Genomic DNA, 55,684 nt, shown 5'->3' with positions numbered 1-55,684 from the left:
CGTGCGGGTTTCTTCGTACTGAGCGAACAAGTAACCGTCTTCGCGGTAAGCATCCAGGAGAGCCTTGCGAGAGGCTTCGTACTTATATTGGTCAAAGACTTCGCCACTATCCAAGCGGTAAGCATAAGCAAGCATCTTGTCGTTCAGGACTTCATTGCCCGAGAAGTGCAGCGAGCCCATATAGTACCTGCGGCCTTCGTTCATGTGAATATGAATCAAGATGGCGCTGGAGGTCTTGATATTGTCGTACTTGTTGAGGGCCGGGAACATGTCTTCGATCATGTAGCGGACCATGAGCTTTTCTTCGTAGGTAGAGCGTTTCTTAATTTTGCGAAGTTCGTTGATTTTCGGGTTATTCCACTTGCGACCGTCGACGATTTCCAGGAATTCCTTACGGGACGACTCGTAACGGATAATGTCGTTCAACATCTTCCAGGCATCTTCTTCGGTTTTGACCAAGACCTTAGGTCTAGTCACCCAAGGCATTTCACCCACTTCGCGGTGCTTACGGAAGAAGTGCGTCACCTGCATCGTGGGCTTACCCGCCATCTTGTAAAGCGGCGTTGCGGAATCCCCCAAAGCGAGGTTCATTTGCTTGTACAGGACTTCCAGGTTTTCACCCATCGGCACCATGCGCCCCATATAGAACAGGCAGGTGGAGTCCGGCAGGTATTCGGCGCTGTATTCCGTCAATTCGGCATCCAGGTAGCCAAAATGGCGAATAGCATTCAACACCGTGTCACGGTCGGCTTCAAAGATGTTTTCCTTGAATTCACCGCCACCCCACCATTGGTCCAGTTTCGTGACCATATGCTCCATGATGTCTTCGGCAGGCACATGGTCGTTTCCTTGAATATCAAACTGACGTACTTTGACCTTTTCACCTTCGCGGACAATGAAGGTCACCAAATTCTTGTTTTCGTCCACCGGAGTTTCGCGGTAACCCACTTCGGCAAGCAGGTAACCTTCGGCGTGATAATAATCCAAAATAGCCTGACGGTCGCGTTCCAGTTGGCTCTTGCTGTAAACCTGGCCAGGAATCAAGCGTACCTTCAACTTCAAATCTTCTTCGGGTTCTTCGTCGCAACCTTCGAACACGGCAGTATCCAAAGCCGGAAGTTCCTTAATCTTGAAAATGAGGTCGACATCGGTGCCATCGTCCACGTAGTCAATCCAGGCGGTCACATCGTCAAAGAGACCCGACTTGTAAAGGGACGTCACCGAGGACTGCACCTTTTCAGTCAGGGCTGTCGGAGAATAGCTTTGACCATCGCGAATACCGATACGGCTAAGGACAGCGCGGTCGTCCATGTGGACGGTTCCTTCGACCTTGACCTTATGGATCTTATTTTCGACCATATAGCTTTCGGACATTTCGGACATGTCCAAAAGCTGGGCCTGAGCAAGCCCTACAAACACAGAAAATAGAAACAGCCAGCGAAAGCGCAGAATAAACCTACCTATAAACAAAATTCGGGACAAAAATACAAAAGTTACACGCGCTAGACCTGCGCAAAACTTGTCAAAAAGTAAAAAAAACGGCTTTTTTAGTGTTCACACCCCACACTTTTTATATACATTCAGGGTATGACACAACAAGCACTGAGATTATCCGAGATTACTATTTCGAATCTGCGTTCTATTCAGAGGCAGACGTTTCCGCTCAGTAGCTTTACCGCGCTTATCGGCTACAATAATGCCGGCAAAACGAACATTTTAATGGGCATTCGCTGGCTTTTGTCCAAATTTTCGTTGGACATCTCGTACTTCGATGACCCCAACCGCCCCGTAGAAGTCATCGGCGTTTTCGACGGCATTACAGAGCAAGTGCTCAACCGCCTTGGCGAAGAATATGCCGCCGAAGTGCGACCTTTTTTACAAAATACGCCGCAAGGCCCCGGCCGCCTGCGCGTCAAAAAAGTGCAGCGCATCCCTAACGAAAATCCGGAAAGCCTCGAACTTTTCGTATTCGTGCCAAGTAATCACCGCAAGGGAGACAAGCGCGAATGGATTCGTCCCAATGAAGCGTTCAAGTTTGCCTATCACCGTATGTTCCCCGAATCGATCGCCATTTGGGATTTCGAAGGAAACCAAGCATTCACCAAGCTTCTGCACGAAATTTTCAAGCCGCTCGAACGCCGTTTCGGCAACGAAATCAATACGCTTTTGAACAAATTCAGCGACCTGCTTTCGCCCGAAAGCGAAAACCGCGCCGCAGAAATCAAGATCTTTGACCGGGAAGTCAACGAAAAGCTTTCGCCGCTGTTTCCAAGCGTCAAAGTGGAATTCGACATTCCCATGCCGACCCTCGAAACGTTCCTCAAGAGTGCAAGCCTCAAGGTCATCGACGAAGACGACGGCTTTGAACGCGACATCAGCCGCATGGGCGAAGGCAGCAAGCGAGCCATCCAGATGGCTCTGGTGCGTTACCTGGCCGATGTAAAAAAGCACCATCACAACCATTACCTTAGCCGCACGCTGCTGCTTATCGATTCGCCGGAACTTTACCTGCACCCGCAGGCCGTAGAACTCGTGCGCGTGGCCCTCAAGAACCTTTCGAACGAAGGCTACCAGGTGGTATTCGCCACCCACAGCGCTCAAATGGTCACCAGCGAAGATGTCAGCACCTCGCTACTCATCCGCAAGAACAAGGAGCGCGGCACCTACATGCGCAAGCGAATGGAAGACGCCGTACACCAGGTGGTGCAAGACGCCCCCAGCCAGCTGCAAATGCTGTTCAGCCTCAGTAACAGCAACGAGCTCCTGTTTGCCGACTATGTACTTTTGACCGAAGGCAAAACCGAATGGCGCGTACTCCCCGCACTTTTCGAGCGCATTACCGGGCAGTCGTTCGCCCTCATTAAGTGCGCGCTGGTTCGCCAGGGCGGCGTGAGCAACACCCGCAAGAGCATGCAAGTGCTCGACGCCATGGACATGCCCGTGCGCGCAATCGTAGATTTGGACTATGCATTCACCACCGCAACCCGCGACGGATTCCTGGAGCCAAACGATCCCGACATCAAGTATTGCCGCGACCTGTTCCGCGAACTCGCCTTCCACAATCATTTACGTCTGGTAAACGGGCTCCCCGTGAACAAGCACAGCAACATCAGCGCCTCTACCGCCTACGCCATGATGGCCGAAATGGAAGAAGCGCAGCAACCCATCCGCAGCATTCACGCCAAGCTCCGCAACCAAGGCATTTGGGTGTGGACGCGCGGCGCCATCGAAGAACACTTGGGTCTCGAAGCCAAGAACGAACAGACCTGGAGCAAGTTCATCGAGCGCAGCAAATCGCCGAACTTTATAAAAACACTCCCCGACTACGCAAGTATCGAGGAGCTGTGTAATTGGATTATTGAAGGCAGCCACGGGAATTAATTAGACAAAAGACCCTCGGACAACCGAGGGTCTTCTCATATACAATTCACATTTTATAATTCGTTTAGAAGCGAGCAAGACCAGGAACAAGAACCGAAGCTGTATAAATAATACTGCGAGAGTTCTTGTGACGCCGTATTGCGAAGCTTATAGACGAATTAGTACGTGCCTAACAAGGCACGGACTTTCTCCATCATCGCCTTAGATTTAACGCGGGCCTTCTCCTTACCGTAGGCGAGAATCTTGTCGATTTCTTCGGTATGGGAGAGCAAGTAGAAGTACTTTTCGCGGGCAGCACCCAAGTGTTCTTCGAGCACATTCTGGAGTTCCTGCTTGGCATGTCCCCAGCCCATGCCACCGGCACGGTAGCGGGCAGCGAGCGCCTCGGTCTGTTCCGGTGTTGCAAAGAGCTTGTACAGTTTGAACACGTTGCAAGTGTCCGGATCCTTGGGTTCTTCGATCCCCTGGGAGTTCGTCACGATCTTGCCGATTTTCTTTTTGAGAGCCTTGCTTTCAAGGAAGATGTCGATCACGTTGTCGTAGGACTTGCTCATCTTGCGGCCATCGAGGCCCGGGATGATACCCGTGGTTTCCTGGAACACGGGTTCCGGAATGGTGAATACGTCTTCGCCAAAATGCTTGTTGAACTTAATGGCGATATCGCGAGCGAATTCCACGTGCTGCTTCTGGTCCTTGCCCACGGGCACGATGTCTGCGCTGAACATCAAAATGTCAGCATCCATGAGGCACGGGTAGCAATAAAGACCCATGTTCACGTTGGCATCCGGATCTTCACCAGCGGCGTTGTTCGCCTCAACCTTCGCCTTGTAGGCGTGGGCACGGTTCATGAAGCCCTTCGGCGTAAAGCAGCTCAAAGCCCAGCTGAGTTCGAAAATTTCAGGAATGTCGCTCTGCTTGTAGAACAGGCCCTCTTCGGGGTTCAAGCCGAGTGCAAGCCAGGTTGCCGCAATCTTGTAGATGTTGGCACGCATTTCGGCGCCGTTCTGCACGGTCGTCAAAGCATGATAGTCGGCAATGAAGTAAACCGTATCGTAGGTCTTCGAAAGTTCAAGTGCCGGGCGAATAGCACCCAAGTAGTTACCCAAGTGAGGAGTACCGGTGGGCTTAATACCCGTGAGAGAAATTTTTTTTGTGGCCATAGATTTGAAGGGTTAAGGATTAGAATCTTTTAACAGTTTGTCGAAATACACAATCGTCTTTTCAAGGCCTTGGCGCAAGGGGATCGTCGGTTCCCAGCCGAGGGCGGACTTTGCAAGGTCGATGTTCGGGCGGCGCATTTTCGGGTCGTCACCGGGCAGCGGCTTATACACAATTTTACTCTTGGAACCCGTAAGATCAAGCACTTCCTTCGCGAGTTCAAGCATCGTGAATTCGCCGGGGTTTCCGATGTTGACCGGTCCAATAATCTTGTCCTGGTTCATCATGCGGATAAAGCCTTCGATCAAGTCGTCTACATAGCAGAAGCTACGGGTCTGGCTACCGTCACCGTAAATGGTGATGTCTTCGCCCTTGAGCGCCTGCACAATAAAGTTACTGACGACGCGACCATCGTTCATGAGCATGCGCGGACCGTAGGTGTTAAAAATTCGCACGATGCGGATGTCCACATTGTTCTGGCGGTGGTAATCCATGAACAAGGTCTCGGCGACTCGCTTGCCTTCATCATAGCAGCTGCGAATGCCGATTGGATTCACGTTTCCCCAATAGTCTTCGGTCTGCGGGTGAACAGCGGGATCGCCGTAAACTTCGCTGGTACTTGCCTGCAAGATGCGTGCTTTTACGCGCTTTGCCATACCGAGCATGTTGATGGCACCCATCACGCTAGTCTTGATGGTCTTTACCGGATTGAACTGGTAATGGATGGGGCTTGCGGGGCATGCCAAGTTAAATATGCGGTCCACTTCCAACAGAATCGGTTCTGTCACGTCGTGGCGGATCAGTTCGAAGCGATGATTGTCGCGCAGGTGGTCTACATTCACCAAGCGACCTGTAAAGTAGTTGTCAAGGCAAATGACTTCGTGACCGTCATTCAAGAGACGTTCGCACAAGTGACTTCCTAAAAACCCTGCTCCGCCAGTAACTAGACAACGCATATTAAGCTCCAATTATATGAGCATAATATAGCTATTTCACAACTTGATTCTTGCCGTGTTTCTTTCCCCAATAGAGTTTTTCATCGGCTTGACGGATATATTCCTCGTAGTCTGCGATATTTTCGCCAGTGCTAAGGCCAATCGTCGCTGTAATAGAAACTTTAGAATTCTTGTAATAAATCACCTGTTCCGCAAGTTTGGCGCGGAAATCATTCAAAAGTTCCAGAGCGCAAGCATTATCCATCTGAGGCAGGTACAGCACAAATTCTTCACCACCCCAACGAACTGCCACGCCATTCTGGGGAAGGCAACTTTCAATACACTTGCTCACCGCAGCCAAAACCTTATCACCCGTTTCATGGCCATAGGTGTCGTTAATTTTCTTGAAGTCATCCACATCCAACATGGCCACGGAGTAAGAGGTTTCCTTTTCCTCTTTGCTGCGCTTCATGATGCTTTCAAAGAATCGACGATTATAGAGGCCGGTCAACACGTCATGATTGATGTTGTAGTCCAACTTTTCGCGAGTGGTTTTCAACTCCACCAGATAAAGGTTGGTTAAATAGAACAGCGTGAACAACGTAATGATCAAGTTCATGACTTTCACAAAAGAGCTGTGAAGCAGTACCAAATCCATCAGTTCTGGATAAAGGGAATAATTAAAAACGGAAATCAAGCTAATCGCAACCGCAAGCATAGCTCCAATAAGCTGATATATGTGTTTTTTCCTGTTGGAATAAGGCAGCATAAAGAAAATTACCGCCACCATGCCAATGACAAAAGTCAAGGTACCAAAATAGCCGCCAGAAATCAATTCCGTCATAGCGGAGAAAAAAATGATTTCGAAGTAGGCGAAGGAAATTCTGAGATTTTCATCCTTAAAAATTGTCAAGAAAATAACATACAGCGCAGAGCTGACGGCATTCAAAACGACCAACGGATACAGTCCAAATTCCCAGAACAGGAATACGTTAAAAACGTGGACACACAGACACATAATCAAAAAGATTAAGGTCCGATTCTCCGAAAGATTTTCGAGAATCTTTTTTGGCATATGTCTTTCCCCTTCTTACTTGAGAAAAATTATTCTTCCTCGGCGTCCCGCGATTCGTCGCTGTAAGCAGAAGTTGCCGTTCCGTTCAACGCTACCAGACGAATCCCTCGCAGCGTCAAAAACGGATCGTATTTATCAATCAAGGATGTTCTACGAGCGATGGTTTTCCCCCAACCACCGGTTGCATAGACGGGCATGTCATCGCAGCCCATTTCCTTCTTGATTTTGCCAATCAGAAATTCCAACTGAGCAAGGAATCCATACAGAAGACCAGCGCGGATTGCATCGTCCGTATTGTCGGCCACTACAGCATCCGGCCATTCAATGGTCACAGGCAAAAGGCGCGCGGCCTTTTCCGTCAAGGCATCCAGGCTTGCGTTGATGCCGGGAATAATCACGCCACCCGCAAAGGCGCCATCCTTCATGACGTCGAAAGTGGTAGCGGTCCCCATATCCACGACAATCGCATTCTTGAAACCAGCCTCACGCATGGCAATCACATTGCACAAACGGTCGGCACCGGCCATAGACGGGTTCTGGTAATTAATCTGCAAACCCATGCAGTTCTTGGAATTCACCACCTGCACACGTTTTTTAAGCAAGGAATCCAAGGCCTTAATCCACGGGCGTTCCAGGGCGGGCACCACGGTAGAAAGTCCCACATGGGTAATCTCTTCGGACTTGATCTTGGAGAATCTCAAGAGACCGCCCACCTTGTTCATCACTTCGTCAGAGGTGGTTTCCTTGCGGGTGGTCAGGCGCCAATAATCAACAACCTTGGAATCCTTAAAAATGCCTATCACCGTGTGGGAGTTGCCCACATCAACCACAAAGGAAATCAAATCCGTCTTTTTCAAGTTCTTTTTCACGTTAAAAAAGATAGAAAAAAGTCCATGGTTTTGAAAAACCATGGACTTTCGTGGAGCCTCCGGGACTTGAACCCGGAACCCGCGGGTTATGAGTCCGCTGCTCTGCCCTGTCCCGCGTAGATACTGGGTTTTCGATTAACGTCTCACAAAAAGCTCACAATTTAAAACCCTGTTTTTGCCTTAAAAAGCCCACTTTTTGTGACCTGGTTTTGAGCTTTTTGCTCATCCCCAGACGTCAAAAATTTACAAAAAATTAACAGGTTGAACCAGGGGGTAAAGACCGTCAAAAATTTTTTTTACGGCCATTGACAAACCTAACTAAATTAGGTATATTAAGTAGTGAACAAAAGAGCACTAAAACTGTTTAAAAATGACCATAATGTTGACTAGAAATTTGATGATTCCAGACGGGAAAAAACGACTTTCGATTCAATCCATCGAGGCTCGCCAAACGGCGAGCCTCTCTTTTTTTGAGAGGTAAAACCATGAGCTACGACTACCATGAAAACATCAAGGACGACTGCGTGACGGCCATCAAGGAATACCTTGGGTATCACGACGTGAAGGGAATGTCCAAGGAAACGCTGAAAGAAAAATTCCGCGATGCGTTTTGGGTTGACGATTCTGTTACTGGCAACGCTTCGGGTTCCTATACGTTCTCCAGCTATGACGCTGAACAAAACATCGCGGGAAACTGGGACTTGCTTGGCGAGGCCATGACCGAGTTCTGCTGCGAGTGCAACGCCATCGAGAAAGGCGCTGAATGGGCGGACGTGACGATTCGCTGCTACCTGCTTGACGAGGGCATTGAAAAGGCGATGGAGGAACTGGAAGAAGAAATCGAAAAAGCGATTGAAGAAGAACCCGAAGATGAAAGCGCGGAGGCATAGCGATGGAAAGGGCGAATGTGAAAGAACAGCTTGAACGGATGATGAACGAGTTCAATCAGAAATCCGACGAACTTCAAAAGATGGCTGAGAAAAGCGTCAACGGAACCATGGAAAGGTACACGCTGGCGCAGGCCGACACCGCAGCTGCGAAGCTGCTCGCGCTCAAGGAAGTCGCCTTGAGGCTTGGCTTCGCTGTTGTTTACGATGCAATTCAAAACAAGTGGACTCTAACCTAAAGGAAAAAAACAATGAAGATAAAAGCATACCTCATCGACGTTATCAACGAGACCCATAAGGCGGTCGAAATTGAAAACAAGCTCGCGGACTATTACCGCGAATTGCAGTGTACCGTGATTGACATTCAGGAACGGAAAATCGGCAAGAAGGTCTTCGACATTATCTGCGACGATGAAGGTCTTTTCAAGGAGCCTGCGAAAATCAGTGCCATCGACAATCTCGGTTCGCCTATGTTTGTCGGCAATCTCCTGGTCGTAAAAAATAAGGACGGAGAGACTACCACATTGAGCGACGAAGATGTATATTACGTTTCCGAACATGTGGAAAACCTTTGTACCAAGCTGTTTCCGAAAGGCTACCCGATGCTGACGCAGGTCGAATATTGCTAGGAGGGCTGAACATGAATTTGAAAATCGGAGACAAGATTGAAATTCTCGAAATGGTAGGCGAACCCCAGTACACGGGAAAGGTCGGAGTCGTTGATTTTATTGACGACGCTGGTCAAGTGCATGGAAGCTGGGGAGGCTTGGCCGTCCAACCTGAACGCGACAAAGTTCGGCTGCTGGAGGGGTGACGATGGCGGAAGGACAGCTGGATTTCTTTTCCATCCTGGATTCCGCAAGCGAAGCGAACAACGCAAGGCCATGGTGTAAATCATGGCTTTGCGCCCGTAAGAACGATTGCGGAGTCTATGTGGAGAATGTGCAGACATTCAGGCAGGGAGAGGGCTACAGGCGCTATGTGGAGCTGAAATGCGCCCTCGACTATCCGAAAGTCTATTACGCTTGCAGCATCCAGGACAGAATTTCCGGGCGCGGCTCGCCGCTAGATGCCGATGGAGATTACTGCTTCGACGTGTTCGACGGAATCGCGGACGTGGAGAAGAAGGTACGCGGCTATCTGACGCGCTGTGCGTCGGGCTACGAGGTGAACCGTTCCTGGATAGATGGCGTGGTGAACATGCTCAAGAACAGCTTGCAGCAATAGTGCAAAAGCTATTTTTAAAGCGAGGCAAACAATGAATTACAGAACTCTGTGCAGCTTTTACAAGGGCGAGAAGGAATGTCCCTTTGAAGCTGGGAATGGAAACGCTGGGAAATTTTGGATGGCGGAACGGTTCGTCTGTGAGGAATACGCGCAGACCGTCGAGAAGCAGGTCAAGACGGATTTCTTCCGCATGGTTGCAGCCTACATTTCCAAATGGGCGCCCTACGATTATCCCGACCTGATACGCGACTACCTGTCGAAGTCCGATGCCGATGAAAAAATCAAGGCTCAAGTGAAAGCGATGTATCTCTAGTCTTAGGCGGCAGTAGGAGCCGCCTTCGGTCTCTTTTTTGCACAAAATATGATTTGTTCACTTGAAAAAATCCGATTTTTACTATCTTTGCGCTCGGAGCCTTAGCTCAATCGGTTAGAGCGTCGGACTCATAAAAATTGTGGCACCAGCTTGAAAGAGTTGGATGCGAATGGGAAGAAATCGGTGAAACCTAACCAGCGGCAACGCTGCACGGCAACGCCGAGCCGAGCCAGGGGTACACTCCTGGAAGGTGTAGAGACTAGCGGAGCAGTAGAGCCTGCTTAATGACCGCACAAGCCTCCCACGTCTAAACCCGCAAGGGCATGGCGAAGACATAGTCCACGGAGGTGCGAAAGCATCACAAACGTAAACCCGTTGGTTCCCGGTTCAAGTCCGGGAGGCTCCACGAAAGAGGATGAGTTGGAAAACTCACCCTCTTTTTGTTTATCTTTAGGGTTGACCGAATCGGTTATTGGTGTTATATTATAAATAACCGATTCGGTTATTTCGTTGAAAGGCAGGGATCAAAGTGGAAAAATTTTTGGCGCTGACGGAAGAAAAGAAAATGACGATCCTGAACGCAGCACTTCAGTGCTTCGGAAAATTTGGTTATGAAAAAGCATCCGTCAATGATATTGCAGTGGCTGCTCATATCTCCAAGGCATCCATGTTTCAGTATTTCGGAAGCAAAAAACAGCTCTATATTTATCTGCTGGAATACTGTAAAAAGGTCATTGAAGAAATATTTGAAAAAGCACATCTGGATTCCAAAACGGATTTGTTCGACAGGATCCTGGCATCCAGCCGCATGGAAATGGAGAGCTTCCAAAATCAGCCCTTCACCCTGCAGTTTATTACCAGCGTCTGGGAAGAAACTTCTCCCGAAGTAGCCGATGCGCTGGTGATTCTGACAGAGGAAGCCTGCAGCTTCAGAAACGATATGGTTCTTCGGGAGGAGGACGCTTTGAAATTCAAAAACCCGGAGGATGCCCGGCCGGTATTTCAGATGCTGCTTCTGATGGGCGAGGGATATGCGGCCCGGTACCGTGGGGCAAATGCTTTTGACTTTGAGACCGTCATGGATGATTTTGAGAAGAACATCGCAATTCTGCGGAAAAATTTTTATAAGGAGGAATATCTGAAATGAGCGAGCCAATCATTGTTTTGGAAAAGCTGACCAAGCACTATGGGAAACATCGGGGAATTGACGGACTTAGCTTCTCTGTTGACCAGGGCGAGTTTTTCGGCTTCATTGGCCCAAACGGTGCGGGAAAATCCACCACCATCCGCACCCTGATGGGCCTGATCCATCCCAGCGGCGGCAGCGCATCTATTTTCGGCCTGGACTGCCAGACCAAGGCCAGTGTCATTGCCAGAGATGTGGGCTATCTTCCCAGCGAAAACAGCTATTATGAAAACATGAAGGTGCGGGAACTGCTGCAATACAGCGCAGACCTGTACGGCATGAATTGCGAAACGAAAATGTATGAGCTCTCCGAGCGCCTCAATCTGGATCTGACCCGGAAAATCGCAGACCTGTCTCTGGGCAACAAGAAGAAGGTGGGGATCGTGTCTGCCGTCATGACCTCGCCCAAGCTGCTGATCATGGACGAACCCACCAGCGGCTTAGACCCGTTGATCCAGCAGGCTTTCTACGATATTCTGAAGGAGGAGAACAGCCGGGGAACCACCATTTTCTTCTCCTCCCATGTCCTCAGTGAGGTGCAGAAGCTGTGTGACCGGGTGGCGATCTTAAAAGAGGGCAAGCTCGTGGGCATTCAGTCCATCCGAGAGCTGCGGGAAAGCGGCTATAAAAAGGTCAGCCTTACCGCTGAAACGGCCATCCCCCGTGAGTTCTGGGGCCTGCCCGGCATTGCCAACTACACCGAGAGTCCTGACAAGACCTCTGTTTCCTTTGTGTATAACGGCAATATCACGGCGATCATTGACAAGCTTCACCTGCTGCATTTGGACGATGTGCTTTTGGAAGAACCCTCTTTGGAGGAGATCTTCCTGCACTACTATGCGTAAGGAGGTGTCAGGCATGGTCATTTTGAAATATGAACTGAGAAGGCATCGAACCTATATCCTGGGCTGGGCCATCGCCTTGGCTGCGTGCATCTTTTTCATGACACCGACTTATTACAGCTTTCTGGATGCGGCCTCCGTGGAACTCTTTGAAACCATGGGCACCACGGACTTTTACAGGAGCGTCGGCGTATCGATGGAATACCTGACCTCTCCGCTGGGTATTTACGGGTTCCTGACCAGCTTTTTCATGATTGCCTCCGGCGTTTTCGGGATGCACTTCGGCATTTCCATTCACACCAGAGAATGTACGGAAGGAACCTCGGAATACCTGTTTACAAAGCCCTTTCCCCGGAAAGCAATTTATTGGGCAAAGGCATGGACGGTGTTTGTCGGCGTGGCGATCGTGGGTGCGGCGTATCTGCTGGCTTCCCTTTTCGCCATGGCAACATTCCGTTCCGGAACTCCTTGGGGAGAGTTTTTCCTGATTGCCCTGTCCCTGACCCTTGTGACGCTGTTCTTCGCTGCAATGGGGCTGATGGTGGGAGTTTTGTTTTCCCGCAACCGCAGTCCGCTGCTGACTGCCGGTTTGGTTGTGTTCGTTGAGTATTGCATTACCAGCTTCTCCAACATCGTCAGTAACCGGGCTATCAGTTTTCTGTCTCCCTACTCGTTCTTCGGAGCCGCCGAGATCTCCAAAGCCGGCTTCTATGACCTCCGGTATCTTGGGTGGTGCGTGCTGCTGTTTGCCTTGTTTTTGGTGCTTTCTTACGGTGTCTTTCTGAAAAAAGACATTCAGTTCCGCAGCTAAGGAGGTGTGAACATGAAAACATTGATTAAAAATGAATTCCGCCAAACCAGAAGACTTTTGCTGATCTGGCTGGGAATCATGCTGCTTCTGTGCGGTTTCTGCTATTTTGAGCTTCTGTCCCTACGGGACAGTCTGGATGAAATGGCAGCGATGGTCAGCCAATTTCCGAGACTGATCATGATCATGTTCGGAGTCAAAGGCGACTTGACGACATCCACCGGCTGGTATGTGTGCATCTATTTCTGGGAGGGACTGCTGGCGTTTCCTTATGCCATGTCTTTGGGACTGTCCTGTGTGGCAAGGGAAAAGAAATTCGGAACATCGGAATACCTGTTCACAAAGCCTGTGAAGCGGAAAACCATTGTTCTGGCGAAGGTGATCGTTTCGGCAGTGAACCTGCTGGTGTTCGCCCTGTTCAGCGGCGTGTGTAATTATTTCACGATCGTTCTTCCTTTGGGCGGTCTGGATCAGCCGGGAGCGGTGCTTTCCACAACGATGGGAATGTTCTTTACCCAGACTCTCTTTTTTGCCCTGGGTCTGCTGTTTTCCAGTGTGCTTCGATCCTATAAGGCTGCGGTGCGGACAGGAACAATTTCCATGCTGGCTGCCTATGGGTTGGCCTTTACTGCCGAGTACACAGGAAATCATTTCCTGGACTACCTGACCCCATTGCGTTATTTTGATGTGTACGAGGTAGCACTGCACGGTTTCCACCTTCCCTATCTCGTCTTAACGATCGTTGTGGCAGGTATTTGTGTCGCAGCTGCCCTGGATCAGTGGAAACGGCGGGAATTGTGATGTTACATGAATCGTGTATCTTGAAAACAGCAGCTAACGATATATGGAGGAAATATTTATGTTACGGCCAAAAGAAATAGTATGTAAATGGGTAGATGCCTTTAACAACCATGATGTAGAGGCAATTATGAGCTTGTACCATGATAACGCAACCAATCATCAGGTGACCAATGATCCCGTGATTGGGATAGATGCAATCCGTGAAATGTTTACAGCAGAATTTGCCACTGCCGATATGACTGCCATTGTAGAGAATATCTTTGAAGATGGACAGTGGGCGATTTTAGAATGGAAGGACCCTCTGGGACTGCGGGGATGCGGCTTCTTCCATGTTGTGAATGGTAAAATTCTGTTTCAGAGAGGATATTGGGATAAGCTGTCTTTTCTGAAGCAGCATAATTTGCCTATTGAATCGTTGTGAAAAGGTGAACAGAGCACGAAGTTGAAGGAAGGGCGAAAATGGAGCGAGGAAGAATTATTGTAATTACAGGCCCTCCGGGAACTGGAAAATCGACAGTATGGATGCCATGGAAGGAATATTCTTCTTCGTCGATGCGGGCGGCTTCCTGAAGCCAAACATACAGGTCGTTGCTCTCTGGGTTACAAGGAAGCTCTGAACCACGCCTCTGACGATACAATGCGTACAAGAGAAAAGAGGGAAAGACCGCTGACAGCATTAAAAAAGATGCAATTTTTTCACAGCATACTTTCCGAACCATGTGTGGTGTATGGCACCGCATTTCTCAGCAACACAATATACCAAGTTCGAGGCGGAGAGTCTATTGAAATAAAAAAATCCGAGGAAGAGAATATCTCTCTGCCTCGGATTTTTCGTTTCATCCCTCAATCGGCTGGTGTAGTACCTTCAATTTCAAGATGTCCCTGTGCGGACACGCCCTTCGGTTGTCGCTTTTGATTACAGCAAAAAAATGATAGAATTGGCTAAAAGACGGCAATCACAATATGCAAAACAAATTGAATTTTGTGTGGCGGATGCGACCGATAGAAAAAGTATATTAGAATTAAAAAGAAATCGAGCCTTTACGAAAGCAGTTTCTAATATGGCAATTATGGATATTACGGATATTGAACCACTTCTTATGGCTGTTTATGAACTGTTGCAGGAAAGCGGAATTTTTGTCTTTGCAACGCAACACCCTTGTTTTGTCACGTTGACTGAAAAATATATGACACCGCACAGTTACTATGATATAGCGATTGAAGGGCAACCGAAAGAGCAGATTTATTATCATCGTTCCATACAAGGTATATATGGATAAAGACTTGGAAAAGCTCATGGAAAAATATAACGTTCCATGCAAAGTCAAGAAAGTCAAAAAGCAAACTTTAGACTTGAATCCTCAAGATAAAGTCATTGACTGCGATTATGTTGACCCGGCTGGTTTTCCCCATTGGGACAAAGATTAAATCTTGAATGTCATAAAGGCCCTTTATGCTAAAGAAATTTCTTTCAGTGTATCTCCTTTTATCTGCTTGTCTTTATGCAACGGATTATGAGTGCATAGAGCTTTATGGAGATTATAGAGTTGTAATTGAAGGGACTAAAAATACAGCGAATCAAGTCAGTACAAAACGTTATTCAAGCTATAAATCCTGCAATCGTGATTTGGAAAATTACCTAAATGGTAAAAAGACTCCTATCGCATACGAGTGCATAGAACTTTATGGGGATTACAGAGTCGTGCTCGAAGGAACTAAAAATCCAGCAAATCAAGTTAGCTCAAAACGCTACTCAAGCTATAAATCCTGCAATCGCGATTTGGATAATTACCTAAATGGTAAAAAGACTCCCGTTGAATATGAGTGCATAGAACTTTACGGGGATTTTAGAGTTGTGCTTGCGGGAACTAAAAATCCGGCAAATCAAGTTAGTTCAAAACGTTATTCAAACTATAAATCCTGCAATCGCGATTTGGATAATTACTTAAATGGCAAAAAGACTCCCGTTGAATACGAGTGCATAGAACTTTATGGAGATTTTAGAGTCGTGCTTGCGGGAACTAAAAATCCGGCAAATCAAGTTAGCTCGAAACGCTACTCAAACTATAAATCCTGCAATCGCGATTTGGATAATTACTTAAATGGCAAAAAGACTCCTGTTGCATACGAGTGCATAGAACTTTATGGGGATTACAGAGTCGTGCTCGAAGGAACTAAAAATCCAGCAAATCAAGTTAGCTCATTGCGTTATACCAGCTATGGGTCTTGCAATAAAGCCTTGAATGAATACTTGTCTAAGCAAAGACAATAATCTGCAACTAGAGCTTCTCCAGCTTGCCGTTTTTTATGTAAAAAACCTCTGTTCCGATGGATTTCCACTTTTGGGCGAAGCCTAGATACTTGGACTTCGCCTTTTCTGTTAGGTCGTAAGGGAACGTCAGCGACTCCACGCAATCGACCGTCACATCGCCGTGAAATTGCAGTTCAAGATAGCTGCTGATGTTGTCGCTGCGGAATTTCGTCATGTCGTTCGTCTGCGTTCCCTTCACTGGCAGCTTGCTTTCATACATGTCGTCGTAGGAAACCGCTTTCGGGTCGGTGACGAGACTGAGCTGGTATCTTTCGCTTAGGCTGTCGCCAGCCGTCCATGTGCAGGTCACTTTGTCCTTCTTGAAACGTACCGCGACATTTCCGTATTGGGTGGCGCGGTTGTGCGTCGTCGCCTCACGTAGCTTGTCATGGTCGAGAAGGTTGCCGTACTTTTCGTACTGCGAGATATTGAGCTGGTTCGCCTTTTCCGTTGAACCCAGGTCAAAGAGCTTGTGTGCTGCGGATAGTCTCAAATGGCTCTGCTTGATTGAACCGTCCGCGTTTAGCGACGGGCCGCTATACCCGCCGGAGCTTCCTGTCTCGAAGGTGTTTTTGAAATGGCTGTTGAAAACCTTTTCAAGCAGGTCGTCTTCTATGTGCATCCCCAAGTCGTGCTTCTGGAACAGCTCGCGCATCGTCGCCTCGATTTCTGCGGCGTGTTTCTTTGTCGCCGAGCCGTAGTAATGTCCCTTCTTATATTTCTCGATGGCTGTATCAAGGTGTCCGAGCGTGGGAGGCAACTTGTCGCCCTTGAGGGCGCGAAGGTCGTCGATGCTGATGTTTGTCGAGAACGGGACGCTTGAGCCGGACTTGATGCCAGCCTTGATTTTCTTGAGGCGTTCGAGTCCTTCCTTGTATTCGATTTCCTTTCTTCTCGTTTCCGCTTTCTTGAGCAGTTCCTTGATTTCCGTTTTCGCGGCGTTGTCGCCCTTGGCGATAAGCGCGTCCATGTCGCTGGTGAGTTTTTTCAGAACTGCGGACTTGGGGTGATTCTTGAGGAATATCTTGATGGAGTCCACGCGGCCAAGTTCCGTTTCCCAGTCGATGAGCCGTTCCACTTCGGCGAGGGCTTTCTTGTAGGCGTCCTGTGCCACCTTCCAGCTCGCGTACTTCTTGTGCTTTTCAACCCAGTCGATTTCAAATTCCAGGTCGTGCTTTTTGCCTGCGAGCGAGCTGCCCATGCCTTCGAGCTTCTTTCTTACGGATTCGTTGACGGTGATGGCGGTTGAATAGTCGAAGTCCCTTGCCGCCTGGATGGGGTCTGCAAGATACGTGCAGCCCTTCAATGTACCCAGACTTGTTTCGAGCTTTCGGGAGAGCTTCTTCATGTCGCTGTACGCCTGTTTGCCGCCCTTCTGCAAGGCTTTTTCCAGTTCGTCCATTTCGGGTAGGCCCTTGATGCCGTTCGCGTCCTGCAAAAGCCTGTGCGCTGTCTGTCGCGTATCAAGCCTTTCCTGCAATTCCTTGCGAATTGCTGCGGCTTCCTGCGAAGTTCTGCGGGAATGTCGCTGTTCGGCGGCTTCCTTGAGCCTGCGCCTTGACTTGCGTTCGTCCCAGCGCTTCTGAATGTCCGCGATTTCCTCGGCGCTTCGGGCATGGCGCTTTTCCGCCGCCTGTTCCAGCCTTTGACGGCTCAAAAGCTGCATTTGCTCGTTTTTGAGCTGTTGCAGCTGTTTTTCCTGTTCGGCGATAGATTGTTCCACCTTGTGAAGGTTTTCGCCCGTAGAAGCCTCTGTATGCTGTTCTGCGCCCTTTTCCTGTTCGGGACGTTCCTTGACCTCGTATTTTCCGTCGATTTCGGGGTCCCAGGCGACCATGGAGCAGCGACACTGAAAATCCTCGCCCGGATTTCCGTGAAACATCGAGGCTGTTCTTTCCTTTTCGACCAGGCCGTCGGGCGTTTCCTCGTAATAGACGTTCGGGTTGTCCAGGCTACAGATTAGGCCGTTCAGGTGCGTGTGCGTTTCCCTGTCGCGACCATCCAAGGTCGTGAGCCATACATAGTAGCGGATGCCCAGCTGCTTGTACGTCGAAATGCTCGCGGCGGAATTGAGCTTGGCGGTCTCTGTTCTCGCGATGAGTTCTGCGCGGTGTTTTGTTTCGGCGGGGAGCTTGGCTCGGATGGCCGCTTCCAGTTCCCTCTTGTTCCAGCCCTTCATCTTCGCCTCGGTGGCGATGCGGGAAATGTCCGCCTTGGCGTCGCTCTCCGCGCTGATGCAGAGTTGCTGGAAGTTCTTCTTCCAAACCTCGAAAATTTCGTCTTTCGCTGGTGGCGGGAAATATGGCTGTCCGACGGTCATTTTGGCGTACTCGCTGAAATTCCAGCCGTTCTTGACGCCGACTGCATCGGCAAGCGTGGAAACCTTCTTGACAAATTCGGGGGGCAGCTCCGCAGTGGCTTTCGTCAGGTCGTCAATGTCGTCCGTGAAGCCCCGGAGCGCAAGCTGGATGTTTTCTTCCAGGGCGCGAAGAAATTCTTCCCGCGTTGTGCGTTCAAGGTCCGCCTCGATGGCGCTGGGATAGAACTGGTGAGCGTTGAACACGGGCCTGCGTCCGCGTTTCTTCTGTCCGAGTCGTTCCACGTTCTTGACGAAATTTACGAAGCTGCCAGCCATGTTCTAGTCCTTTACGGAAATGTCCCAGGAATGTCCGTTCTTGAAGATTCCTTCTCGGATGCTCTGCTCGTCAATCGCTCCCATCTGATAGTAGATGTTGAGCATTTCCGCCTGCATCTTCATCGCTTCGAGCTTTTCCTTTACGGACATTGTGGTGACGGCGCCCCATTCAAATTCCGAACAGACGATGCCGCAGTTCCTTTCCGAAAGGTCGGCAATGAGCGAACAGGCGGGACGGTAGATGTAGCGGGAACGCCAGCTTTCCACAAGCTCCGCGTATGCCTTGGAGTCGCCCTCATTCGTCTGGGCGAGTCCAGTCGCGCTTTGGCCGAAAAGGATGCTCACGGGGATTCTCGAATCCGCACAGACGAGGTTCATCGCCTTTTGGAGAACTTCGGGCAGTCCCGCGAAATTGTGGCTTAGGATTTGGAACTTGTCGTTCGCGCCGGAGAATACGCCTCGGAACGAACTCATGGAAACCTTTACGAGGCTTATGAGCTGCTGTGCGTCCTGTATTCCGCAGTCGGGCTTGGAGAGCATTTCGTTGAAGCCCTCCAGCGAGAAAAGCATCACGCCCGTTTCCGTCGCCATGTTGACGATGGACGCGACGACATTCGCGAGGTTCTTCAAGCTCTGTTCGCACGCCTTGAGTGCAGGCATACCGAAGAACCTTTCCCTTATGGGTATTCCCTGGAGAATGTCGGGGACGATTTTTCCGTGAATGACGGTGCAGCGCGACGGGTGTATCTCGATGCGCTTGTTATCAAGAAGGACGACGCGGTAAACCTTGGGCGTGTCGCCCTGGAAATCTGTCGGCTGGAACTCCACCTTGCCAGCGCTGTAAACACGGTATTGCGAAATCTTGCGATTTTCCGGTGCTGGACGTTTGAGCTGTTCAATGTCGTACTCGTTTTCGTATTCCGAGACAATCAAGGCGCCGCCCGTGAGACGCTGGTATTCGCCAGCGAGCTGTAGAGCCTCGAAAAGCCCGACGGCGGAAGCCTCCTTGAAAACCTTGCCCGAACTGTCGCCAGTGATGGTGACGGGTTCCTTGAAAGCCGTTTCGGGGACGCACTCGACAATTCGTGCGGCGATGCCGTCCTGCACCTTTATACGCGCAAGCTCGACAATATCCGTTCCCGCATAGGGATTGACGAAAGTATTTTCCGTCTTGTCGGTGTCCCTGCGGCCCATTCCCGTTACGAAATTGCCGTAGGCGCCGTCCCTTATCTTTGCAGTTTCCATGATTTATTCTCCTTTTAGATGAAGCTGATAAGGCCCGTCCCCATACCAGTTGCCAAGTAGTTGAGAGCCTGCGTGGTGGAATCCACGCGGTCATCGTGCGGAGCGCTTGGAAAAGAAACCAGTTCGTCGATGTAGTCGCGAACCCAGGGATGTTCTGCATCCTGCTTGGGTATATAGACGTTTCCCGCCTCGAACAGCGGGCTTACCGCAAAGGCTCGCGCTTCCTTTGAGCCTTGCGGTGTGAAGGGAACGATGCCGCTAATCTTGTTGCGCAACGCGCTTATGATTGCGGGGCCGTTCGCCTTGTCTTCAATGATTTTTCGGATTGCCTTGGGGTGCTTCTCGCTCATGCGCTGGAAAGCCCGGATGCTCGAAACAAAGTCCATCTTGGCGCATACGCAGTCAATGAGGTAGAAACGCGCCCCGACCTTTCCCCAGACGGTTCCCGCTACGTTATCGCTTGATGCGCTGTCCGTGAAGGTGAAGTCCCAGCTTTGTATAATCTTGTCGAAAACCTTGGGCAAGATTTCGTACTGTTGCAGCCATTCGCGCTTGATGATGCTTCCGCCGACTGGTGCGGGGTGCTGCTGGTAGAGTGCGTTCCAGTCGTAGCTTCCCACGTTGATGCGGATTTTTTCGAGCATCTCAAGCGGGTATCTTTCCGGGTGCAGCGCTTCGCCGATTTTACGGTGTGGTTCGTCCTTCTCGGCTATTGCGGGATAGTTTATGACCGTCCACTGGTCGCCATCGCCCTGCTTCATGGCGTTGAGCAGACGCCCCGCCAGGTCGTCCTCATGCCAGCGCGTAAGCGTGACGAGAACGCCTCCGCCCGGAGAAAGTCGCGTATATGCGGTGGATGTGTACCAGTCCCAAATCCTGTCTCGTATGGTGATGCTGTTCGCTTCCTGCCTGTCTTTCAGCGGGTCGTCGATGCCGAGGATTTCGCAGCCCATACCCGTTATACTTCCGCCGATACCCGTGCTTCTAAAACTGCCCTTCCTGTTGGGAATTTCGATTAGGTTTGTCGAGCGCGTGTACTTGCTTCCTCGCGGCGGCATCGCCGTTTGTGCGAGAAAGACGCACTTCACGATGGACGAATTTTAGGAAGATACCTCCTTGACGCACGAAGGCCCTGGCTCATGCCGGGGCCTTTTCTATTTTTGGGTCATGGTCGAGATTGAACACGCATTGAGAAACTACTTGGTGAATCCGAACGACTTGGATTTGGGTTTCGCGATGGCTGCTTTGGCTCGAAAGACAAAAGCGCATTATCGCGAACTGGGAGGCAACCTAAAGAAGGAAGCTGTCACGCTCGGCAAGACCTTCGCAGTTGATTTGAAAATCGGCAAATGGCCCGATGTTCTTGACGGAAAGTTTGAAGACAACTTTAAAACAAAAACCGTTTCCTTCTTGAAAAAGATAAACGGCGATGTGCATAAGGCTGCGGAGCTGATGCTGAAACAGTGCTTCGACACCGTTGAAAAGAATGTCAAACGGTGATTTTTTGTAATTTATAAAGAAATGAAAACAAACATTCTTTTTCCCATCCTCTTTGCAATATCTTTAGAACTTCTTGTCGGATGCAGTGATTCCGCATCCAGTTCGTCGGAAGAAAAGAATCCTACGCTATATACTTCGGTGGTTCGTGGAAAGTGTGCGGACGCTTCCTCATCCAGTTCGTCGGATATTGAGAAGAAGATTTCGTCGCTAATTGTTGGTTATGGTGAACATTCAGCTGTTTATTTAGGCGATTGCAGAGGTTGCTTTGACTTGACTCTTTACGCTTTAGATTATTGTGACGTTTCCGCTGATGTAGCTTTAGATTTTGTAGATGATACTCTGTTTATTTCTTATGTAAATGTGCAAGAGGCTTCCAAGTGCACCTGTTATTCCTCCCATGATTTCAAGGTTCCATCAGTGAATTATAGGTATGTCAAATTTAATGAACAAGTTTTTTATGTTGTTGCATCGAACATAAGGGGTGTCTGCTCAAATACAGGGGAATATAAAAAAGGTTATTGCGTCGAGAACGGACCGACGCATTTATAGCAAAATAAGCTCGCTTTCGCGAGCCTTTTTTATTTCTTGTTGAGAGCCTTTTCCAGGTCGTCTTGCAGCAGGTGACTGTAGGTGTCCAAAGTCTGGCGCACGTCTTCATGGCGCATCAACTGCTGGACGATTTTCGGGCCAACGCCGGAACGGATAAGGTTGGAGGCGAAAGAGTGTCTCCACTTGTGATTTGTCGCATCGTCGCTCTTATATCCCGCAGCTTCCACTGCAATTCGCAGCGTTTCGTTGCACCTGTCCGCATGGTCGAAACGGGCTGTCGCGAACATGCCGTCTTTCAGCTTGCCGTAGCGCTTGATTTCCGCCTTGAGGCGGTCGCTAATCGGGAGGAACGCTTCCTTGTCGCCTTTGCCGACGACGCGCATCTTTCCGTCCTCCTGGATGCACGACGGTCCAAATCGGCAAGCCTCCGCATGACGCAAACCAGCGAAAGCCATGACCGACCAGAACAGTCTAAATTCCGGGTCGGGCGCGTTGTCGAGAATTTTTTCAATCTGGTCGGGAGTCCAGAACGCCTTGGCGCGTTTCGGAACCTTGGGGAACGCCACGTCGCGGAACGGGTTGTAGTCGCCCAGGTCGTAAATCTTAGCCGCCCACTGGCAGAACTGGCTTGTGCAGCGCACCATTTCGTGCTGGGACTTGGGCGCGTACCTTTCGGACAGCCACACCGCCCAGTTCGTCGCCTGTTCGGCATCGAAGCGCATGAGCGTCTTGATGCCGTTTGCGTCAAGCCATTCCCTGAATGTCTTGAGTCGGTACTTGTAAGCGAGGTGAGTCTTGGAGTCGTCGCCCTTGGACGCCGCGACGGAATCCAGGAACTTCGGGAGCGCCTCGTCGAAGCCCCTGTCCTTCGGCATGAGCTTGCGGCGGATTTCCTCGGGCATGAACCTGGCCGCGTTCATCATGTTCAGCCATTCCTGTGCGTCGCTCTTGCGCTTGGTTTTAAGGCTTATGTAGGAGAACTCGCCATCCTCCGCGATTCTCCCGTACCATGTAAGGTTGCCGCGATACTTGTACCGCTGCGATATGCTGTAGCTTTTCATACAAACAAATCTACTAAAATTTGCCTAAAAGTCGGCTCACAAAAAGCTCACAAATGTCTCACATCATACCCGATTTTTGGCGGTTTCTCCCGTCTTTCGGGAAAAACCATTACAAGCGACGGAGAACCGCGACAGACAGTCCAAATCGCGCCGGAAGCCTTGATTTTACTGATGAAAAAGGCCCGGAGGCTTTTGCCTTCGGGCTTCCAATGGAGTACTTTCTGAAAATTTTTCGGGGCTGGGTTGATAGTCCGCTGCTCTAACCAATTGAGCTAAAGCTCCGTGCAAGCCAAATATAATAAAAAAAATTTCGTTTAAATACAATTTGGTGATTTTTCAAAGAGAATTCTTTTTTGCCTGGCTCAAAAATGGTCCTGCAAGGCAAGCTCATTTTTGCAGCGCTCGCCATTTACTACATTTGTCATATCAACATTCTCTACCGGGATCGCCATCCCGATGGATTAACTCTCAACAAATGAGGAACAAACAAAAAATGGCAAGAGCATTGATTATCGGTTGTGGCGCCGTTGCCACAGTTGCTATCAAGAAGTGCTGCACCTGCAGCGAAGTTTTTAGCGAAATCTGTATCGCAAGCCGCCATCGCGAAAACTGCGAAAAGCTGGCCCAGGAACTCCGCCCGAACACAAAGACGGTCATTACGACTGCAGCCGTTGACGCCGACAAGGCCGAAAATGTCTCTGCTCTGATCAAGGAATACAAGCCGGACCTGGTGATGAACATCGCTCTCCCCTACCAGGACTTGGCCATTATGGACGCCTGTCTGGAATGCGGCGTGAACTACATGGACACGGCTAACTACGAACCCGAAAACATCGACGATCCTGAGTGGCGCAAGGTCTACGACAAGCGCGTGAAGGAACAGGGTTTCAGCGCCTACTTCGACTACAGCTGGCAGTGGGCTTATAAAGAAAAGTTTGAAAAGGCTGGCCTCACGGCTCTGCTCGGTTCGGGCTTTGACCCGGGTGTTTCCCAGGCCTACTGCGCCTATGCCTTGAAGCACCAGTTCGATACCATCGAAGAAATCGATATTCTCGACTGCAATGGCGGCGATCACGGCTACAAGTTCGCGACGAACTTCAACCCGGAAATCAACCTCCGCGAAGTGTCCGCTCCGGGCAGCTACTGGGACACCGACGCTAACGGCAAGGGCCACTGGGTTGAAATCCCGGCCATGAGCATCAAGCGCGAATACGTGTTTGACGAAGTGGGCAAGAAGGACATGTACCTCTTGCACCACGAAGAAATCGAATCCCTCGCCCAGAACATCCCGGGTATCAAGCGCATCCGCTTCTTCATGACGTTTGGCCAGAGCTATCTGGACCACATGCGCTGCCTCGAAGACGTGGGCATGCTCAGCACACAGCCCATCAAGTTCCAGGGTCAGGACATCGTGCCTATCCAGTTCCTCAAGGCACTGCTCCCGGATCCGGCAAGCCTCGGCCCCCGCACCGTCGGTAAGACCAACATCGGTTGCATTTTCAAGGGCAAGAAGGACGGCAAGGACAAGACGTACTACCTGTACAACGTCTGCGACCACCAGGAATGCTACAAGGAACTCGGCAGCCAGGCTATCGCCTACACGACTGGCGTTCCGGCTATGTGCGGCGCCATGATGGTGCTCACCGGCAAGTGGAACAAGCCGGGCGTGCATACCGTGGAAGAATTCGACCCGGATCCGTTCATGGAAGCCCTCACCAAGTACGGCCTCCCGTGGAAGGAAAACTTTAACCCGGTGCTTGTTGATTAGTAGGAAGTAGGAAGTTAGAAGTAGACAGGAATAACGCAGGTGAAACTGTCTACTGCCTACCGTCTACTGTCTACTGATCCGAAGGATCATTCATGAAAAAATGGCGCATTGACGATTCCCGCGACTTGTACAACGTCAAGGGTTGGGGCGTGAACTTCTTCGACATCAACGAGAAGGGCCACGCGACGGTTCATCCGCTCAAGGAAGGCGGTCCGGATATTGACTTGTACGAACTCGTGCAGGAACTTTCGCTCCGCGACGTCTCCACCCCGATGCTGCTTCGCTTCCCGGATATCCTGGACAGCCGCATCGAGAAGATCAACGAGTGCTTCAACAAGTCCCGCCAGGAATATGGTTTCAACGGGAGCTACTACAGCATTTTTCCGATCAAGGTGAACCAGCAGCGTGCCGTCTTGGAAGAAATCGTCAGCCACGGCAAGAAGTACAATATCGGTCTCGAGGCGGGTTCCAAGCCGGAACTGCACGCAGTACTCGCGAACATGGACAATCCGGATTCGCTGATTATTTGTAACGGATACAAGGACGAAGACTTTATTGAGCTTGCGCTCCTTGCTCAGAAAATGGGCAAAAAGATTTTCGTCGTCGTCGAAAAAATGAACGAACTTCACCTGGTGGTGAAGCTTTCCCGTCGCATCGGCGTGCGCCCGAACATCGGCATCCGCATCAAGCTGGCAAGTTCCGGCAGCGGCAAGTGGGAAGAATCTGGCGGATACCACAGCAAATTCGGTCTGAACAGTTCTGAACTGTTGGAAGCCCTGGACTACATCAAGGAAGAGAAGATGGAAGACTGCATGAAGCTCATCCACTTCCACTTGGGGAGCCAGATTACCAACATCCGCCATATCAAGAGCGGTCTTCGCGAAGTTTCGCAGTTCTACGTGCAAATTAAGAAGATGGGCATGGGCCTTGAATTCGTGGACGTAGGCGGCGGTCTCGGAGTCGATTACGACGGCACCCGCAGTTCTAACGCAAGCTCGGTGAACTACTCCATCCAGGAATACGCTAACGACGTGGTGTACGCCATGTTCGAAGCTTGCGAAAACGGCGGAGTGGAGCACCCGAACATCATCGCAGAATCAGGTCGAGCACTTGCGGCCCACCATTCCATTCTGGTATTCAACGTGCTTGAAACAGCCGGTCAGGCATTCTTCGACGAGAATATCCACGAAATCGATGACAACGCACCCGACGCGCTGAAAGACCTTTACGGCATTTACAAGGGGCTCACCCCGAAGAATCTGCTCGAAAGCTGGCACGACGCCATTCAGCTGAACGATGACGTGCTCAACGGTTTCAAGGTCGGCGATTACGACTTGCCCACCCGCGCCATGTGCGAACGCCTGTTCTGGAGCATCGTGCGCAAGGTGGATCTGCTCGCGAAAGATTTGCGCCATCCGCCTTATGAACTCAGCGAACTTCCGCGCCTCTTGGCCCAGAAGTATTTCTGCAACTTCAGTTTGTTCCAGAGCCTGCCGGACAGCTGGGGCGTGGACCAGGTTTTCCCGCTTATGCCGATCCAGCGCTTGAACGAAGAACCGACTGTAGAGACAACGCTGCAGGATGTCACATGCGACTCCGATGGTAAAATTGACATGTTCGTTCGCGGTGGCGACGTGAGCCGTACTCTTCCGCTTCATGAACTCAAAAACAATGAGCCGTACTACATTGCAGTCTACCTCGTAGGCGCTTACCAGGAAATCCTCGGTGACTTGCATAACCTCTTTGGCGACACGAACGCCGTCCACATCGTCTGCAATGACAAGGGCGGTTACGAAATCGACAAGGTGATTGACGGTGAATCCGTTGAAGACGTACTCGACTACGTGAACTTCAGCGACAAGGCGCTCGTGCGCACCATGGAAAACTGGGTATCCCGCTCCGTGAAGGAAGGAAAGATCAGCCTACAAGAAGGCAAGGAATTCCTGAACATTTACCGCAGCGGCCTATACGGATACACGTATCTGGAATAAGCGAAAACATTCTTAAAGCAAAATGCCGGATGACAAATCCGGCATTTTTCATTTCCGGACAATGTCCGGAATCCTTGCTAAGGAGCTATTATCGTACTGCAATTATCGAACGGTAACGCGGCGCATTTCGTTGCCAACCCGCAAGAGGTAGGAACCGGCGCGAGGTACAGCGATGGAGCAAACGTTTCCCGAGGGGAGCACTTTCGCAATAAGCTTGCCCTGAGCATCAAGGAGGTACGCCATGTGAGCGGCCCCTTGCACCGACAAGGTTCTACCTTCGACAGAGACATTGAAGCGCGGAGTCTGCACGTTCGACATGATGGCGGTACTCGTTTCAGAGCTGGAACTTACGACCGTTTCAGAGGAACTAGACTTCGGTTCTTCCGTTTGCGAGGAGCTTGACTCCGCAACACCCGAACTAGACGTCGGAGCAGAAGTTCCCGTACCGGTAACAGTAATCGTCCCGCCCTTGGTCACATTCTTTTCGGCTCCCGTCGTAGTCACGGTGAATTTGTACGCACCCGGAGTTACCGTAGAGGCAACCGTACCCGAGATGTAATAGTCAAGACCCTTGAGCGTACCCGTCACACCTTGCGGAAGTCCTGTTACCGTTGCTCCGCTAGCACCGTCAATCGTGTAGTAGAATTCCACGATGGCGGCACCTTGGGCGACCTCTTGAGTTGCACTCCCCGACCCGTGCTTGGTGAGGCTAGCTTCGCCCGAGACAACGACACTACTGGAACTGGAAGTAACAGAACTTGACGAAACCTTCATGCTGGAGCTAGACGCAACGCTGCTGCTCGACTTGGCCGAGCTCGAACTTGCCGGAGTCACCGTGCCCGAAGTCCCCGGATCAGGAAGAGTAGCACCCGCATACATCTTAATAGAATCGCGCAATGCATAAGCCTTGGCCTGCGTGCTTACGTCGGTGAGACTCATGGAATAAGGCGGCGTAAACGCGGTACCTGTTCCCGACTGCGGCTTCTTCACGTTTTCTTCGTAATTACCAATCATCTGGGCCGCCGTAATGGTACCGTCGCTCGTGTAGAGGTCAAGAGCCTTCTGCACACCGATAAACACATTTTTCTCGATACGGATGTTAGCCTCGACAGCAGCACGTACGCAGTAGCTCGCATTCTTGCTGTCGAAGAGGTTGTTCGCCACATGCACCTTACCAAAACGCACGCGCGGCATGCGTTCGACCACGCCATCCGCCCACCACGTATGATGAATCGTCACGTTCAAATGTCCGCGATCGCTCGTCTTTGTCTTGCTGTTGCCAATCAGGTTGCTGAACTGGTGGCCGGTCGATGCCGAAGTGTAGCTGAACTTGGTCCACGAAATCGTCACGTAGTCCGAGGCATTGGTAATGTCCAGGTTGCCGTCGTGACCATCGTAAACATCCACGTGGTCAATCCACACGTTCTTCGACTCGTGATTCACCTGCAGGCAATCCTCGTCATCATCGTCATGCGCGCCCACGCCCTTGAATTTCAGGTTGCGGATGATGACGTTCTTCGAGCCGCTCAGCTTCATGGCGCTACCCGAGCTGGGCTGCGCGATGATGGCGCCCTGGTAACCGTAAATCGTCACGTTGCTACCAACCTCGATCGGGCCCATGTACGTCCCCGGCTTCACGTAGATAATCTTGTTGCCAGCCTTGGCATGGGTCTTGAGGTCGTTCACGTTGTTTACCGTGACCTCGGAATAGCCCTTGCCGCCGGTAGTACCACCGTTCTGCGTAGCAAACCCCGCCATCGGAAAATCCGGCGAGGAGGCTGCGAATGCAGAAGGTAACGCAACCGCACCCATCGCGAGCGATGTTGCAAGAGCCGTAGCGACACCTGTCGCCATATTTTTGAACGAAACCAAACTGATTCCCATAACAACCATCCTTTTTTAATAAAATGTTCTCACTTTATTTCTCAAAATACATTTATTTTTCGTCAGAGTCAATAGGTTTTGCATAATTTTATGTTCTCAAAAATATTTTTTACATTTAATTTTTAAGGAAATCAACAGACAAAAAAACGCCCCGGAAAGGCGTTTTGAACTCATATTGAGGAAAAATAACGTTTTTAGGCCAAAATCGGCAGATTGCGAATTAAAGGCTCACAAACTTACGCATACTCAAATAAACCACCACGACCGTCAACAAAATAGATACGGCAAGCGTTGCCAGCGGAACAAGTAATCCGCTTAAAAAGGCTTCATGACCGAGCTGCACCAAAAGGAGCAGCGGAACAATCAGGAACAAAGTAATATGCGTTGCCGCCCGAACCGTACGTACGCGGAGCGAAACCATTAACGCAAAAGAAGTCGTGAGAAGCACCGCCGAAAGCGCCCCAAGAACGGACGCCACCGCAAACATCGTCGAAATTTCGGGATGCGACACCCAATAACCGAGCTGCGCAAGCAACGCAAACACAACCGGGAACGGAAGAATCGCCAAAAGTTTTCCCCAGAAGAGCTTTGCCGGAGCAATCGGTGCAAGCTGCAAGAGTTCAAGCGAATTGCGCTCGCGTTCGCCCGCAAAAGTATCGCCTGCAAGGGGCGAACCCATAGGCGCCATGAGGCAACCGAGCAAGAGCATCATATAGCCTTCCATTCCCTGCATAATCTGGCCTCCGTAACGCGACACGGCAATACCCTGGCTAGCCGCCAAAATCACCGGCGGAATAATAAATGGAATCCAGAAGCGCGGATCCCTAAAAATCAGTCGAAGCTCGTGTTTGAAAACGTGAAGCATAACAATTATCCTCCCCTAAATTTAGAAAAATCAGGAGTCCGCTTTTTCTATATTTGGGTCGCACAAAAACAAAAAGAGGTCTTATGCCCGCACAAGGTGAACATAACAAGTGGATTGCCCTCGCCCTTTGCATTTTGCTCGGCTATCTGGGACTGCACCGCTTTTACGAAGGCAAAATTTGGACCGGAATCCTTTGGCTTTGCACCGGCGGCCTTTGTGGCGTAGGCGTCGTTGTCGACGCGATTCTTATCGTGATGAAACCGGAACACTACTAATTAGACAAAAGAACGGCTCAATGAGCCTACAGACGAAAGACGAGAGATCTTTTAAGATGAAACATTTGTTTGTTATCGCGACGGGAAATCCTGGAAAGATTAGGGATTTTGCGCACATCCTTGGAACCGAGAACAAGGAATTCAAGACCCTCAAGGACATCGGCTTTGAAGGGGACATTGTTGAAGACGGAGATTCCTTTGAAGCTAACGCCATCATCAAGTCCAGCACCGTAGCCAAGTGGCTCTGCGAAAAGAAGATTGAGGCAAGCGTTCTTGCCGACGATTCCGGCTTGGAAGTATTCGCTTTGAACGGCGAACCTGGCATTTACAGCGCCCGCTACTGCGGCTACCATGGCAACGACCAGGCGAACAACGACAAACTCATGCAAAAGCTCGAAGGCGTCAAGGACCGCACCGCCCGCTACTTCTGTGCACTTTCTTACCAGAAAGTCGGCGAAGTCGACGGCAAGTGGACTGTGAGCGAACCGAAAATTTATGAAGGCGAGTGCCGCGGGCAAATCAACTTCGCCCCCGCAGGCGACATGGGATTCGGCTACGACCCGCTATTCGTTCCCGACGGATTCGACCGCACTTTCGCGCAGATGGAACTTGCAGAAAAGAAAGGCATCAGCCACCGCGGCAACGCCATCCGCGCCATGAAAGCGGATCTAGAGAAATAAAACAAAATATTGAATAAAAAAATCCTCGGTTCAAGCCGAGGATTTTTTCATAGGAGATCCCCGCCTACGCGGGGATGACATAAAAGACGCGAGAGGGCTGGCCAATGGTAAGTACCGACTTATTTGCAGCCAGCCCAGTCTCATTAGTTAGAACCAGCGCCAGGTCAAGCCGAAGAGCACCATGCTCTTGTACTGCGTGTCTTCGTCGAGATCCCAGTCGTAGGCCATATCGAAGCCAAGCTGGAGTTCAACGAGCGGTGCAATCATCACAGAGAGCAAGTTTTCCCAAAGGCCGTCGATCTTTTCGACACCTTCGAAGTTGCAGAAGGCCCACAGACGGGTCTTGAAGCTCACGATGTCAGAGAAGGCGTACTTAGCTTCAGTGATAGATTCAAGACCGGGTTCGTCACGGAACTTTTCGAACTTTTCGGTATCCTTGTCGTCGGCGTAGCCGTAACCGTTAGAAATGGTCATACGGTTAGCAAAGCCAATGCGCTGAGAGAAGTTTTCGTTCGGAACGTAAGCAAGACCGGCAAGCTGAGTTTCGTAAGCCGGATCCATGAAACTGGAAATGGCGGTTCTGACTTCGTTGCCATCTTCGTCTTCGCTGTATTCATAACCCTTCATGAACTGGGTTTCGAAGCGGTTACCGATGTAGGGCTTCAGGACTTCGGTCATGTTGAAGTCGAGCATCGATTCCCAGAACAGGCGGTCGTTGGACTTGCGCTTACCCACGCCCTTAGTCCAAGTCTGACCGAGGTCAATATCGATGAGGTTACGCCAGTTGGCGACCTTCCACTTACCCTGAACATCGGCATCGTAAGTTACGAGCCAAGTGTAGTTCGAGGTACCATCCTTCTGCCAATTGCTGAAGTTGTACCAGTTATAGCGAACAGCTGCGACAACGTCGGCAGTCCAGTTTTCCGGAAGAGCTCCTTCGAACATGCCTCCTTCTGCCATTGCAGGAGCGACAAAAGCGCAAGCGAATGCGCAAGCCTTGATAATTGATTTCATCTTCATATTGATTCCTTTTTTGTGGCCCGTGCTACAGCGAGCCGAGTTATATGCAAAACAATATAGGAATAAAAACAGGTTTTTGCGAGTATATGGATAACTTTTGGCTATATTTGAACTATGTTTCGCCCTCGTTTTTTTTGTACGCTCCTATTCGTTCTTTTTTTGGCCGTTTTTAGCCACGCAGACAACTGGCGTTTTAACGCCGGCCTGGGAATAAGAAACCAGACCCCGATTGTTGCCGTCGCCGGTATCGGCTATAAAGAAGTCATATTCCGCGCACAGGGAATGGGCTACATCCACAATAAAAACGACTTTTGGTGTGGCATTCGGGGAAGCCTGCTCTGGACCTTCTTTTACGGCAACCCCTTTCACCTTGACGCAGGCCTTAGCGGCGGATACGAATACGCTAGAGCTTCCAACGAAATGCACAAGGAAATCAACAAGGCTAACGGCCCTACACTATACCCCTACAACTACAAAGAAATCGGAGATATCTCTATAGAGCTCTGGTCTCACCTGTACGGATTTTACACACAAATTAGCATTCCCACGAAGAAATTCATTGAACATGACACCAAGAAGCTCCTGTGGGGCGCTGGATACATGTTTGAATTCTAAAAACAAAAATCATTGTAATTACAACGCATTACATTTAAAATCACCCCGGATAAAACCGGGGATTTTTTTGTAAAAAACTTGGACAAAACAAGGAAAAATATTTTTACAAACAAATAACACTTTTATATACAAAGTAATACATTGTTAAAACATCTGTAATCACACTTGCAACTTTGTTCTAAATATTACTTACAAATACGTTATTTTTATAATATGACAAATTATGAAAATTATTTATAAATTACAAAAAGCCTACTTTAAACCAGTCTAAAAAGGAGACTTATATGGCAATAGATACAACAGCAGGAACCGTTGCACAGAACATGTTGAACGGTATTGATTACAGCGCCCTTATTGGCGGACCGTTGCAGGCCGCGATTTCCGCGCAGGCAATGGCAGCAAAGTCCTCTTGGGAGTTCATCCAGCAAGTCGGCTTGAACACCACTTCTGATGGCCACAAGGAAGCCGTCAACGTGACGTTCACCTACCAGAAAGACGGTAATCTCACCACCATGATCGTTCCTATTCTGACGATCGTTCCGATCCCTATGATTGTGATTGATGATATCAGCATCGATTTCAAGGCATCCATCAACGCCTCATCTTCGTCTTGCACCGAGAATTCCGAATCTACCGCTCTCGATGTCGGCGGCGAAGCCAAGGCAAAGCTTGGTTGGGGTCCGTTCAGCCTTTCTATTACCGCAAAGGCCAACTACTCCAGCAAAAAGGATTCCAAGGCAACGTCTGAATCCCGCTACTCCGTAGAATACACGCAGGATGTTCACGTTCACGCAAAGCAGGCTGACGTTCCGGCCGGTCTTGCCACGGTTCTGAACATTCTCACTATGTCTGCTATGGGTGACGCCGGTATCGACGGCAAGATCGATGTTGAAAAGAGCGAAATTACTCCGATTCCGGGCGAAGAACAGTCCTGTACCATCTCGGTTACGAATGCCAGCGGCTTGCTTGCCAAGAACGCATCGCTCTCTATCAAGCCGGTTACCGCAACTGGCGATAGCTTCGACAACCTTGTGGTCACCTACGATCACATTAGAAAGCCTGTCGCAGCTGGCACCAATATCACTCTCCCCAACGGCAACACGACACTGTACTTCTCCATCGAAGACGGCAAGCCGCTGCCGCCGATGACCTTGGAACTCTCTGCCAAGATCAACAACAAGCAGGAAGTTAAGGGAGAAATTCTCATCAACGAAGTCAAGGCCATCGAAAACAATCCCCAAGCCTAACGCTAACCTAACTTCATAAACATTTCCCGGACTGGAGTAAAATCCAGTCCGGGAGCATCTTAAAAAAAACTATGCCTAAGTTAAATTCAGTTATCGCATCTATTCTCGATTCGCTTGACAGTGCTCAGCACAAAAGCAATCTTACCACTAGCCAACTTGCCGAGCAGTACAGAACCGACAACACTCTCAAGTACCTGCAGCTTCCAAACGCCGTCATGTCAGAAGTGGACATCACTTTGCGTTATGCCATTAACAGCTATTCTAACCCGGTGATGCTAAAGAAAAGCCTCACAGAGTCAAACGATGCAACATTGGCCAAAGAAGCGAAATTCACGCCCAAAGTGCTGAACCGTACAGCCAACCGAACCGTCGCTGAAAATCTCTACGCCAAACTTGAACCGAATCTGTCCAGGAATGCCAAAGAAATTCTTGCCGATAGCACCAAGAAAGAAATCCTGATTAGCAGAATTCAAGACACACTTTATACTTCTGGTAAAAATCAAAAGTCTGCAAACGACACAACAACAGCGGTATTAAAGACCATTAACGAGTCGCTCTCAGAAAACAACGAAGTCGCTACAGCCGAAAAAAAGGCATTGACGGATCTGATTGCTAACGCAAGACAAAGAGTCTTCACCGTTTCTGCATCAGAGGACATTGGCGATCTCGACGTCATTATCGACGCTAACGCCCTTGCAGACATGCCTGAAGAGGCGATTCAGACTTTACACATTACAACGAAAATGCAAAACTACCGTTGGATTGAAGGCGACACCGGTGAATTCGTTCCCGTTGACTAAAAGGAGCATACATGTCACAAACATCAACTCTTGAAAACATATTTTTCACTCCGATCAACGCCATTATCTCTGCGGATTTCATGGCGGCGAAAAGGACGGCCGATTTCATTAATGAATACGGCTTTACTAACGAAAAAGATCAAATCGACAACGACACCACCGATGTCGGAAACTTGAAAAAGACCTCATTCCGTTACAATCAAGTCGGTGCAAACGGGGAACCCATCACGAAGGTGATGACGCTTCCGACTCTGTCGATGATTCCCCTGCCCCTTTTGCATGTTGACCAAGCGGATTTTGACTTTGCCGTTCGCGTGATAGATACCGAGAACGACAACAAAACAAAGTTGACCGATTCAAGACCGGTCGTTGAAACGAAAAAAATCATCGCAACGCTTGCTGCGCAAACCGACAAGAACAAAAAAAGCAACGAAAGCAGCCCCCACCTAGACGCAAACATTTACGTCAAAGTAAAAGTGGTGCAATCCGACATGCCTGCCGGATTGAGCAATCTGCTGGCCTTAATGGGCACCAACACACAGAACATACCCTTGGAACAGATTATCCCGCGTGAAAACACAGTCAAGGTAGAAATCGGAAAGGGCGCTGAATCCGCAATTACCTTAAAGGATCCGTTAACGAACCGACCTATCGCAAACGAACTAGTCACTGTTTACTATGATGAATCTACCGAGCTGTCCCTTTCTAGCGAAAAGAAACACTGGGGCAACGGCCTTGCCATGGTTACAAACAGCCAAGGTACCATTCCGTGGGTCGCAAGCATCAAAAATCATGGGCAGGTCAAAGTCGGCATGTCCCAGAAGGTCACGTTCACTCATAGCAACGGAGCCACATGCTCTGTTGACATCTACTTCTACGAGAAATAATTATGGAAGAAAAAACGTACAACTCCCCCACAGGCATACTTTGCCCCGTTTGCAAAAAAGGAATCATCAAGCTTTCTCTACACGATTTCTTGGCCAACTCCTCGACAAAGTGTCCCATTTGCGGAACCGATTTCAGGATGGACAAAAGGAAATGCGCTGGTATCATCAACAAGCTGCATGATCTTGACGTCGCCACCACCGAGGTCAACCGCCTCAAGCACCAAAGTCTCTAAACATTATCAAACCTAACTTAGGCAAAAAAAAAGAGATCCACCGGCAATCGCCGGCGGATCTTCTTATTCAAAATCTGAATTCGGCGCAAGCGCCGAAATCTGATTACTTCTTCGGGAGCACAACCGGCTTGCCGAAGTCCACGTTCGTCTTGTTGCCGAGCAACAGGGCGCGCGTCTTGAGCGGCAGACCGTAACAGCGGATGAAGCCCGTTGCGTCCTTCTGGTCGTACATATCGACGTCGGTGAAGCCACCGAGGCCCATGTCGTAGAGGCTGTAGGGGCTCTTGATGCCGGCCGGAATGATGTTGCCCTTGTAGAGTTTGAGGGTCACGTCACCGGTAACAACCTTGTTGACTTCGGCGAAGAAGGCGTCCATAGCCTGGCGGAGCGGAGTGAACCACTGGCCATTGTACACGAGGTTCGCGTACGTCATGGACATCTTCTGGGCTTCGAACAAAGTTTCCTTGTCGAGCACGAGCTGTTCAAGGCATTCGTGAGCCTTGTACAGGAGCGTGCCACCCGGAGTTTCGTACACGCCGCGGCTCTTGAGGCCAACGAGGCGGTTTTCGACGATGTCCAGGAGACCGCAAGCATTCTTGCCGCCAATCTTGTTCAGGTATTCGAGGAGTTCCACAGCGCCCATCTTCTTGCCGTCGATAGCCACCGGATTACCCTTATCGAAAGTAATCGTCACGTGGTCAGCCTTGTTCGGGGCCTTTTCATACGTGTTGGTGTGCTTGAGGAATTCGTACTTGTGTTCCTGTTCCGGGAATTCCAGGACGCCACCTTCGTGAGAGAGGTGCCACAGGTTACCGTCTTCGGAGTAAATCTTCTTCTTGCTGATGCCGTTGAGCGGAATCTTGTGAGCGGCAGCGTAGTCGATAGCGTCTTCGCGGCTGTGGAACGTCCACTTCGGGTCCTTCCACGGAGCAATGACTTCGAGCTTCGGGTTCAAGGCGGCGTAGGTCAGTTCGAAACGGACCTGGTCGTTACCCTTACCGGTAGCACCGTGAGCAACAGCGTAGGCGCCTTCCTTTTCAGCAATCTTCACCTGGTACTTGGCGATGAGCGGACGGGCGAAAGAGGTACCCAGGAGGTAGGTTCCTTCGTACTTGGCACCGGCGCGAACGGTCGGCCAAACGTAGTCTTCGAGGAATTCCTTCTTGAGGTCGAGAACGTAGCACTTGGATGCGCCAGTCTTCAAAGCCTTGTCTTCGAGGGCCTTAGCGTCCGGGAAGTCGTTCTGACCGAGGTCGGCGGCGAAAGCGATCACTTCGCAGTCGTAGTTTTCCTTGAGCCAGGGGATGATGATGGAAGTATCGAGTCCACCGCTATAAGCGAGGACAACCTTCTTCTTGGATTCTTTCTTAGCCATTTTTAGCGTCCTTTAAGAAAATTTTAGACGAGTAAAATATAGAAACTTTTATTTCTTTTTGGTAGAGGCTTTCGCAGGAGCCTTCGTCGACTTTTCAGAAGTCTTCGACGGATTTTTCTCCGAAGCCTTTTCGGGCTTTTTGTCCACGTTTTTAGCCGGGGACTTTTCCATAGATTTTTCCGATGCCTTCGCAGCACCCTTGGCAGAGCTGTCCTTCGGCGGTGGGGCCATCAGCTGCCGCAGAGAATCCACCAGCACGCTGTCCTTCTTGGGGAACATGTTCTGGTAAATCACGGCGCGGCGCTTGGCCATGAACTGGCTTTCGCGCATGTGCGGGTGGTGCTTGCCCGGGCTTGCGAGCATGGCGGCCAAGTTGATCGCCTGGTCTACGCTGAGCTTGGCGCAGCTCTTCTTGTAATAGGTGCGGCAGGCTTCCTGGCAGCCAAAGATATCCTTGCCCCACTGGGCGTAATTCAAGTACAGTTCCAGAATGCGGTCCTTGCCGAGTTCATGTTCCATCAACAGGGCGTAGGCGAGTTCCTTGAACTTGCGATTGAAAGAGCGTTCCCCGCTCAAGAAGAGGTTCTTCGCGAGCTGCTGCGTAATCGTAGAACCTCCGAACTTGGTTTTGCCCGCCATCTGGTTTGCATTCAAGGCTTCGGCAATGGCACGAATATCAAATCCCGGGTGGAAGTAGAAGCCAGCATCTTCGCTTGCAATGACTGCCTTACGCAGGTACGGACTGATGGAATCGAGCGGCACGTAAGTATGCTTGATTTCGATATTCGGGTTGGAATCGCGCAAAGCTTCCATGTACTTGCTCATTTCGGGCTGAGTATCTTTCAGTTGCGCCACACCGTCGTAAATGTCATAGCCGTAAATAAAGGCGCGGTACAAGGCGTAAGAGGCCGCCACCGAGAAAATAGCAGAATAGATAATCAGGATCAACAAGGCCTGGCGGATTATGAAATTGATAGTGCGGTAAAGCCACTTGAGTATAACACCTGCCACACGGGCGAACGTGGTACTCGTAAACCACTTAAAAAAGTCCTTGACCTTACCAAAATACAGTTTCACTTTATCCATTACTTCTTTCCTCCGAACCAATCATTGATGTCTTCACCTTCTTTCATGGCCGTGGGCAAGTTTTCCATTCCTTCGCCTAAAATTACATTATGAATGCCCGCTTGTGTGAACAAGTTACCGATATATTCCATACCAGAGCGGCCCGCTTCATCGTGATCCAGACAAAGTACCACATTTTTGTTTCTAAAAAGATTCAACCACTCCACTTTGAAGCTGCGGACACCCGGAATTCCGACCGCGTTAATCTTTTGTCCTAAAAAAGTGAGCGTATCCACAACACCTTCGCACAGGTAGACCCAGCCCGGCTTTTGGTCCAGCGCCACCATATTGTAGGGGTACGGCACCGTGCCGCGCAGGTTGAGTTCCTTGGGGACTACCGTATTGTCAATCGCACGCGACTGGAAATAGAACGCCCTGCGTTGCGGGTCCAGATACGGAAAAATCAGCGGGTGCTTGTAGTAACGCAAATGCCCTTTGTCGTTAAAGAGACCCACGTACTTCAGCACCTCTTCGCCAAAGTCCGCCTTGAGGCTGTTGTTCACCTCTTCGTAGTTGCTAATGGTGCGCAAAAGCATCTTGTCCCACACGGGCTTGTAGATGCGACGGCGAGCGAGCCACTTACCTGCAGGCGTATTGTCGACAGGGCTTAAACGCTTGAGGAACGAAAGGATGATTTTCTTGCGGTCGTCTTCGGAAACGAGAGGCGGCTCTTCAGGTTCGGGCGGAGCCATTTCGGGTACACGAACCGTAGCCGGACCCGGCGCATGCGGACGCGCAGCGGCGCTAGCGGCACGTTCCGCAATCTTCGCCATTTCTTTACGGGCAGAAGCAGGCACCAGGAACGGGTATTGCTCCATAAGCCAGTTGAGCGCCTCGGTAAAACTGCAATCCTTTACAACCTGCACCAACGAAATCACGTCGCCGCGGACATCGTCGCAAACCCAGCAACGGAACGTTCCACGTTCTTCGGAAATGGATACCGAAGGCGTTCGGTCGCCATGCGAATGACGCTGCGGAAAGAAACAACGGCATTTGCCATGGGATACTTCTACTCCTAGGCTCTGCGCGACGGCGGTAATCGAAATCGCCGACTTGAATTGTTTCAGTTCTTCGTTGGTCATGTTCGGTGAATTATAGAAAATCGGAGAGAATTGGCTATATTATCACTATGCAAATTCTTGAAAACGAACCGATGTGCAAGCACACCTCTTTTAAGGTGGGTGGGGCCGCTCGCTATTACGTGAAGGCGGAATGCATAAACGACATTCAGGGCGCTGTCGCGCTTGCCCGCGAAAAGGGACTTCCCTCCTTTATTTTGGGTAATGGAACGAATCTGCTTGTCTCAGACAAGGGTTTTGACGGCGTTGTCATCACACTCGCCGGAGAATTTTCTGCCATCGAAGATTTAGGAAACGGCGCTTTTAAAGTCGGAGCGGCTACCCCGCTCGGCAGGTTTGCCCGCAGCGCACTCAAGCAAGGTTTTGCAGGCATTCACAAACTTGCAGGAATCCCTGGCACCTTGGGTGGCGCGATTTACATGAATGCGGGCGCCTACGGCCAAGAAATCGGAACCTGCTGCACACAAGTCACCATACTTGATAGCGACGGAAGCATTCGCGAAATTTCTAACGCCGACTGCGCCTTCGGGTATAGACAAAGTATTTTTTCGCTACGTCATCGCGAGGCTGAAAGCCGAAACAATCCATTTGAAACAATTTTATCGGCCACATTCCAGCTGCCCGCCGCAAGCGCAGAAGGCAAGACTGCCGACGACCTCGAAGCGGAACTCGCCGAATGCATGGCCAAGCGCAAGGCAAGCCAGCCGTTGAACATGCCGAACGCAGGCTCCACCTTCAAGCGCCTCGAACACGGCAGCGCCGACATGCCGCAACAAATCGCGCCGGGCTTTTACATTGAACAAGCTGGCCTCAAGGGTTACCGCATCGGTGGCGCCGAAGTCAGCACCGTGCACGCAAACTTCATCGTAAACGCAGGCGGCGCTACCGCCGCCGACATCAAGCAGTTAAGCGAATTTGTTCAGCAAAAAGTCGCCGAGAAATTCGGCATTCAACTGAAGAGAGAAATAATCCTGTTAGGAAAATTTTAGAACTAATGTGGAGTGCGATACAATGAGAGATGTGGAATGAACGACCTCATTACTCACCTCACATTTCACATCCCTAACCACGAATCACTATCAACTTCCTACAGCCTACTGTCTACCGTCTACTGTCTACTTCCAACTCTTTTTCAGGCACGGGGTCGTAGCGATTCAAGATTCGCGTAACGATGGCGTAAACAATACCGCCCGTGAGGCCACCTGTCAAGTCGGCCACCAAATCGAGCACGCTACTGTCACGGCCTTCGACAAAGCTCTGGTGGTATTCGTCGGTGCAACCGTAAGCGAGAGCAAGTACGCCCACAATCAGCACGCGCAGCCACTGACGTTTGGACCATTCGTTACGGGTCCAGAGCATGGCGTAACAACCGGCAAGAGTCGCATATTCGCAAAAGTGAGCCAGTTTGTCCCAAACATGCGGAAAATCTTCAAGCTGTTCATTAGTCAGCGAAGAAATCTTAAAAATGATTGCCATGCAGAGTACGCAAGGCACGGCTCTAAAGAAGGGGTACTTGTCAAATAGCGATTCAAACATCTTAGGTATGAGGTCGCGCCTTTGGCGCTTTGAGGTATGGGCCCAAAGATAGAAAAAGAGAGCATCTTCAAAAGTCTATATTATTTCTAAATTTGAATCCATGAAAGCGATTACCTTGAAAGCCGGACGCGAAAAGTCCGCATTGCGTTACCACCCTTGGATTTTTAGCGGAGCCGTTGACGAAGTTATCGGCGACCCGGAACTTGGCGACACCGTTGAAGTTTACAGCTACAAGAGCGATTTTCTGGGTCTTGCGGCATACTCGCCCAAGTCCCAGATCCGTGGGCGTTTTTGGACGTTCGGCGAAAAGGCTAACATTGACCGCGAATTCTTTAGCGACTTGCTTGACCGCGCCATAGCCGCCCGCAAGAGCCGCGGCTTCGATATCGAAGACAAGGAATCGGCATTCCGCCTGATCAACGCCGAAAACGACGGCATCCCGGGCTGCATCATCGACAAGTATGCCGACATCTATTCTGTCGAAATCTTGGCCGCCGGCGCCGAAATCCATCGCGAAACGATTTACGAACTGCTCGCCGAAAAGACGCACTGCCGCGGCATCTACGAACGCTGCGATTCCGACGTTCGCAAGAAAGAAGGCCTGCAGCTGCGCACCGGTTGCGTATATGGCGAAGTGAGCGATGAACCGATCATCATCAACGAAAACGGAATCCTTTTCCCCATCGACGTGAAGAACGGTCACAAGACTGGTTACTACCTGGACCAGCGCGACGCTCGTCGCCGCATTGGCGAACTTTCCAAGGGCAAGAAGGTTCTGAACTGCTTCTGCTATACCGGCGGCTTTGGGCTCTACGCTCTCCGCGGCGGTTGCGAAAAAGTTTATCAGGTGGATGTTTCCAAGGACGCGCTCAAGCTCGCCAAGGAAGGCATCATGCGTAACAAACTCAGCACCGCCCACGCAACTCATGTGGAAGCCGACGTGTTCCAGTACCTGCGCAAGTGCCGCGACAAGGCCGAAACATTCGACCTCATCGTACTCGACCCGCCCAAGTTCGTGGAAAGCAAAGACAACCTGCAGAAGGGCGCCCGCGGCTACAAGGACATCAACCTGCTCGCCATGAAGCTCTTGGCCGAAGGCGGCATGCTCGCGACGTTTAGCTGCTCGGGCCTTATGGAAATGGACTTGTTCCAGAAGATTATCGCGGATGCCGCCGCCGATGCCAAGCGGCGCGTTCAAATCATTGAACGCTTCGGCCAACCCGCCGACCACCCCGTGAATACGGCTTTCCCCGAAGGTCAGTACCTGAAAGGACTCCTGGTGCAGGTTGTATAGCCTCGAAAATCTTGTTATATTGAATTCGTTATGCGCATTAACCAGACATTTTGCGGTAGACGATTCAAGTCCATGCTTCTTACAGCATCGCTTTCTGTCTGCGCAGAATTCATAAACCTCTTTATCGACAAAATTGTTGCCGCCCGAATGCTGGGCGAAAACGCGCTTGCCGCCATTTCGTTCTTTACCCCTCTCTTTTCGGTCATTCTATTCGCCAGTTCGATCGTCATGGTCGGGAGCCTCGTCTGCTACTCCATTGAGCTCGGACGCATGAACAAAAACAAGGCGGACCGATTCTTTGGACAGAGCATTATTCTTTCGGTTACCATCGGCATTTTGCTGGTCATCGCATTTGCCATAGGCAAGCGCCTCTTGTTCAGCTACATGAATGTAGCTCCCGAACTAATGCAATTCGTCAACGAATTCTACGGATGGTTCCTGGGACTCGCCTTCTTGATTCCCCTGAACAACACCTTGCAAGAAATGGTGTATGTGGACGGCGACACTAAAACATGCAACGCATCGTACGTAGCTTTACTCATAGGCAACGCCATTTTATCTTGTATATGCTGTCATTATTGGGGCATGTCCGGCATCGCGTTCGGCACCGTCATTTCGGTCATTCTCAGCACCATCGTTCTCAGCACGCACTTTGCCAGAAAGCACAATTCTCTGCGTTTCATTTGGCATTTCAACATACGCGATATAGCCTCGGTCATTCGCTTTAGTATGGCCGAAGCTTGTGAATTCCTGTTCTTCGCTTTTTTTGCAGGCGTCATGAACATGTATTTTGCAAGTTCCATTGGAGGCACCAAATTCGCAATTCTTTCTATCGTTTACGAAATCATTGAATTGAGCGTCATATTCAACGGCATATGGATGGCCGCCGAGCCACTCATCAACATTTACCGCGGCGAAGAAAACAATAAAGGCATCGTGCAAACCATGCGCTTTGTCAATTGGACTATTTTCAAGTTAAGTTTGCTTACCACGGCATTTCTTCTCTTTTTCGCGCCCTTACTCACGAAGATTTTCAGCTTTGAAACCGAAGAAACCGCTATCGAAGCCGCATTCGCCATCCGCGCCTGTGGCATCGGGATTTTGCCACTCGCATTGGTAAAAATCTACGCGGCATTCCACGTTCACGAAAAGCCGTTCCTTTCATTCCTGTTCATTTTCCTTGTTTCATTCGCATGCCCGTTGGTTAGCGTTATTGCCATGAACGTCTTTATCGGGCACGAATATGTATGGCTAGGCTTTGGAATTGCACCCTTTATAGCATTCAGTGCAGGAGTAACTTGCCAGCTACTTTTTTATGGCAAGGAACACTTTCCGCTGCTCCTAGAGCATTTCTCCAAAGAAAACTACTGGTACACACACGATATCGACCTCACTCCCGAAAACTTAATCCATTATCTTGACAACTTTGGCAAGCTCATGGATCATCGCTTCGTAAGCAACAAAAGCAAACTCAAGGCGATGTTACTCATCGAAGAACTCGGAATGACTATTTTCGAAAGCAACAAGGGGAAAAAGGTCTTCTTGGAAGTTTCCATCAAAATGAAGAAGGACGATTTCTTTGTCGTCATCAAAGACGATGGAAAAATTATGGACCTCACAGATCTCGAACAATCCGTGACAGGCCTTAGAATGTATTTCGTGAATATGTTCATGACGGTGCAGCGCGAAAAGCAATATCTGCTAACGTCGAACTACAACCGCCACGTATTCCACTTTGAAAAGTAATTTTATTTCTTGAACCGCCGGATATCCGTGCGGGTTTTACTTTGTACCACTACGTGGTACATTCCTGGAGCAAGCGACTCTACATTGAGAACCGCTGAATGTTCCGCACGTTTACGCATGACTTCACGGCCCTGCAAATCCAGAATGCGAACAGTCGCGCCATTCTTAAACGCACTTGCCGGTTCGACAAACAACTGGCCGTCAGCGTAATGGACCGATGTCCCGTACACGCTGGCATAGTTGCCTAGGTACGGAATTGCGGTCTTGCCTGAATCCGAGGCAGACGTATCTTTCTTCGTCGTATCCTTCGAAGGAACAACATCGTCCTTGCCAAGCAAACGCCACATCTGGTTCCATTCCCAGTCATCGGCCCAGCTCTGCACCACGCGCTCGCCGTCTGTAGTTGCACGCAAGTACAAGCTGCTGTGTTGCATCTTCATGCGCACCACGGAGCCTTCGTAGCCGGACTGTTTCTCCATGACAACCTTCTGATGTCCGCCACCATTCCACTTGTACAGGCCCATGGTAATACCCGCTTCGGTAGATTCATTCGGAGTATCAATGGACAAGTCACCGAAGCCGAACCGGTAAGTTGTCGAAGAAAGCGGAGTAATCGTGACGACGGCAGCATCGGAATTGCAATCGCCGAGAGCAAGCTTGTCTTCAGCGGTTCTAACCATGCAAGTTCCAAAGTTCATCGAGAAAATGCGAACCGTATCGGGCTTTGCAGGTTTGGCCTGCCACACGCGCACCCAGTCCGCTTCGAAATAAGCAGGTTTGTCAGCCGTAATGGCGATGTCGTCGCCAGCCCAGCCGCCAATCGCCAAGTTCACGATAATGTACTGCGCCGAGAGTTGCTTGATTTCGGTCGGGCGATTGTAGCTCGCAAATTTCTTATCGTCAAAGTAGAAGCTTAAAGTAGATTCATCCCACTCCACACCATAATTGTGGAAACCTGCGGAACGATCCACGTCGTCGTCCTTGTGGCCGCCGAAAGACGCTTCATGATCCCACGCCGAGCCGTGACTATTGTACCAGCTCGGATCCGTGTAATGCAAGTAGTAATGGTGTTGCTTGCGCGAAGCAGGAATTTCCAAAATATCAATTTCCGGAGGCCAGCCGTCTTGCAAAGTCCAGAAGGCAGGCCACGTTCCCTTTTGCGACGGGGCCTTAAAACGGCCTTCAATGTAACCGTACTTGACTTCGAAGTGACCCTTGGTATCAATAGCTCCACTCGTGTAGTCTACCGGAATTTCCTTGTCGTTAAACTTCGCCTTTTTCCCGTTGGCATTCGGGTGGACTTTCTTTTCGCCTTTAAGCTTGAGTGTACCGTCAGAGACGATTACGTTCTCTTCGGCGCAGTAGGCGCGGTGGTTATGCGTCGGGCCCCAGTTGTACGTAGGGTTCCACTTTTTCTTGTCGAGGCTGGTGCCGTCGAAGTTATCTTCGAATACTTTTTCCCAGCCGCTAAAATTCGCCGGCGGGTCGGCGAACACAAAAGAGGCCGACAACGCCACAATGCTTGATATAACAAAAAGATTTTTCATATCCAATCCTCACCCAACACTTGCCTCTTAAATATACTTTTAAAAAGCCTTTTCACAAAGAAAAAAATCGGTAGCAAGTAAAAAACGCTTGCAATAAGGATTGCAAGCGTTCATTTTTGTGAATCCGTAAAAGGAGATCCCCACCCTGGTGGCCATGCGCACTAAAGAGCAAAGCTCTAAGTGCTGTCCGCCGGGTCTAACGCCCGGGAAGACAATCAAACTATCTCGTTCTACGCGGGAGTTCCGAGGCGTGCTTTTCAAGCCACACGGCATCTTCCAGCGCACGTTCGGCTTCGGTCGCCCAGTCAGAATCTGGGAACTGCTGCACGACTTCGCGGTAACGCACCACGGCGCTGTGGAAATCGCGGAGTTCGCGGTAAGCATTACCCAGCTGCAACATGGTGAAGTAGCGTTCTTCGGGCTGCTGTTCGGTTTCGAGCAAAGCCTTGTACATCTTGACCGCCGATTCAATGCTACCGGCACTGTAGAGCAAGTTTGCATTGGCAAGCGTCGGCGCACCCGACGGAGCGTCGGCAATGTCGGCCACCTTCGGTTCTGCAACCGGAGCTTCTTCCACTACCTTTGCCGGAGCGGGTTCGACCGGTTTCGATTCTGCCTTCACATCGGCCTTAGCCACCGATTCAGTTGCCGGAGCAGCGGCAGGCTGATTTTTCGCTTCCTTTTCGGCCTTGATTTCGGCAATGCGCGCTTCGGCAGCGGCGCGGTACTTGGCGCTAGGAGCGGCCTTCTTCATGTAGGCAGCCAGGAACTTGAGTTCCTGATCCTGCTTCTTGTTGTTCTTTGCAATCAAGGCGAGAAAATAATTGGCGTCGTTGCCTTCTTCCTTGTATTCAAGGCCCTTCTTCAAATTGAATTCAGCCTTGTCCATTTCGCCGAGCTGGTAACGGGTAAGGCCCGCATAAAAATACGCACCGGCGTGCCCAGGCTGCTTGCGCAAGACTTCGCGCCACATGGGAGCGGCTTCCTTGTACTTGCCCTCGGCATAGAGAGCCTTGCCCTTTTCAAACGGGTCATTCGAGGCTTCAGCCTTGGCAGGTTCAGTCTTTACAGGTTCTGCAACAGCAGGAGCGCTAGCCTTTACAGGTTCCGGCTTAGCCACTTCCACAGGCTTCGGTTCCGGCTTGGGTTCGGCGACCTTGGCAGGTTCAGCAGCCTTCACAGGCTCCGGAGCGGGCTCAGCAACAGAAGCCGCTTCAATCGGTTCTTCTACCACAGGATTGTTTTTCGGATCCTTGGCACGTTCGGCATCTGCTTTCGCCTTTTGACCGAGAGCCTCATATACCTTGGCAGCACCTTCGTAGGCGGCACTCATGGTCGGTTCAAACTTGTAGGCAAGGCGGAAGTTTGCAAGTGCCCCGCTGTAATCCTTCATTTTCATGCGAACTTGCGCGGCGGCATAATAAGCGGCGGCATCTCTCGGGTTTTCGGCCAGAACAGCACGGTATTCACCAAGCGCCATTTCAAAGTCGCCTTTCGCCTCAAAACGGGCGCCCTGTTCCATTCGCGGGTCCGCACTGAACGACAGCCCCACCAAACATGCCAATGCAATCGCAGAAAATCGGATATTCATGCCCCTAATTTAGCAAAATTATTTTTAGAATTCCCGCTAGGGCCTCAAGAAATACTACATTCATGGTATGAGCAAACTGATTGCACGTATCTTTGTCGGAATCTTCATGGCCGCCATCCTGATGGCCATCAATGAATTTCTCGTTCCCGAAAGCCTCTACATGAACGACGCTTTCAACCATTTCATGAGTGTCTGCTACTTCGCCTGCATCATTGTCCCGTGCGTCATCTACTTTATCAAGACGCCCCCCGGAACAAACAACAAGGGCGAACGCGTCGGCTAAGGAAGAACGTCTCCAGAAATAGCGCAACAACGCAAAAAAGGACTGTTTCACAACAGTCCTTTCGAATTATGTTTTGATGTTTACTTCGTGAATTACTTTTTGCAACGCACGGCGGTGACTGCGCCGAGGGCAATCAGCAACACGGCGGCAATCACGCTCACAAGAATCGTCTTGTGGAACGGAGCGCTGCGGTATTCCATGCGGACTTCGGAATTGCCGGCCGGAATCTGCACGGCGCGCAAAGTTCCAAACGCCTTGTAGACTTTAGTTTCTTTGCCGTTCACATAAGCCTTCCAGTACGGGTGATAGTTGCCGGCGACGACCATGAAACCTTCACGGTCAGCATTCACGTTGAACACCTGAGTATCCATCTTGGGGCTTGCGACAAGCTTTGCAGAACCCTGAATCGGACCCTTTGATGCCACGCTGCCCTTGCCGTCGAATTCCGGCATTTCAGACAAAATAACTTTTTCGCGGTAGAAGAACTTGCCCGGGACATCTCCAAATTCAGGAGCGGCAGGTTTTGCAGCCACAGCGCTTGCGGAATCAGCGGCTGCGCTATCGGCGGTCGCAGCGGCAGAGTCAGCAACGGATTCTGCCACCGGTTCGGCGGTTTTCTGTTCACGAATGGCGGCCTGCGTCTGGAGCGTTTTAATCGCGGCATCGTCATCCATCACGACGGCTTCGCCGTAGAGGTAGGCCTCGCCCATCGCCGTCGGAATCGGCATGTAGGTCGTTCCCTGACGGCTATCGAAGATGATGGCGCCCACGTTCATCAAGTCGAGGAACGGGTGCACAGCCGTCGGGTCATTGATATTCATCAGGTAATTCGCATCCTGCTGACCGCCGCGGAAAGCGCGGTAGCTCGCCAGTTCGTTATCGTGAATGCCGTCGGCATTGCGCAAATGATACTGCGGGAAAATGTTTCCGCTCAAGGCCTTGTTGCGGGAAAGCGAAAGCACTCGCGGCGTATTCAGCGAATCAGCCTTGTACGGAGCCTTGATAGCGGCAACCACCGGATTAGTCGGCTGCAAATATTCACCTGCCGGAACATTCTGGATGAACGCTCCATCGATAAAGAAAAGTTCGATACCTGCGGCAAGCGCAAGAACGCCCGCCTTGTGAGCCACCGGAGCCTTCCACTTTGCTACAAAGAGCGTCACCGCGACAATCACCAGCACCAGCACAAAGCCAGGGACAGCCTTGCCGGCAGTCGCATTCATCACGATTTCGTTCAGCGGCTTAAAGTAAGGAGCCGTAATCGGGTCTTCCAAAAGTTTCTGGCCGCTCATGAGCATCACACCGAGGTACGCAAAGCCAATAAAGATGCATGCCTGCAGTGCACGCGGAGTTCCCGGAAGGCCCTTCTGGAAAGCCTCGGTCAAGTTTGCGACCGTGAACTTTTTCTTCTGGTCATCGAGGCTCATCACGCCAAGGCAAAGGGCGGCATAAAGAATCATCACCACCAAGCCAACAGGGCCAATAAAGGTCGTCCAGGCAAAACGTGCAATCAAGGCAAGCACCAGGAGCACGCCATACATGGCAGAACCATGCAACAAGGCGCGCCGGTTATCTTCGGCTTCGGCGGCTTCTTCAGGAGTCTTGCCCTCGGCCGAGAGAGCCTTCAAAACCGGGCCCGCCATCATCACCAGCAAGAGCGGCAACCAGAACAGCGCCATGCCCGGAGCGCGGAAGTTCTTGACACCGGGAAGCACATTGTACCACAACTTGAACAGCGGAGAATGATCGCCCATGCCGTAGCTCAAGGCGATGACTGCGCCTAGGCCCCAAAATGCCGCATAGCGACGCTTACCCGGCAAGAACAGGCAAAGGAATCCGAGGAAGGTAAGGAGCGCGCCCGCATTGTTGTGATCCAACTTGAACGCATTGTGGCCCCAATAGAACGGCGAACCACCTTGCAACTTGCGGTATTCGTCCATCGAGAAACTCACGAAAGAGGAACCTTCGAGGTCACCCGTCTTTTCGTTCTGTTCGTAAACGTCTACACCCACAAAGCCCGGCAACAGAATCTGCGCCATTTCTTCTTGGTGCAAGGACCAACTCACGGCGTGGCCGTAATTGGTGTGGCTATCGTCACCGCGCACTGACTGCGTGGTCGTGTACATGTAAGGTGGCACAATCTGGAAGCAAGAAAGCGCAAGGCCAAAGCCGAGGCCCACTGCAGCAAGGCCAAGGCGCTTGCCGCGAGTCTTTAGGGCATCGCAATGGAAGGCGACTTCGTAAAGCGTATAAAGGCCGGCACCCCACAGGAACAAGTACGTAAGTTGCAGGTGCGAACCCAAAATCATCCAGGCGACCGAGAGCGCAAGCACAATCATGTAAGGAATACTACCCGAGCGTACCACCTTGCGAATAGCAAGCAAGGCAAGAGGCGCAATCGCAAAGACCATCATCTTGCCGTCGTGGCCACCGTACAGGTAGGTAAAGAATTCCGGCGAAAAAGCGTAAAGCATGCCGAGGAGCCCTGCCCACCAGCGGTTCCCCGTCAGGTTCCAGGCGAGAGCCATGGCACTCATAAAGGCCACCCACAAGGTCAAGATAAACTTGAAGCCCACGGCGCGGGCCGGGTCCATCAGGAACTGCACCCACACCAGCGGATGGTAAGCGTCGGCGAACAAGGCGTCGATCGTCGGCACGCCTCCCAGGCGGGAATCGTCCCATTCCGTGAGCACGGCACTTTCGGCACGCAGAATGCGGCTACCGATACCGTTCAGCTGGTCGCTGTTGAGCATGAGCTGGTTCGAGTCGAAGGCGAAATCGCGGAACACGATCAGCAAAATTCCAAGGAAAATGGCGGAAACCGCCAAAAAAAATGCGGGCTTCTTGTTTAGGAAATTCATGCGGATAATGTAGTAAATGAAGTTGGTAGAGCTTAGAGCTTAGAACTTAGAATAGCTAAAAGTTCAAGCAAAGTAAGGACTAAAGGGCGGCCGGGAATCCAGCCGTCTTAATCAAAAAAATGTTTCAAAACTACTCTTCCGACTTGTTTTCAAGCTTGTCGTCGGCAGAAGAATACTTAATAAGGCAATACACGCCAAAGGCCGAGATGACACATGCAGCGGCAATGGCGACATACTTGATGATCTTTCCCATGATATTCTCCTATAAAAAGCTCTTTACCAAAAGATATACAATTTTTTATCTAGAGGCAATAGAAAATTTATTTCTTTTTCAGAATCATGCAGATGACGGGCAACTTTTTGTCGACTTCGTTTTCGCTCGGGATGATTTCGCTGGAGATGACCTCGCAGTTGAATTCCTTGACAAAGAATTCGAGCTGGCTGCGGTCAAAGCCAAGCCAAATGTGACCGTGCGTGGTGCGGAAAGATTCTTCTTTGTGCTGCGCCAAGTCAAGCAGGGCAAGCGTTCCGCCGCGCTTGAGGATACGGACAGCCTCCTTGAGGGCGAGGCGCGGGTCTGTTGCATGATGAAGCACCTGGCTCATGAGAACGAGGTCGGCAAAGTTATCCGGAAGGCCTGTCTTGACCATATCGGCCACCTTGGGCGACACGTTCTGGATATTCTTCTGCTTTAAAATCTTCTGGAGTCCGCTAATCACTTTCGGGTCACAGTCAAGGGCAGTCACATGCTTGCAGCGGTTGCAAAGCATGAGCGTGAGGTCGCCGCCTTCGCCACAGCCCACATCGACAGCATTTTCGAAGGGATTCATGAGCTGGCTGAACAAGCTGATTTGCGCCTTGAGGCTACCGCCTGCCTGATCCAACTTGTGGATTTGCCCCTTGGTCTTGTCGGTGCGGTCTTCGAGCACCTGGGCAGCACGGCACTTGAGAATGTCCTTGTCCGGGAGTTCTTCGTAGGCATCGCGAATCATCGAAAGCATGCGGGTGCTCAGGTAAAGTTCTTCGCTCAGGCGGTAATAGGCCTTGATGCCGTCGCGGCGGTCCTTGAGCAAATTGCAGGCAGAAAGCTTTGCCAGGTGGCGGCTCGCGTTACTCTGATGAATATCCAGGATATCCTTGATTTCGTTGACGGTGAATTCCGCCTGGTCCAGAAGCAACAGGATTTTGAGGCGCATTTCGTCGGAAATGGCTCCGAAAAGGTCCATGCTGGGTACAATCGGTTCGCGAGTATTTAAAGAATCTGCCACAAAAGCTCCATTCGTTTACGATAAAGCAATATAATTTTTTTAGCTTAGGGGCTGTATGAAATTTTTCAAAAGGTCATCGATTGTAGGTATTCTGTTCCTGATGGTTTTTGCGCAAGCTTCTGAAGTGGAACGCCCTACATACGAGCTGAACTTTGAAACAGATCTCCCGGTCACATTGGCCGCGGGCGGCATGTTCGGGATTGGCATGTTCCTTTATTCCCGCATGGATACCCCCGAAACGCTAAAAGACAAAGGCGACCTTTTGCCCTGGGACAAGCCCCTGGCCGGTCGCTACAGCGAAACTGCCGACAAGGCAAGCGACATCGGGTCCGTTTTAGCCATTGCCCCGCTGGTGGTCGGCGGCATCGCCTGGCACGACGGAAGTTCCACCGGGAAAGAATTCGCCACCTTTACCGTGATGTTTGTGCAGGCCATTGGCATAGGAAACGGAATCAACGTGGCCATGCGCTCGCTTGAAATCTGGCCACGCCCCTACATGTATGCCGAATCGGGCGAAGGGCGTGAAAAGGCCGAAAGCGCCAAATCGGAAGCCTACAGGTCGTTCTTTTCGGGGCATGCGACCGCCGCTTTTACAGTCGCCACCTTTACCGACCAATGGTTCAGGACTGCCTACCCGAACTCCCCCTACAAAGGAATCATGAGGGCTAGCGCCTATTCGCTCGCCACCCTCGAAAGCGTGCTCCGCATCGCTGCAGGTAAACATTACTTTACGGATGTGTTGGTCGGAGCGCTTGTCGGCACCGGCGTAAGCTTCGGAATTCTGGAAATGCACAAAAATCGGGACGAAAAGTACTCATTTTGGGTAGGGCCAAATGTTGCCGGCATCACACTCCGATTTTGAAATAAATTTGTAAGAATCTTTTCCAAAAACTCCTGTATATATTCAAAAGTGTAGGCGCAACAAATTGCCTCAGGAGTATGGAAATGTTTGGAATCAAGTTCAATCATCTGGTCGCTGCAACTGCAGTTCTCGCCCTTTGCTGCGGCGCAAGCTTTGCTGCCGGTCCCAAGAAGATGGGCATGCACAAGATGACGAAGGTGTCTGTCAAGAAGACGAACCTGGTCCACAAAGACAAGGCCGCCAAGCTTGAACAGCCCGAGCAGAATTTGAGCGAAGAAGAACTTTTTGCGCTTGCCCTTGAAAGCAAGAACATTTCCAAGGACGGCAACACGCTTACCGACACCCGCGACGGCAAGACCTACAAAGTTGAAATTCGTGGCGACAAGGCATGGATGAAGAACAATCTCTCCTACAGCCTTTCTACCCCCAAGCAGTGCCTGCTCGAAGACGAAGGCAACTGCAAGAAATTCGGACGTTTCTACAGCCATAAGGAAGCCTCCAAGGCATGCCCCAACGGCTGGCACCTCCCCAACGACGGCGAATGGCGCGACTACCAGAAAGATCAGTCCAAGCTCGACTGGAACAACCTGGGCAAGGGCGGCTGCAAGGACTGGGACGGCTACTGCGAAGGCGATAACACCGGTCACTACTGGTCTGCCTCCAAGGTGAAAAAGAACACCGCCCGTTCCTGGGAATTCCGCAGCATGGCCCACAGCATCAACCGCACCGACGAAAGCCTCTCCAAAGGTCTCTACGTGCGCTGCGTGGCCGACCTCCGATAAGAATTTTACCCGTATAAAAGTCAAGGCTCCCGCAAGGGAGCCTTTCTGTTTTAGTACGATTTTAGTTGTTTTTACTTCATGCCGCCAATCATCAAATTCACGATTCCGCGTGCGAATTCCTTCGGCTGGATTGACTTGGTGGTCGGAATTCCCTTTTCTTTCTTGAGGTCGAGAATCAGGTAGTCAAGGCAGTATTCTTCGTCATTGCCGCTGTAAGTGACATCAAAGAAGAAATCGTTGAAATCAAACGTTTCCTTGCTCTTGCTGTCCTTGTAGTCGGCATAGGCGGCTTCGCAATCCTGTTGCTCAAAAGCGTAACGCAGGTGGAAGTCCACATTGCAGGAGCGCTTGTCGTAAGAAATAACGATCCTGCCTTTAGACTCCTTGAAGTCCTGGACACGAATCTTTACGAGACCGTCGTACAGGGAAAGTTCATCGCAGTCGATAGCGCGAATGTCGGCCAGCATCTGCTTGTCATCCACCGGGCCTTCCTTTGTCTGGAAACGACCGTAGAATTCCTTGAGCTTGGCGTCGATATTTTCGATCGCGTTGACTTCTTTGTTGAATACGGAATAGTAATCCTTCATGAAGCAGGAGCCGTCGTAACGAATGACGCGGTTCATTACATTTTTCTTGGTCAGGCGGAAGCCACCTTGGATTTTCTTGGAGGTATTGTCTTCGTCGCCCCAGAATCCTCTCGGGAAGGTTCCGTCACTAAGGTTGTACTTTCCTACAACATCTTTACCCTTCAAGATGGTCACAATGCCCTTGTTTTCGTAGGCTTTGTATTTAAGGGTATCCCACATGTCCGCTTCGGCAGGTCCGACCAAGTTGCCGAGCGTGCCTTCTTTACAGACCGGTTCTATTCGCTTGAAGGTGGAATCCTTCTTGTTATAGTCGTACTTTGCCTTGTCGAGAACCATCTCGAAGGACTTTTCCATGCTGAATGTTCCGGAAGAGGAATCGTCGCCGCAAGCAACCAGGGCAATCGCCGGCACCAGCGCCAATACAACATTCTTAATCATATTTTCTCCGTTTTTTAAAATCAGATTTCACCCTTGAAGAATGAATCAAAATCGATATCGCTCACCATGTCGACCACGAATTCGGGCTTGATGGTCAGCTTGTCCAAATCTTGCTGTTTGGTTTCGCCACAGAGCGGGAGCACGAATCGGCAGCCGCTACGCTTGGCAAGTTCAAAGTCGGTATACAGTCGGTCGCCTACGAACAGGATTTCTTCGGGTTTGTACTTCTTTAAAAGTCCCGAGAGCATGGCGGGGTTCGGCTTACCGAAGCTGCGTTCCGGTTCTACGCCGTAAGCGGTCTTGAGGAGTGCCATGAAGCTTCCGATATCGGGCACGGGGCCGTTTGCATCGGGGCAGACAAAGTCGGTATGTGTGACCCAGAACGGAATCTTGCGTTGCACGCGGAACGAGAGTTCGCAAAGTTCGCGGTAGTCGAAACTGTTATGGTAAGCGATGAGCACGAGTTCGGTGTCGGCGACATCGGGGTGCAGGTTCAGCGTGGGGTCTTGCGCGGCAAACCATTCCGTGACTTCGGGGTTTGCAAAGAAGAATACGTTCTTGATGCCTTCTTCGTGAATGGCGTCGAGCGAAAGGTACAAAGCCGAGATGATTGCATCATCGGCAAGCGGGAGGCCCATGACCTTGAGGCGGTTTTCGTAGAAGACCGGCGACTTGCTGGTATTGTTGCTCAAGTAGTAGACCGGCACTTGCTTTGCCACGCGACAGACAGTCTTTACCGCTTTGGGGTAAGGGCGGCCACTCAGGTACAAGGTACCATCGAGATCGAATACGACTGCTTTTACGGGAGCATGCTTCGGCATGTGAATGAATATAGTAATTAGTAGACAGTCGGAAGTAGACAGTAGGCAGTGGTTAGTGGTTAGGAATTGATGTTTTAATCAGTCTTTTTTTATCTTTTATAATATGAAGACACCTGACAGCCGCTTTTATTGCCCGCTGATTACAGCCGGCACCATTACCCTTGACGAAAACGAAAGCAGCCACGCCGTGCGCGTGTGCAGGGCGTGCGTGGGCGATGTCTTGCAGCTGTCCGATGGCGTGGGGCATTACGCGGATGCTCTCATCGAGGTGGCCGACGCCAAGGCTTGCGTTGTCCGGGTGGATACGGTGATTGAATCGGAGAGAGCGCGGCCCAAGGTGTCGCTTGGAATCGCATGCCTCAAGGACGACGCCTTGGAAGAGGTTGTTTTTCATGCCGCGCAGACCGAAATCGACAAGATTATCTTTTTGCGCACGGACTTTTCGCAAGAGCCCAAGAATTCCGACCTTAAGAAGACAGTGCGCCGCGCGGAACTCAAGAGCCTCGTGAGCCTCAAGCAATCCAAAAAGGCCTGGATGACCGCAATCGAAGGCCCCGTCGAATTCGACAAGTGGCTCGCAAGCTACCAGGGCGACTTGATTCTCTGCGACATCGACGGAGAACGCCAACTGAACTTGAGTGGCGACGGCTCGGGCGCAAATGGGAATGATGCGCCCATCACCTTACTCGTCGGCCCCGAAGGCGGATTCTCGCCGCGCGAAATAGAAGCCATAAAGACCTTCCAGAACGGGAAGGTCCACTTGCTGAACTTGGGCAATACGCGCTTGCGTGCGCGCACTGCTGCAATTATCGCACTCGGAAAAATTCTTTAGTAGATTGCTTCGTCCCTGCGGTCCTCGCAATGACGTGGGTTTTCACTTACCGGATTGTAACCGCTTTCGTTTGACCCGCGACCCGAATCAGGTAGCTGCCCGGCTGCATCACGCGCAATGCGACAACAGAACCGCTTGCGAAACCACGCTGCAACAGGCGGCCCTGCATATCCATGAGTGCGTAGCCCTCGCCCGCTTGCACGCCCGAGATTTCAACCATGCGGCCAGCGCTACGAACATTCACAGGCGACGCCGCGCGGGAAACGACAAACGAAGTCTTTCCGGTACTATCCGGGACGGTCTTGCTAAAGACCGGATAAAGGTCCGTACCCACATTCTGTCCCCATACGTCGCCATTGATGCCGTCTGCGTTGTAGTAATGAAGCTGTACGGCCACAGTCCCATCCGAGAAACTTTCGGCACCTAGCGTTTTATCAGAGAACGCATTGACGTATTCTACAGAAGAACCGTCGTCGACTTGAGCGACTAATGGTAAAACTTCTCGTGACATTTTCTTGGCACCGAAATCGAGTCCATACGAATTGATAACATGGCCCTTGGAGTTATATCCGACACCGGAAATCAACACACCACCGTTTCCATTTTGAA

At 50.7% G+C, this 55,684-nt stretch carries 57 protein-coding genes, 1 tRNA gene and 1 pseudogene (2 of these 59 cut by a window edge); 34 read left to right on the top strand and 25 right to left on the bottom strand.

The features are described 5' to 3' along the window. Positions 1–1,419 carry the 5' portion of a BamA/OMP85 family outer membrane protein gene (locus tag B9Y58_RS01000; protein WP_233247793.1) on the bottom strand. Its footprint begins 1,332 nt before the window's first position, so only the first 1,419 of its 2,751 coding nucleotides appear in the window; it begins with the start codon at positions 1,417–1,419; the stop codon falls past the left edge of the window. A gap of 168 nt (positions 1,420–1,587) precedes the next feature. Here B9Y58_RS01000 and B9Y58_RS00995 point away from each other — a divergent pair, with 168 nt between their 5' ends. Beyond that, a complete protein-coding gene (locus B9Y58_RS00995; protein WP_073053505.1) occupies positions 1,588–3,381 on the top strand; it encodes an ATP-dependent nuclease in 1,794 nt (597 codons plus the stop codon). Between the two features lie 158 nt (positions 3,382–3,539). Here the strand turns inward: B9Y58_RS00995 and trpS are convergent, their stop codons facing one another. From trpS to B9Y58_RS14515, 3 genes are read right to left on the bottom strand one after another with little or no spacing between them, the layout of a single operon-like run. Then, complete coding sequence (gene trpS / locus B9Y58_RS00990; protein ID WP_073053503.1) at positions 3,540–4,541, bottom strand: tryptophan--tRNA ligase; 1,002 nt, start codon at positions 4,539–4,541, stop codon at positions 3,540–3,542. 12 nt (positions 4,542–4,553) lie between these two features. Beyond that, a complete protein-coding gene (locus tag B9Y58_RS00985; protein WP_073053501.1) occupies positions 4,554–5,495 on the bottom strand; it encodes a UDP-glucuronic acid decarboxylase family protein in 942 nt (313 codons plus the stop codon). A 31-nt stretch (positions 5,496–5,526) separates the two neighbouring features. Further along, positions 5,527–6,093: a GGDEF domain-containing protein gene (locus B9Y58_RS14515; protein WP_159450065.1), complete on the bottom strand. Its 567-nt coding sequence runs from the start codon at positions 6,091–6,093 to the stop codon at positions 5,527–5,529. Between the two features lie 18 nt (positions 6,094–6,111). Between B9Y58_RS14515 and B9Y58_RS14510 the strand changes: the two genes are divergently transcribed. Then, the gene (locus B9Y58_RS14510) at positions 6,112–6,507 is read left to right on the top strand and encodes a hypothetical protein (RefSeq protein WP_159432584.1); all 396 of its coding nucleotides are present in this window, start codon (positions 6,112–6,114) and stop codon (positions 6,505–6,507) included. Positions 6,508–6,578: 71 nt separating this feature from the next. On the opposite strand, the gene B9Y58_RS00975 is transcribed toward B9Y58_RS14510, so the two are convergent. Both B9Y58_RS00975 and B9Y58_RS14505 read right to left on the bottom strand, forming a co-directional pair. Next, positions 6,579–7,418 carry a type III pantothenate kinase gene (locus B9Y58_RS00975; RefSeq protein WP_073053498.1) on the bottom strand — a complete coding sequence of 280 codons (840 nt, stop codon included), beginning with the start codon at positions 7,416–7,418 and terminating at the stop codon, positions 6,579–6,581. Between the two features lie 51 nt (positions 7,419–7,469). Beyond that, positions 7,470–7,531, bottom strand: a tRNA-Met gene (locus tag B9Y58_RS14505). Positions 7,532–7,903: 372 nt separating this feature from the next. Here B9Y58_RS14505 and B9Y58_RS00970 point away from each other — a divergent pair. From B9Y58_RS00970 to B9Y58_RS00910, 14 genes and pseudogenes are all read left to right on the top strand, one after another. Beyond that, positions 7,904–8,308: a hypothetical protein gene (locus tag B9Y58_RS00970; protein WP_073053496.1), complete on the top strand. Its 405-nt coding sequence runs from the start codon at positions 7,904–7,906 to the stop codon at positions 8,306–8,308. A 2-nt stretch (positions 8,309–8,310) separates the two neighbouring features. Further along, positions 8,311–8,544, top strand: coding sequence for a hypothetical protein (locus B9Y58_RS00965; protein ID WP_073053494.1), 234 nt, complete (start codon positions 8,311–8,313; stop codon positions 8,542–8,544). 12 nt (positions 8,545–8,556) lie between these two features. After that, entirely contained in the window at positions 8,557–8,934 is a 378-nt protein-coding gene (locus B9Y58_RS00960) for a DUF3846 domain-containing protein (protein ID WP_073053492.1), read from the top strand. Positions 8,935–8,945: 11 nt separating this feature from the next. Continuing rightward, positions 8,946–9,119 (top strand): DUF4314 domain-containing protein, encoded by a 174-nt coding sequence (locus B9Y58_RS00955; protein ID WP_083532161.1) that lies wholly within the window; start codon positions 8,946–8,948, stop codon positions 9,117–9,119. A gap of 2 nt (positions 9,120–9,121) precedes the next feature. Then, a complete protein-coding gene (locus B9Y58_RS00950) occupies positions 9,122–9,532 on the top strand; it encodes a hypothetical protein (RefSeq protein WP_073053491.1) in 411 nt (136 codons plus the stop codon). Positions 9,533–9,563: 31 nt separating this feature from the next. After that, a complete protein-coding gene (locus B9Y58_RS00945; protein WP_073053489.1) occupies positions 9,564–9,845 on the top strand; it encodes a hypothetical protein in 282 nt (93 codons plus the stop codon). Between the two features lie 529 nt (positions 9,846–10,374). Further along, complete coding sequence (locus B9Y58_RS00940; protein WP_073053488.1) at positions 10,375–10,992, top strand: TetR/AcrR family transcriptional regulator; 618 nt, start codon at positions 10,375–10,377, stop codon at positions 10,990–10,992. After that, positions 10,989–11,876 carry an ABC transporter ATP-binding protein gene (locus B9Y58_RS00935; protein ID WP_073053486.1) on the top strand — a complete coding sequence of 296 codons (888 nt, stop codon included), beginning with the start codon at positions 10,989–10,991 and terminating at the stop codon, positions 11,874–11,876. Before B9Y58_RS00940 ends, B9Y58_RS00935 begins: the two co-directional genes overlap by 4 nt. A gap of 13 nt (positions 11,877–11,889) precedes the next feature. Further along, on the top strand, positions 11,890–12,684 hold the full coding sequence (locus tag B9Y58_RS00930) for an ABC transporter permease subunit (protein WP_035769273.1): 795 nt from the start codon (positions 11,890–11,892) through the stop codon (positions 12,682–12,684). Positions 12,685–12,696: 12 nt separating this feature from the next. Beyond that, complete coding sequence (locus B9Y58_RS00925) at positions 12,697–13,482, top strand: ABC transporter permease subunit (RefSeq protein WP_026667057.1); 786 nt, start codon at positions 12,697–12,699, stop codon at positions 13,480–13,482. Positions 13,483–13,540: 58 nt separating this feature from the next. Further along, a complete protein-coding gene (locus B9Y58_RS00920) occupies positions 13,541–13,903 on the top strand; it encodes a nuclear transport factor 2 family protein (protein WP_072831146.1) in 363 nt (120 codons plus the stop codon). Positions 13,904–14,381: 478 nt separating this feature from the next. Next, positions 14,382–14,756 (top strand): annotated as a pseudogene (locus B9Y58_RS00915) (class I SAM-dependent methyltransferase); the annotation flags it as partial. Next, complete coding sequence (locus B9Y58_RS14700) at positions 14,755–14,910, top strand: hypothetical protein (protein ID WP_170861496.1); 156 nt, start codon at positions 14,755–14,757, stop codon at positions 14,908–14,910. The pseudogene B9Y58_RS00915 and the gene B9Y58_RS14700, both read left to right, overlap by 2 nt. Before the next feature lie 25 nt (positions 14,911–14,935). Then, positions 14,936–15,754 (top strand): hypothetical protein, encoded by an 819-nt coding sequence (locus B9Y58_RS00910; RefSeq protein WP_073053485.1) that lies wholly within the window; start codon positions 14,936–14,938, stop codon positions 15,752–15,754. Between the two features lie 7 nt (positions 15,755–15,761). On the opposite strand, the gene B9Y58_RS00905 is transcribed toward B9Y58_RS00910, so the two are convergent. Genes B9Y58_RS00905 through terL form a run of 3 tightly spaced genes read right to left on the bottom strand, consistent with a single transcriptional unit; the run spans position 15,762 to position 20,761 of the window. Further along, positions 15,762–18,428, bottom strand: coding sequence for a phage minor head protein (locus B9Y58_RS00905; RefSeq protein WP_085534735.1), 2,667 nt, complete (start codon positions 18,426–18,428; stop codon positions 15,762–15,764). Positions 18,429–18,431: 3 nt separating this feature from the next. Beyond that, positions 18,432–19,673 carry an anti-CBASS protein Acb1 family protein gene (locus tag B9Y58_RS00900; protein WP_073053481.1) on the bottom strand — a complete coding sequence of 414 codons (1,242 nt, stop codon included), beginning with the start codon at positions 19,671–19,673 and terminating at the stop codon, positions 18,432–18,434. A 14-nt stretch (positions 19,674–19,687) separates the two neighbouring features. Continuing rightward, on the bottom strand, positions 19,688–20,761 hold the full coding sequence (gene terL, locus B9Y58_RS00895) for a phage terminase large subunit (protein ID WP_143154616.1): 1,074 nt from the start codon (positions 20,759–20,761) through the stop codon (positions 19,688–19,690). Positions 20,762–20,840: 79 nt separating this feature from the next. On the opposite strand from terL, the gene B9Y58_RS00890 reads away from it, so the two are divergent. Further along, positions 20,841–21,173 (top strand): hypothetical protein, encoded by a 333-nt coding sequence (locus B9Y58_RS00890; RefSeq protein WP_073053478.1) that lies wholly within the window; start codon positions 20,841–20,843, stop codon positions 21,171–21,173. A gap of 21 nt (positions 21,174–21,194) precedes the next feature. Continuing rightward, a complete protein-coding gene (locus tag B9Y58_RS14315; RefSeq protein ID WP_143154615.1) occupies positions 21,195–21,722 on the top strand; it encodes a hypothetical protein in 528 nt (175 codons plus the stop codon). Positions 21,723–21,751: 29 nt separating this feature from the next. On the opposite strand, the gene B9Y58_RS00885 is transcribed toward B9Y58_RS14315, so the two are convergent. Next, a complete protein-coding gene (locus tag B9Y58_RS00885) occupies positions 21,752–22,783 on the bottom strand; it encodes a tyrosine-type recombinase/integrase (RefSeq protein WP_073053476.1) in 1,032 nt (343 codons plus the stop codon). A 493-nt stretch (positions 22,784–23,276) separates the two neighbouring features. On the opposite strand from B9Y58_RS00885, the gene B9Y58_RS00875 reads away from it, so the two are divergent. Together B9Y58_RS00875 and speA are read left to right on the top strand one after the other, a co-directional pair. Beyond that, positions 23,277–24,551, top strand: a complete 1,275-nt coding sequence (locus B9Y58_RS00875; protein WP_073054682.1) for a saccharopine dehydrogenase family protein — start codon at positions 23,277–23,279, stop codon at positions 24,549–24,551. Between the two features lie 92 nt (positions 24,552–24,643). Further along, positions 24,644–26,542: a biosynthetic arginine decarboxylase gene (gene speA / locus B9Y58_RS00870; RefSeq protein WP_073053473.1), complete on the top strand. Its 1,899-nt coding sequence runs from the start codon at positions 24,644–24,646 to the stop codon at positions 26,540–26,542. A gap of 102 nt (positions 26,543–26,644) precedes the next feature. Here speA and B9Y58_RS00865 read toward each other — a convergent pair whose 3' ends face one another. Beyond that, a complete protein-coding gene (locus B9Y58_RS00865) occupies positions 26,645–28,426 on the bottom strand; it encodes a pectate lyase family protein (protein ID WP_233247792.1) in 1,782 nt (593 codons plus the stop codon). Positions 28,427–28,646: 220 nt separating this feature from the next. Next, complete coding sequence (locus tag B9Y58_RS00860) at positions 28,647–29,291, bottom strand: ABC transporter permease (protein ID WP_073053471.1); 645 nt, start codon at positions 29,289–29,291, stop codon at positions 28,647–28,649. An 83-nt stretch (positions 29,292–29,374) separates the two neighbouring features. On the opposite strand from B9Y58_RS00860, the gene B9Y58_RS00855 reads away from it, so the two are divergent. Together B9Y58_RS00855 and rdgB are read left to right on the top strand one after the other, a co-directional pair. Next, positions 29,375–29,566, top strand: a complete 192-nt coding sequence (locus tag B9Y58_RS00855) for a TM2 domain-containing protein (protein WP_073053469.1) — start codon at positions 29,375–29,377, stop codon at positions 29,564–29,566. Positions 29,567–29,622: 56 nt separating this feature from the next. After that, a complete protein-coding gene (gene rdgB, locus B9Y58_RS00850; RefSeq protein WP_073053467.1) occupies positions 29,623–30,246 on the top strand; it encodes an RdgB/HAM1 family non-canonical purine NTP pyrophosphatase in 624 nt (207 codons plus the stop codon). Between the two features lie 147 nt (positions 30,247–30,393). Here the strand turns inward: rdgB and B9Y58_RS00845 are convergent, their stop codons facing one another. Continuing rightward, the gene (locus tag B9Y58_RS00845) at positions 30,394–31,266 is read right to left on the bottom strand and encodes a DUF3078 domain-containing protein (protein ID WP_073053465.1); all 873 of its coding nucleotides are present in this window, start codon (positions 31,264–31,266) and stop codon (positions 30,394–30,396) included. Positions 31,267–31,380: 114 nt separating this feature from the next. On the opposite strand from B9Y58_RS00845, the gene B9Y58_RS00840 reads away from it, so the two are divergent. From B9Y58_RS00840 to B9Y58_RS00820, 5 genes are all read left to right on the top strand, one after another. Next, positions 31,381–31,881 carry a hypothetical protein gene (locus B9Y58_RS00840; protein WP_073053464.1) on the top strand — a complete coding sequence of 167 codons (501 nt, stop codon included), beginning with the start codon at positions 31,381–31,383 and terminating at the stop codon, positions 31,879–31,881. Between the two features lie 284 nt (positions 31,882–32,165). After that, complete coding sequence (locus B9Y58_RS00835) at positions 32,166–33,128, top strand: DUF2589 domain-containing protein (RefSeq protein WP_073053462.1); 963 nt, start codon at positions 32,166–32,168, stop codon at positions 33,126–33,128. Positions 33,129–33,199: 71 nt separating this feature from the next. Further along, positions 33,200–33,928: a hypothetical protein gene (locus B9Y58_RS00830; protein ID WP_073053461.1), complete on the top strand. Its 729-nt coding sequence runs from the start codon at positions 33,200–33,202 to the stop codon at positions 33,926–33,928. 11 nt (positions 33,929–33,939) lie between these two features. After that, positions 33,940–34,815 carry a DUF2589 domain-containing protein gene (locus tag B9Y58_RS00825; protein ID WP_073053459.1) on the top strand — a complete coding sequence of 292 codons (876 nt, stop codon included), beginning with the start codon at positions 33,940–33,942 and terminating at the stop codon, positions 34,813–34,815. Positions 34,816–34,817: 2 nt separating this feature from the next. Beyond that, positions 34,818–35,048 (top strand): hypothetical protein, encoded by a 231-nt coding sequence (locus tag B9Y58_RS00820; RefSeq protein WP_073053457.1) that lies wholly within the window; start codon positions 34,818–34,820, stop codon positions 35,046–35,048. Between the two features lie 103 nt (positions 35,049–35,151). On the opposite strand, the gene B9Y58_RS00815 is transcribed toward B9Y58_RS00820, so the two are convergent. The 3 genes from B9Y58_RS00815 to B9Y58_RS00805 are packed head-to-tail and all read right to left on the bottom strand — an operon-like array spanning position 35,152 to position 38,630. Beyond that, positions 35,152–36,423 carry an argininosuccinate synthase gene (locus B9Y58_RS00815; protein ID WP_073053455.1) on the bottom strand — a complete coding sequence of 424 codons (1,272 nt, stop codon included), beginning with the start codon at positions 36,421–36,423 and terminating at the stop codon, positions 35,152–35,154. 48 nt (positions 36,424–36,471) lie between these two features. Next, a complete protein-coding gene (gene mtgA, locus B9Y58_RS00810) occupies positions 36,472–37,509 on the bottom strand; it encodes a monofunctional biosynthetic peptidoglycan transglycosylase (RefSeq protein WP_073053453.1) in 1,038 nt (345 codons plus the stop codon). Beyond that, positions 37,509–38,630 (bottom strand): CHC2 zinc finger domain-containing protein, encoded by a 1,122-nt coding sequence (locus tag B9Y58_RS00805; RefSeq protein ID WP_073053451.1) that lies wholly within the window; start codon positions 38,628–38,630, stop codon positions 37,509–37,511. The genes mtgA and B9Y58_RS00805 overlap by 1 nt, the downstream gene beginning before the upstream one ends. Before the next feature lie 47 nt (positions 38,631–38,677). On the opposite strand from B9Y58_RS00805, the gene murB reads away from it, so the two are divergent. Next, positions 38,678–39,616 carry a UDP-N-acetylmuramate dehydrogenase gene (gene murB / locus B9Y58_RS00800; protein ID WP_073053449.1) on the top strand — a complete coding sequence of 313 codons (939 nt, stop codon included), beginning with the start codon at positions 38,678–38,680 and terminating at the stop codon, positions 39,614–39,616. A 112-nt stretch (positions 39,617–39,728) separates the two neighbouring features. On the opposite strand, the gene B9Y58_RS00795 is transcribed toward murB, so the two are convergent. After that, positions 39,729–40,163 (bottom strand): VanZ family protein, encoded by a 435-nt coding sequence (locus B9Y58_RS00795; protein WP_073053448.1) that lies wholly within the window; start codon positions 40,161–40,163, stop codon positions 39,729–39,731. A gap of 100 nt (positions 40,164–40,263) precedes the next feature. Here B9Y58_RS00795 and B9Y58_RS00790 point away from each other — a divergent pair, with 100 nt between their 5' ends. Next, positions 40,264–41,457: a class I SAM-dependent rRNA methyltransferase gene (locus B9Y58_RS00790; protein ID WP_085534734.1), complete on the top strand. Its 1,194-nt coding sequence runs from the start codon at positions 40,264–40,266 to the stop codon at positions 41,455–41,457. Between the two features lie 30 nt (positions 41,458–41,487). After that, the gene (locus tag B9Y58_RS00785) at positions 41,488–43,203 is read left to right on the top strand and encodes an MATE family efflux transporter (RefSeq protein WP_085534733.1); all 1,716 of its coding nucleotides are present in this window, start codon (positions 41,488–41,490) and stop codon (positions 43,201–43,203) included. 2 nt (positions 43,204–43,205) lie between these two features. Here B9Y58_RS00785 and B9Y58_RS00780 read toward each other — a convergent pair whose 3' ends face one another. Beyond that, the gene (locus B9Y58_RS00780) at positions 43,206–44,750 is read right to left on the bottom strand and encodes a family 16 glycosylhydrolase (RefSeq protein WP_158278294.1); all 1,545 of its coding nucleotides are present in this window, start codon (positions 44,748–44,750) and stop codon (positions 43,206–43,208) included. 220 nt (positions 44,751–44,970) lie between these two features. Continuing rightward, entirely contained in the window at positions 44,971–46,341 is a 1,371-nt protein-coding gene (locus tag B9Y58_RS00775) for a tetratricopeptide repeat protein (protein WP_085534732.1), read from the bottom strand. 67 nt (positions 46,342–46,408) lie between these two features. On the opposite strand from B9Y58_RS00775, the gene B9Y58_RS00770 reads away from it, so the two are divergent. Further along, on the top strand, positions 46,409–46,624 hold the full coding sequence (locus B9Y58_RS00770; RefSeq protein ID WP_085534731.1) for a hypothetical protein: 216 nt from the start codon (positions 46,409–46,411) through the stop codon (positions 46,622–46,624). A gap of 92 nt (positions 46,625–46,716) precedes the next feature. On the opposite strand, the gene B9Y58_RS00765 is transcribed toward B9Y58_RS00770, so the two are convergent. The 3 genes from B9Y58_RS00765 to B9Y58_RS00760 all read right to left on the bottom strand — a co-directional run bounded on the left by B9Y58_RS00765 (position 46,717) and on the right by B9Y58_RS00760 (position 50,753). Continuing rightward, positions 46,717–49,485, bottom strand: a complete 2,769-nt coding sequence (locus tag B9Y58_RS00765; protein ID WP_233247791.1) for a YfhO family protein — start codon at positions 49,483–49,485, stop codon at positions 46,717–46,719. A gap of 130 nt (positions 49,486–49,615) precedes the next feature. Then, on the bottom strand, positions 49,616–49,738 hold the full coding sequence (locus B9Y58_RS15000; RefSeq protein WP_255396653.1) for a hypothetical protein: 123 nt from the start codon (positions 49,736–49,738) through the stop codon (positions 49,616–49,618). A gap of 67 nt (positions 49,739–49,805) precedes the next feature. Continuing rightward, a complete protein-coding gene (locus tag B9Y58_RS00760; protein WP_233247790.1) occupies positions 49,806–50,753 on the bottom strand; it encodes an ArsR/SmtB family transcription factor in 948 nt (315 codons plus the stop codon). Between the two features lie 55 nt (positions 50,754–50,808). Between B9Y58_RS00760 and B9Y58_RS00755 the strand changes: the two genes are divergently transcribed. Together B9Y58_RS00755 and B9Y58_RS00750 are read left to right on the top strand one after the other, a co-directional pair. Continuing rightward, complete coding sequence (locus tag B9Y58_RS00755; protein WP_085534730.1) at positions 50,809–51,615, top strand: phosphatase PAP2 family protein; 807 nt, start codon at positions 50,809–50,811, stop codon at positions 51,613–51,615. Positions 51,616–51,692: 77 nt separating this feature from the next. Further along, positions 51,693–52,397: an FISUMP domain-containing protein gene (locus tag B9Y58_RS00750; RefSeq protein ID WP_085534729.1), complete on the top strand. Its 705-nt coding sequence runs from the start codon at positions 51,693–51,695 to the stop codon at positions 52,395–52,397. A 71-nt stretch (positions 52,398–52,468) separates the two neighbouring features. On the opposite strand, the gene B9Y58_RS00745 is transcribed toward B9Y58_RS00750, so the two are convergent. After that, the gene (locus B9Y58_RS00745) at positions 52,469–53,422 is read right to left on the bottom strand and encodes a hypothetical protein (protein WP_085534728.1); all 954 of its coding nucleotides are present in this window, start codon (positions 53,420–53,422) and stop codon (positions 52,469–52,471) included. Positions 53,423–53,442: 20 nt separating this feature from the next. After that, a complete protein-coding gene (locus B9Y58_RS00740; protein WP_085534727.1) occupies positions 53,443–54,243 on the bottom strand; it encodes an HAD-IIA family hydrolase in 801 nt (266 codons plus the stop codon). A 103-nt stretch (positions 54,244–54,346) separates the two neighbouring features. On the opposite strand from B9Y58_RS00740, the gene B9Y58_RS00735 reads away from it, so the two are divergent. Continuing rightward, the gene (locus tag B9Y58_RS00735) at positions 54,347–55,075 is read left to right on the top strand and encodes an RsmE family RNA methyltransferase (RefSeq protein ID WP_085534726.1); all 729 of its coding nucleotides are present in this window, start codon (positions 54,347–54,349) and stop codon (positions 55,073–55,075) included. 46 nt (positions 55,076–55,121) lie between these two features. On the opposite strand, the gene B9Y58_RS00730 is transcribed toward B9Y58_RS00735, so the two are convergent. After that, on the bottom strand, positions 55,122–55,684 hold the 3' portion of the coding sequence (locus B9Y58_RS00730; protein WP_144066146.1) for a hypothetical protein. Its footprint extends 1,735 nt past the window's final position; the window shows 563 of its 2,298 coding nt (coding positions 1,736–2,298); the start codon falls outside the window, past its right edge — the gene reads right to left on this strand; its stop codon occupies positions 55,122–55,124.

This window comes from Fibrobacter sp. UWB15, from assembly GCF_900177705.1.
Classification (GTDB): domain Bacteria; phylum Fibrobacterota; class Fibrobacteria; order Fibrobacterales; family Fibrobacteraceae; genus Fibrobacter.
Note: the sequence above shows the minus strand (reverse complement) of the source record. Positions and strands in the feature narration are given on the sequence as shown.

Excerpts from the sequence above, each read along its gene's own strand:
- B9Y58_RS00995 (WP_073053505.1), top strand. The coding sequence starts at position 1,588 with ATGACACAACAAGCACTGAGATTATCCGAGATTACTATTTCGAATCTG.
- trpS (WP_073053503.1), bottom strand. The coding sequence starts at position 4,541 with ATGGCCACAAAAAAAATTTCTCTCACGGGTATTAAGCCCACCGGTACT.
- B9Y58_RS00985 (WP_073053501.1), bottom strand. The coding sequence starts at position 5,495 with ATGCGTTGTCTAGTTACTGGCGGAGCAGGGTTTTTAGGAAGTCACTTG.
- B9Y58_RS14515 (WP_159450065.1), bottom strand. The coding sequence starts at position 6,093 with ATGAACTTGATCATTACGTTGTTCACGCTGTTCTATTTAACCAACCTT.
- B9Y58_RS00970 (WP_073053496.1), top strand. The coding sequence starts at position 7,904 with ATGAGCTACGACTACCATGAAAACATCAAGGACGACTGCGTGACGGCC.
- B9Y58_RS00965 (WP_073053494.1), top strand. The coding sequence starts at position 8,311 with ATGGAAAGGGCGAATGTGAAAGAACAGCTTGAACGGATGATGAACGAG.
- B9Y58_RS00960 (WP_073053492.1), top strand. The coding sequence starts at position 8,557 with ATGAAGATAAAAGCATACCTCATCGACGTTATCAACGAGACCCATAAG.
- B9Y58_RS00955 (WP_083532161.1), top strand. The coding sequence starts at position 8,946 with ATGAATTTGAAAATCGGAGACAAGATTGAAATTCTCGAAATGGTAGGC.
- B9Y58_RS00950 (WP_073053491.1), top strand. The coding sequence starts at position 9,122 with ATGGCGGAAGGACAGCTGGATTTCTTTTCCATCCTGGATTCCGCAAGC.
- B9Y58_RS00945 (WP_073053489.1), top strand. The coding sequence starts at position 9,564 with ATGAATTACAGAACTCTGTGCAGCTTTTACAAGGGCGAGAAGGAATGT.
- B9Y58_RS00935 (WP_073053486.1), top strand. The coding sequence starts at position 10,989 with ATGAGCGAGCCAATCATTGTTTTGGAAAAGCTGACCAAGCACTATGGG.
- B9Y58_RS00930 (WP_035769273.1), top strand. The coding sequence starts at position 11,890 with ATGGTCATTTTGAAATATGAACTGAGAAGGCATCGAACCTATATCCTG.
- B9Y58_RS00925 (WP_026667057.1), top strand. The coding sequence starts at position 12,697 with ATGAAAACATTGATTAAAAATGAATTCCGCCAAACCAGAAGACTTTTG.
- B9Y58_RS00920 (WP_072831146.1), top strand. The coding sequence starts at position 13,541 with ATGTTACGGCCAAAAGAAATAGTATGTAAATGGGTAGATGCCTTTAAC.
- B9Y58_RS14700 (WP_170861496.1), top strand. The coding sequence starts at position 14,755 with ATGGATAAAGACTTGGAAAAGCTCATGGAAAAATATAACGTTCCATGC.
- B9Y58_RS00910 (WP_073053485.1), top strand. The coding sequence starts at position 14,936 with ATGCTAAAGAAATTTCTTTCAGTGTATCTCCTTTTATCTGCTTGTCTT.
- B9Y58_RS00905 (WP_085534735.1), bottom strand. The coding sequence starts at position 18,428 with ATGGCTGGCAGCTTCGTAAATTTCGTCAAGAACGTGGAACGACTCGGA.
- B9Y58_RS00900 (WP_073053481.1), bottom strand. The coding sequence starts at position 19,673 with ATGGAAACTGCAAAGATAAGGGACGGCGCCTACGGCAATTTCGTAACG.
- B9Y58_RS00890 (WP_073053478.1), top strand. The coding sequence starts at position 20,841 with ATGGTCGAGATTGAACACGCATTGAGAAACTACTTGGTGAATCCGAAC.
- B9Y58_RS14315 (WP_143154615.1), top strand. The coding sequence starts at position 21,195 with ATGAAAACAAACATTCTTTTTCCCATCCTCTTTGCAATATCTTTAGAA.
- B9Y58_RS00885 (WP_073053476.1), bottom strand. The coding sequence starts at position 22,783 with ATGAAAAGCTACAGCATATCGCAGCGGTACAAGTATCGCGGCAACCTT.
- B9Y58_RS00875 (WP_073054682.1), top strand. The coding sequence starts at position 23,277 with ATGGCAAGAGCATTGATTATCGGTTGTGGCGCCGTTGCCACAGTTGCT.
- speA (WP_073053473.1), top strand. The coding sequence starts at position 24,644 with ATGAAAAAATGGCGCATTGACGATTCCCGCGACTTGTACAACGTCAAG.
- B9Y58_RS00865 (WP_233247792.1), bottom strand. The coding sequence starts at position 28,426 with ATGGGAATCAGTTTGGTTTCGTTCAAAAATATGGCGACAGGTGTCGCT.
- B9Y58_RS00860 (WP_073053471.1), bottom strand. The coding sequence starts at position 29,291 with ATGCTTCACGTTTTCAAACACGAGCTTCGACTGATTTTTAGGGATCCG.
- B9Y58_RS00855 (WP_073053469.1), top strand. The coding sequence starts at position 29,375 with ATGCCCGCACAAGGTGAACATAACAAGTGGATTGCCCTCGCCCTTTGC.
- rdgB (WP_073053467.1), top strand. The coding sequence starts at position 29,623 with ATGAAACATTTGTTTGTTATCGCGACGGGAAATCCTGGAAAGATTAGG.
- B9Y58_RS00845 (WP_073053465.1), bottom strand. The coding sequence starts at position 31,266 with ATGAAGATGAAATCAATTATCAAGGCTTGCGCATTCGCTTGCGCTTTT.
- B9Y58_RS00840 (WP_073053464.1), top strand. The coding sequence starts at position 31,381 with ATGTTTCGCCCTCGTTTTTTTTGTACGCTCCTATTCGTTCTTTTTTTG.
- B9Y58_RS00835 (WP_073053462.1), top strand. The coding sequence starts at position 32,166 with ATGGCAATAGATACAACAGCAGGAACCGTTGCACAGAACATGTTGAAC.
- B9Y58_RS00830 (WP_073053461.1), top strand. The coding sequence starts at position 33,200 with ATGCCTAAGTTAAATTCAGTTATCGCATCTATTCTCGATTCGCTTGAC.
- B9Y58_RS00825 (WP_073053459.1), top strand. The coding sequence starts at position 33,940 with ATGTCACAAACATCAACTCTTGAAAACATATTTTTCACTCCGATCAAC.
- B9Y58_RS00820 (WP_073053457.1), top strand. The coding sequence starts at position 34,818 with ATGGAAGAAAAAACGTACAACTCCCCCACAGGCATACTTTGCCCCGTT.
- B9Y58_RS00815 (WP_073053455.1), bottom strand. The coding sequence starts at position 36,423 with ATGGCTAAGAAAGAATCCAAGAAGAAGGTTGTCCTCGCTTATAGCGGT.
- mtgA (WP_073053453.1), bottom strand. The coding sequence starts at position 37,509 with ATGGATAAAGTGAAACTGTATTTTGGTAAGGTCAAGGACTTTTTTAAG.
- B9Y58_RS00805 (WP_073053451.1), bottom strand. The coding sequence starts at position 38,630 with ATGACCAACGAAGAACTGAAACAATTCAAGTCGGCGATTTCGATTACC.
- murB (WP_073053449.1), top strand. The coding sequence starts at position 38,678 with ATGCAAATTCTTGAAAACGAACCGATGTGCAAGCACACCTCTTTTAAG.
- B9Y58_RS00795 (WP_073053448.1), bottom strand. The coding sequence starts at position 40,163 with ATGTTTGAATCGCTATTTGACAAGTACCCCTTCTTTAGAGCCGTGCCT.
- B9Y58_RS00790 (WP_085534734.1), top strand. The coding sequence starts at position 40,264 with ATGAAAGCGATTACCTTGAAAGCCGGACGCGAAAAGTCCGCATTGCGT.
- B9Y58_RS00785 (WP_085534733.1), top strand. The coding sequence starts at position 41,488 with ATGCGCATTAACCAGACATTTTGCGGTAGACGATTCAAGTCCATGCTT.
- B9Y58_RS00780 (WP_158278294.1), bottom strand. The coding sequence starts at position 44,750 with ATGAAAAATCTTTTTGTTATATCAAGCATTGTGGCGTTGTCGGCCTCT.
- B9Y58_RS00775 (WP_085534732.1), bottom strand. The coding sequence starts at position 46,341 with ATGAATATCCGATTTTCTGCGATTGCATTGGCATGTTTGGTGGGGCTG.
- B9Y58_RS00770 (WP_085534731.1), top strand. The coding sequence starts at position 46,409 with ATGAGCAAACTGATTGCACGTATCTTTGTCGGAATCTTCATGGCCGCC.
- B9Y58_RS00765 (WP_233247791.1), bottom strand. The coding sequence starts at position 49,485 with ATGAATTTCCTAAACAAGAAGCCCGCATTTTTTTTGGCGGTTTCCGCC.
- B9Y58_RS15000 (WP_255396653.1), bottom strand. The coding sequence starts at position 49,738 with ATGGGAAAGATCATCAAGTATGTCGCCATTGCCGCTGCATGTGTCATC.
- B9Y58_RS00755 (WP_085534730.1), top strand. The coding sequence starts at position 50,809 with ATGAAATTTTTCAAAAGGTCATCGATTGTAGGTATTCTGTTCCTGATG.
- B9Y58_RS00750 (WP_085534729.1), top strand. The coding sequence starts at position 51,693 with ATGGAAATGTTTGGAATCAAGTTCAATCATCTGGTCGCTGCAACTGCA.
- B9Y58_RS00745 (WP_085534728.1), bottom strand. The coding sequence starts at position 53,422 with ATGATTAAGAATGTTGTATTGGCGCTGGTGCCGGCGATTGCCCTGGTT.
- B9Y58_RS00740 (WP_085534727.1), bottom strand. The coding sequence starts at position 54,243 with ATGCCGAAGCATGCTCCCGTAAAAGCAGTCGTATTCGATCTCGATGGT.
- B9Y58_RS00735 (WP_085534726.1), top strand. The coding sequence starts at position 54,347 with ATGAAGACACCTGACAGCCGCTTTTATTGCCCGCTGATTACAGCCGGC.